This window comes from Rhizobium altiplani (assembly GCF_001542405.1).
Taxonomy (GTDB): Bacteria; Pseudomonadota; Alphaproteobacteria; order Rhizobiales; family Rhizobiaceae; genus Rhizobium; species Rhizobium altiplani.
The window spans coordinates 1-54148 of the sequence record NZ_LNCD01000051.1; the positions used below are offsets into that span (position 1 = coordinate 1).

The window sequence follows — 54148 nt, forward strand, 5'->3', positions numbered from 1 at the left end:
GAGCGCAACAAGCCGCACGTTAACATCGGCACGATCGGCCACGTTGACCACGGCAAGACGTCTCTGACGGCAGCGATCACGAAGTACTTCGGCGAGTTCAAGGCGTACGACCAGATCGACGCGGCTCCGGAAGAAAAGGCTCGCGGCATCACCATTTCGACGGCACACGTCGAATACGAGACCCCGAACCGCCACTATGCCCACGTTGACTGCCCCGGCCACGCCGACTACGTCAAGAACATGATCACCGGTGCTGCCCAGATGGACGGCGCGATCCTGGTTTGCTCGGCTGCTGACGGCCCGATGCCGCAGACCCGCGAGCACATCCTGCTCGCTCGTCAGGTTGGCGTTCCGGCGATCGTCGTGTTCCTCAACAAGGTCGACCAGGTTGACGACGCCGAGCTTCTCGAACTCGTCGAGCTCGAAGTTCGCGAACTTCTGTCGTCCTACGACTTCCCGGGCGACGACATTCCGGTCATCAAGGGCTCGGCTCTTGCCGCTCTCGAAGACTCCGACAAGAAGATCGGCGAAGACGCGATCCGCGAGCTGATGGCAGCTGTTGACGCCTACATCCCGACGCCTGAGCGTCCGATCGACCAGCCGTTCCTGATGCCGATCGAAGACGTGTTCTCGATCTCGGGCCGTGGTACGGTTGTGACCGGCCGCGTCGAGCGCGGTATCGTCAAGGTTGGCGAAGAAGTCGAAATCGTCGGCATCCGCCCGACCTCGAAGACGACGGTTACCGGCGTTGAAATGTTCCGGAAGCTGCTCGACCAGGGCCAGGCTGGCGACAACATCGGTGCTCTGGTTCGCGGTGTGAACCGTGACGGCGTCGAGCGTGGTCAGATCCTGTGCAAGCCGGGCTCTGTCAAGCCGCACAAGAAGTTCAAGGCTGAAGCCTACATCCTGACGAAGGAAGAAGGCGGCCGTCATACGCCGTTCTTCACCAACTACCGTCCGCAGTTCTACTTCCGCACGACGGACGTTACTGGCATCGTCACCCTGCCGGAAGGCACGGAAATGGTTATGCCTGGCGACAACGTCACGGTTGACGTCGAACTGATCGTTCCGATCGCGATGGAAGAAAAGCTGCGCTTCGCTATCCGCGAAGGCGGCCGTACCGTCGGCGCCGGCATCGTCGCCTCGATCGTCGAGTAATCGAAAGACCGGCCGTTTCGCCTGAAGCGGCCGATTCGATGACATTATTATGAAGCAAGCGGCGCTAGCCGCTTGCTTATTACCGAGAAATGTTGCAAATGGCGCGCGAGCGCGATTTGCGCCCTGCTTCGTTCATTGGAGCGGGTGACTACAACAAGCAATAAGGTGGCCGTAAGGCCTGAAGACTGGATAGGGATGCCGCATTCCGGTGTCCCTCTCGATCTTTGAAACCGGTGGTCCGCCTTAGGAAAAAAGAACAACCCGTGTCTGCCTAACAGGCGCGTGGGAAACAAACACAAGGATAACGTCGAATGAACGGCCAAAATATCCGCATTCGCCTGAAGGCGTTCGATCACCGCATTCTCGACGCTTCGACGCGCGAGATCGTGTCGACGGCGAAGCGCACCGGCGCAAGCGTCCGGGGCCCCGTTCCGCTTCCGACTCGCATCGAGAAGTTTACGGTCAACCGGTCCCCACACATCGACAAGAAGAGCCGCGAGCAGTTCGAGATGCGCACGCATAAGCGCCTCCTCGACATCGTAGATCCGACCCCGCAGACGGTAGACGCGCTAATGAAGCTCGATCTCGCCGCCGGTGTCGATGTTGAGATCAAGCTCTGAGCCTTGCTCGAGCGGATTTGGAAGGATTGAACCGATGCGTTCAGGTGTGATTGCACAGAAGGTGGGCATGACCCGCGTCTACAACGACGCTGGTGAACATGTCCCGGTAACAGTACTGCGTCTGGATGGCTGCCAGGTTGTGGCCCAGCGCACTGTTGAGAAGAACGGCTATGCCGCAGTCCAGCTCGGTGCTGGCACGGCGAAGGTCAAGAATACGTCGAAGGCGATGCGCGGTAACTTTGCTGTTGCCAACGTCGAGCCGAAGGCCAAGCTTACGGAATTCCGCGTCACGGAAGACAATCTCCTCGAGGTTGGCACCGAGCTCAAGGCTGGTCACTTCGCAGCTGGTCAGCTCGTCGATGTGACGGGCACGACGATCGGTAAGGGCTTTGCCGGCGTCATGAAGCGCCACAATTTCAGTGGTGGCCGTGCTACGCATGGTAACTCGGTTTCGCACCGCTCGCACGGTTCGACCGGTCAGCGCCAGGATCCCGGTAAGGTATTCAAGAACAAGAAGATGGCTGGTCACATGGGCCAGACGCGCGTAACGACTCAGAACCTGGAAGTGGTTTCGACCGACGAAGATCGTGGTCTGATCCTGATCAAGGGTGCAGTACCCGGTTCCAAGGGTGCCTGGATCATCGTGCGCGATGCCGTCAAGTCGGCAGCGAAGTAAGGGAGCCGGACCAATGGAATTCAACGTCAAGACCCTCGAGGGAAAAGACGCAGGGAAGGTTTCTCTTTCTGACGCGATTTTCGGTCTCGAGCCCCGCGAAGACATTCTTGCCCGCGTCATCCGCTGGCAGCTTGCCAAGAAGCAGCAGGGCACGCACCAGGCAAAGGGCCGCGCGGACGTCTCGCGCACCGGCGCCAAGATGTACAAGCAGAAGGGTACGGGCCGCGCTCGTCACCATTCGGCTCGCGCTCCCCAGTTCCGCGGCGGTGGTAAGGCCCACGGCCCGGTCGCTCGCAGCCACGAACACGACCTTCCGAAGAAGGTTCGCGCTCTCGGTCTGCGTCACGCCCTCTCGGCCAAGCTGAAGTCCGACGATGTCATCATCATCGACAGCCTGGTTGCTGCAGAAGCAAAGACCAAGGCACTGGCATCGGCTTTCGAGACGCTCGGCCTGACCAACGCGCTCTTCATCGGCGGCGCTGAACTTGATGGCAACTTCAAGCTCGCAGCTCAGAACATCCCGAACATCGATGTTCTGCCGATCCAGGGCATCAACGTTTACGACATCGTGCGCCGCGGCAAGCTCGTGCTTTCCAAGGCTGCCGTCGAAGCTCTAGAGGAGCGTTTCAAGTGACCGACCTTCGCCACTATGATGTGATCGTCTCGCCGGCGATCACCGAAAAGTCCACGCTGGTATCGGAAAACAACCAGGTTGTTTTCAACGTCGCCAAGAAGGCGTCGAAGCCGGAAATCAAGGCTGCAGTCGAGGCGCTGTTCGGCGTCAAGGTCACGGCCGTCAACACTCTGCTCCGCAAGGGCAAGACCAAGCGTTTTAAAGGTTTTGTCGGCAAGCAGCAGGACGTGAAGAAGGCAGTTGTGACGCTGGCTGAAGGCCAGACGATCGACGTCTCCACCGGTCTCTGAGGAATAATAAAATGGCATTGAAAACATTCAATCCTACGACCCCGAGCCAGCGTCAGCTGGTCATCGTCGACCGCTCCTCGCTCTACAAGGGCAAACCGGTCAAGGCGCTGACGGAAGGTCTGACCAAGAGCGGCGGTCGTAACAACCTCGGCCGCATCACCGCCCGCTTCATCGGCGGCGGTCACAAGCGCACCTACCGTCTGGTCGACTTCAAGCGTCGCAAGTTCGACGTTGAAGGCACCGTCGATCGCATCGAATACGATCCGAACCGCACGGCTTTCATCGCGCTGGTGACCTATGCTGACGGCGAAAAGGCCTACATCCTCGCTCCGCAGCGCCTCGCTGCCGGCGACAAGGTCATCGCTTCCGAGAAGGCTGTCGACGTAAAGCCCGGCAACACGATGCCGCTGCAGTTCATCCCGGTCGGCTCCATCATCCACAACGTGGAAATGAAGCCGGGCAAGGGTGGTCAGATCGCTCGCTCCGCCGGTTCCTACGCACAGCTCGTCGGTCGCGACCAGGGCATGGCGATCCTTCGCCTGAACTCTGGCGAACAGCGCCTCGTGCACGGCACCTGCCTTGCTTCGATCGGTGCGGTTTCGAATCCGGATCACGCCAACATCAACGACGGCAAGGCCGGTCGTACTGTTTGGCGCGGCAAGCGTCCGCATAACCGCGGTGTCGTCATGAACCCTGTCGACCACCCGCACGGCGGTGGTGAAGGCCGCACCTCTGGTGGTCGTCACCCGGTTACTCCGTGGGGCAAGCCGACCAAGGGCAAGCGCACCCGGTCGAACAAGTCGACCGACAAGATGATCATGCGCTCGCGTCATCAGCGTAAGAAGTAAGAGAGGAAGTCTCCAATGGCTCGTTCAGTATGGAAAGGTCCGTTCGTTGACGGCTATCTTCTCAAGAAGGCTGAGAAGGTTCGTGAAGGCGGACGTGCAGAAGTAATCAAGATCTGGAGCCGTCGCTCCACGATCCTGCCGCAGTTCGTCGGTCTCACCTTCGGCGTCTACAACGGCAGCAAGCATGTTCCGGTCAGCGTCAATGAAGACATGGTCGGTCACAAATTCGGTGAATTCTCTCCGACCCGGACCTACTACGGTCACGGTGCGGACAAGAAGGCAAAGAGGAAGTAACAATGGGCAAGGCAAAAGCCGAACGCCGGCTGAAGGACAACGAGGCGCAAGCAGTCGCCCGCACGCTCCGCGTCAGCCCACAGAAGCTCAACCTCGTTGCTGCGGTTATCCGCGGCAAGAAGGTCGATCGTGCACTCGCTGAGCTGGAATTCTCCCGCAAGCGTATCGCAAGCGCCGTCAAGAAGACGCTCGAATCTGCGATCGCCAACGCCGAGAACAACCATGACCTCGACGTCGACTCCCTGGTCGTCGCCGAAGCCTATGTCGGCAAGTCGATCGTCATGAAGCGTTTCCACGCTCGTGGCCGCGGCCGCGCTTCTCGCATCGAGAGGCCGTTTGCGCACCTGACGATCGTTGTCCGCGAAGTGCAGGCACAAGAGGAGGCCGCATAATGGGTCAGAAAATTAATCCAATCGGTTTCCGTCTTGGCATCAACCGTACCTGGGATAGCCGCTGGTTTGCGGACAATGCCGAGTACGGTCAGCTGCTGCACGAAGACCTGAAGATGCGCAAGTTCGTGATGAGCGAACTGAAGCAGGCTGGTATCGCCAAGGTGGTCATCGAGCGTCCGCACAAGAAGTGCCGTGTCACGATCCACTCGGCTCGTCCGGGCCTGATCATCGGCAAGAAGGGCGCAGACATCGACAAGCTCCGCAAGAAGCTGTCGGACATGACGAATTCCGAGACGCACCTCAACATCGTTGAAGTTCGCAAGCCGGAAGTCGACGCTACGCTCGTCGCACAGTCGATCGCTCAGCAGCTCGAGCGTCGTGTTGCTTTCCGTCGCGCCATGAAGCGCGCCGTTCAGTCTGCAATGCGTCTTGGCGCCGAAGGCATCAAGATCACCTGCGCAGGCCGTCTCGGCGGTGCTGAAATCGCTCGTACGGAATGGTACCGCGAAGGTCGCGTTCCGCTGCACACGCTGCGCGCTGACATCGACTACGGCACAGCTGAAGCGGAAACCGCTTTCGGCATCTGCGGCATCAAGGTTTGGATCTTCAAGGGCGAAATCCTTGAGCACGATCCGATGGCCTCCGAGCGCCGCGCACTCGAGGGTGACGCTCAGGGTCCGGCAAGCCGTGATCGCGATCGTCGCCGCGACAACGCTTAATAGCGTTGGTGGCAGATAAGTTCGGAGAATAAAGAAAATGTTGCAGCCAAAGCGTACCAAGTACCGCAAGCAATTTAAGGGCCGCATCAAGGGCGTCGCCAAGGGTGGTTCTGACCTGGCCTTCGGCGAATTCGGCCTTAAGGCTCAAGAGCCGAACCGCGTCAATGCACGCGAGATCGAAGCGGCCCGCCGCGCGATCACGCGTTACATGAAGCGCGCCGGCCGTGTATGGATCCGCGTGTTCCCGGACGTTCCGGTAACCGCAAAGCCGACCGAAGTCCGTATGGGTAAGGGCAAGGGCTCTGTCGAGTATTGGGCATGCAAGGTCAAGCCAGGCCGTATGATGTTCGAAATCGACGGCGTCAGCGAAGAAATCGCTCGTGAAGCGCTTCGCCTCGGCTCTGCCAAGCTCTCGGTCAAGACGCGCTTCGTTCAGCGCATTGCAGAGTAAGGAGCAAGGCAGATGAAAGCCGAAGAAGTACGCGGCCTCACGGCCGACCAGCTCAAGGACAAGCTCGCCGACCTGAAGAAGGAGCAGTTCAACCTGCGCTTTCAGAAGGCAACCGGTCAGCTGGAAAAGTCCTCGCGCATCAACGAAGTCCGTAAGGACATCGCCCGCGTGAAAACCATTGCCCGCCAGAAGGCGGCAGAAGCAAAGGCGTAAAGGAAAACATCATGCCGAAGCGCATTCTGCAGGGCGTTGTCGTTGGCGACAAGAACGAGAAGACTGTCGTAGTTCGCGTTGAGCGTCGTTTCGCTCACCCGCTGCTCCAGAAGACCGTTCGTCGTTCCAAGAAGTACAAGGCCCACGACGAAAACAACCAGTACAAGATCGGCGATACCGTATCCATCGAGGAATGCGCGCCGATTTCCAAGGACAAGCGCTGGACGGTCGTTTCCGCCCAGGCCAAGTAAGATTTTTGCGCGAGGCCTTGCGTCTCGCGGAAATATCTGTATGAAGCAGCGTCAGAACGCTCGTTCGTCGAGCGTTCTTTTGCTTTGAGCGCACGGAAGGTCCCGATGGGAAACCACCCTGGCACGATCGATCCCGCGCTATTCAAGCTATTGCCGTGTTTTCGCCTGTCCTTGTGGCAAGCGGCCGGCTGACAATTTTCATAAGCCGGGGTAGGGGGCGAAAGCCCAACCATTCCGGTAAACCAAAAAGGCGACCTGATATGATTCAGATGCAAACAAACCTCGACGTGGCGGATAATTCCGGCGCACGTCGTGTCATGTGCATCAAGGTGCTGGGCGGCTCGAAGCGCAAGTATGCCGGGATCGGCGACATTATTGTCGTTTCGATCAAGGAAGCGATCCCGCGCGGCCGCGTGAAGAAGGGTGACGTGATGAAGGCGGTGGTTGTTCGTACCGCCAAGGAAATCCGTCGCGTTGATGGCAGCATCATCCGCTTCGACACGAATGCAGCAGTCCTCATCGACAACAAGAAAGAGCCGATCGGCACCCGTATCTTCGGACCGGTTCCGCGCGAACTTCGCGCCAAGAACCACATGAAGATCATCTCGCTGGCTCCCGAAGTACTGTAAGGAGCGCGAACGATGCAAAAGATTCGTAAGGGCGACAAGGTCGTCATGCTCGCAGGCAAGGACAAGGGCCGTACCGGCGAAGTCCTTCAGGTTCTGCCCAAGGAAGATCGCGCCGTTGTTCGTGGCGTCAACGTCGTAAAGCGCCACCAGCGCCAGACGCAGAGCCAGGAAGCCGGCATCATCAGCAAGGAAGCCTCGGTTCACCTGTCCAATGTCGCAATCGTCGACAAGGACGGCAAGCCGACCCGCGTTGGCTTCAAGGTTGTTGACGGCAAGAAGGTCCGTGTGGCCAAGCGTTCCGGTGAGGTGATCTGATGGCTGACGCAAAGTACGAGCCACGGCTCAAGAAGGAATATGTCGAGCGCATTCGTGCGGCGATGCAGGAGAAGTTCTCCTACGCCAACGAGATGATGATCCCGAAGCTCGACAAGATCGTAATCAACATGGGTGTTGGTGAGGCAACGGCTGATTCGAAGAAGCCGACTGTTGCTGCAGCCGACCTGGCCGCTATTGCCGGCCAGAAGCCGGTCATCACCCGTGCACGCAACTCCATCGCTGGCTTCAAGGTCCGCGAGCAGATGCCGATCGGCGCAAAGGTCACCCTGCGCGGCGCTCGCATGTACGAGTTCCTGGACCGTCTCGTGAACATCGCGCTTCCGCGCGTTCGCGACTTCCGCGGCCTGAACCCGAAAAGCTTTGACGGCCGTGGCAACTTCGCCATGGGCATCAAGGAGCACATTGTGTTCCCTGAGATCAACTACGACAAGGTTGATCAGATGTGGGGCATGGACATCATCGTTTGCACGACGGCAACGAAGGACGACGAAGCGCGGGCTCTCCTGACAGAGTTCAACTTCCCGTTCCGTCAGTAACCGTAACGACGAGCGTAGAAAAGGAACCGCACATGGCGAAGACAAGCGCAGTTGAAAAGAACAAGCGCCGCCGTACTACGGTCGCTAACCAGGCTGCCAAGCGCGCAGCTCTGAAGGCGATCATCATGAACCAGGCTCTTCCGATCGAAGAGCGGTTCAAGGCCTCGATCAAGCTGGCATCCCTGCCGCGCGATGGATCCAAGACCCGCATTCGCAACCGTTGCGAAGTATCGGGCCGTCCGCGCGCATACTACCGCAAACTGCGCATGTCGCGTATCGCGCTGCGTGAACTCGGCAATCTCGGCAAGGTGCCGGGCATCGTCAAGTCGAGCTGGTAAGGAGCAGGTTAGATGACAATGACTGATCCGTTGGGCGATATGCTCACTCGCATCCGTAACGGCGCTTCTCGCCGCAAGTCGTCGGTCTCGACGCCTGCTTCGAAGCTCCGTGCACGTGTTCTCGATGTTCTGCAGTCTGAAGGCTACATCCGTGGCTACTCCGTTGTCGATTTCGGCAATGGCAAGTCTGAGCTCAACATCGAACTCAAGTACTATGAAGGCGCATCGGTGATCCGTGAGATCGGCCGTGTGTCCAAGCCGGGCCGCCGGGTTTATGTCTCGGTCAAGTCCATTCCGCAGGTCGCGAACGGCCTCGGCATCACCATCCTTTCGACCCCGAAGGGCGTGATGGCCGATCACCAGGCTCGCGAACAGAACGTTGGTGGCGAGGTTCTTTGCTCGGTCTTCTAAGGCTGAGCAGGGATCTCCATAGCGAACAGACAGGATATAAAAATGTCTCGTATCGGTAAAAAGCCCGTTCAGGTGCCTGCTGGGATCACGGCTACGGTCGATGGCCAGAAGGTTACCGCTAAGGGCCCGAAGGGCGAGCTGTTCTTCGTCGCAAACGACGAAGTCGGCGTGAAGCTCGAAAATAATGCGGTCGTCGTGACGCCGCTCAGCCAGACGAAGAATGCTCGTGCAAAGTGGGGCATGTCCCGCACGATGATCGAGAACATCTTCAAGGGCGTTAAGGACGGCTTTGAGCGCAAGCTCGAAATCAACGGCGTCGGTTACCGCGCGTCGCTTCAGGGCAAGAACCTGCAGCTGGCACTCGGCTTCAGCCATGACGTTGTGTATGAGCCGCCGCAGGGCATCACGATCGCTGTGCCGAAGCCGACGGAAATCGTCGTCACCGGCATCAACAAGCAGCAGGTCGGCCAGGTTGCCGCTGAAATCCGCGAATACCGCGGTCCTGAGCCTTACAAGGGCAAGGGCGTCAAGTATGCCGAAGAGCGGATCGTCCGCAAAGAAGGCAAGAAGAAGTAAGGATCACGCGAAATGGCTAGCAGGAAAGAAGCACTTGCACGTCGTGCCAACCGCGTGCGTCGTCACCTCAAGTCGGTGGCCAACGGCCGTCCGCGCCTGTCGGTTCATCGCTCGTCGAAGAACATCTATGCTCAAGTCATTGACGATGTCGCTGGTAAGACGCTTGCGTCTGCCTCGACCCTCGACAAGGACCTGCGCGGTTCTCTGAAGACCGGTGCTGACACGGCAGCAGCTGCCCTCGTAGGCAAGCTCGTTGCTGAGCGCGCCTCGAAGGCAGGCGTCAAGGACGTCGTATTCGACCGTGGCGCCTTCATCTACCACGGCCGCATCAAGGCCCTGGCAGAAGCAGCCCGCGAAGGCGGTCTGTCCTTCTAATAGAGTTTCCGGCCGGCTGCCTTAGGGTACCGGCCGGATATCACCGGACCGCAGGCGTCCCGAAAAGGGGAGGCCGATGCGGTCCTCGTTTTGTTTGCCGATTGCACCCGGAAAAGAAAAAGGAAGAGGACAATGGCACAGGAAAGAAGGCCGCAGCGGGAAGACCGCCAGGCCCGTGAAGAGCGCGATAGCGAATTCGTCGACAAGCTGGTCGCGATTAACCGCGTTGCTAAGGTTGTTAAGGGTGGCCGCCGTTTCGGTTTCGCCGCTCTCGTCGTCGTTGGTGACCAGAAGGGCCGCGTTGGCTTCGGTCACGGCAAGGCGCGCGAAGTGCCGGAAGCAATCCGCAAGGCGACTGAAGCTGCCAAGCGCGAACTGATCTTCGTACCGCTGCGTGACGGCCGTACGCTGCATCACGACGTTCATGGCCGCCATGGCGCCGGCAAGGTTCTGCTTCGTTCGGCCAAGGTCGGTACCGGTATCATCGCCGGTGGTCCGATGCGCGCCGTTTTCGAAACGCTCGGCGTTCACGACGTTGTCGCCAAGTCGACCGGTTCCTCGAACCCATACAACATGGTTCGCGCTACCTTCGACGCTCTGAAGCACCAGGTTCACCCGAAGGACATAGCAGCTCAGCGCGGCATCAAGTATGCAACGCTCCAGGCTCGCCGTGCCGCTTCTGGCAATGCCTCTGAAGAATAAGAGGAGTCTGACAGATGGCTAAGGCTACCAAGAAGACTGAAGCGAAGACGGTGACTGTCGAACAGATCGGCAGCCCGATTCGTCGTCCGGACGTCCAGCAGCGCACGCTGATCGGCCTCGGACTCAACAAGATGCACCGTCGCCGCACGCTGGAAGATACTCCTTCCGTTCGTGGCATGATCCGTGCTGTCCAGCATCTCGTTCGCGTCGTCGACGAGAAGTAAGCCGGGAGATTCGCTATGAAACTCAATGAAATTAAAGACAACGAAGGTTCGACCCACAGCCGCAAGCGCCTCGGGCGCGGTATTGGTTCGGGCTCGGGCAAGACCGGTGGTCGGGGTGTGAAGGGTCAGAAGTCCCGTTCCGGCGTCGCTATCAACGGTTTCGAAGGCGGTCAGATGCCAATCTACCGTCGCCTGCCGAAGCGCGGCTTCAACAACATCTTCAAGGCCGACTTCGTCGTCGTGTCGCTTGAGCGTGTTCAGGCTGCGATCGACGCTGGCAAGCTCGACGCCAAGTCCACGGTTGATGCAGCGGCTCTCAAGGCTGCCGGCGTTATCCGTCGCGTCAAGGACGGCGTTCGCGTTCTCGCCGACGGCGAGCTGAAGGCAAAGGTCAAGTTCGAAGTTGCTGGCGCTTCCAAGCCGGCTGTCGAAAAGATCGAAAAGGCTGGCGGTTCCGTCACGCTTCTTTCTGCCGCAGCTGCAGAATAATTAATCTTATGATAAGTCGCCCGGGGTGCTTCACACCGGGCGATTTTGCTCCCATATGTGAGCCTCACAAAAACCGGCTGGACGCACGTGCGTCATGGACGGTAGGAACGAACACAAGGGTGAGGCATAGGTTGCGTTCGCAATCCGTCCGAAGCCCGCTTTTGAATAATTCAGAATGCTGATACCGGGTCCTGCACCTCGCTTGGCTAGAGCCCGGAATTGGTAGCGCGGAGAATCGCATGGCGTCTGCAGCGGAACAGTTGGCTTCCAACCTCAATTTCTCGACCTTCGCCAAAGCCGAGGATCTCAAGAAGCGCCTGTGGTTCACACTGGCAGCTCTCCTCGTGTACCGGCTCGGTACTCACATTCCGCTCCCTGGCCTAAATCCAGAAGCTTATGCCCAGGCATTCCGTGGCCAGGCGGGCGGCATTCTCGGCCTCTTCAACATGTTCTCGGGCGGCGCCGTGCAGCGCATGGCAATCTTTGCGCTCGGCATCATGCCTTACATTTCCGCTTCGATCATCGTGCAGCTGATGACTTCGGTCGTTCCGGCGCTCGAAAACCTGAAGAAGGAGGGCGAACAGGGCCGCAAGATCATCAACCAGTATACGCGCTACGGCACGGTACTGCTCGGTGCGCTTCAGGCTTACGGCATTTCCGTCGGTCTTGAGAGCGGCAACGGCCTTGTTGTCGATCCTGGCATCTTCTTCCGCATTTCGACGGTCGTGACCCTGCTCGGCGGCACGATGTTCCTGATGTGGCTCGGCGAGCAAATCACCTCGCGCGGCATCGGCAACGGCATCTCGCTGATCATCTTCGCGGGTATTGCCGCAGGCCTTCCGCAGGCTCTTGCCGGCACCCTCGAACTTGGCCGCACCGGCGCCCTGTCGACGACGCTGATTCTCGCCGTCATCGTCATTGCGATCGCCGTTATCGCGATCATCGTTTTCGTCGAGCGTGCGCAGCGCCGCCTGCTGATCCAGTATCCGAAGCGCCAGGTCGGCAACCGCATGTTCCAGGGCGACACGTCGCACCTGCCGCTGAAGCTCAACACCTCGGGCGTTATCCCGGCGATCTTCGCGTCCTCGCTGCTGCTGCTGCCGGCGACCGTTGCAGGCTTTGCCAACACGACCGCACTGCCGGCCTGGGCGACCTCGATCGTCGCCGCGCTCGGCCACGGTCAGCCGCTCTATATGCTGCTCTACGGCCTGCTGATCGCTTTCTTCGCCTTCTTCTATACCGCTATCGTCTTCAATCCGAAGGACACCGCCGACAATCTGAAGAAGCATGGCGGCTTCATCCCGGGTATTCGCCCGGGCGAGCGGACTGCTGAGTATATCGACTACGTGCTGACCCGCATTACGGTGATTGGCGCGATCTACCTCGTCTTCGTGTGCATTCTGCCTGAAATTCTTGTGTCGCAGACGGGCATTCCTTTGTCCTTGGGTGGCACTTCGCTCTTGATCGTGGTTAGCGTAACTCTCGATACGGTGGCGCAGATTCAGGGTCATCTGATCGCACAGCAGTACGAAGGCCTGATCAAGAAATCGAAGTTGCGCGGAGGAAAGAGGGGGCGATGAGACTCATACTGTTAGGGCCGCCGGGCGCGGGTAAGGGGACCCAGGCTCAGCGGATCGTGGAGAAGTACGGAATTCCGCAACTTTCCACGGGTGACATGCTGCGTGCTGCCGTTGCGGCTGGCACGGAGGTAGGCAAGCGTGCAAAGGCCGTCATGGATGCTGGCAAGCTTGTTTCCGATGAGATTGTCAATGCCATCGTCTCCGAGCGTCTGGATGCACCGGACTGCACCAAGGGTTTCATTCTCGACGGTTACCCGCGCACGCTGGTTCAGGCCGACGCAACGGAAGCAATTCTGAAAAGCAAGGGTCTTGAGCTCTCGGCCGTGATCGAGATCCAAGTTGACGACACGGTCCTGGCGGACCGCGTCTCGGGACGCTACACCTGCGCCAACTGCGGTGCAGGCTATCACGACACCAAGGTAAAGCCGAAGGTTGAAGGCGTTTGCGACCGCTGCGGTTCGACTCACTTCAAGCGGCGCCCCGATGACAACCGCGAAACGGTCGTCACGCGCCTGCAGGCTTACTACAAGGAAACATCTCCATTGATCGGCTACTTCTATGCCAAGGGCAAGCTGAAGTCGGTTGATGGCATGGCGGATATCGATCACGTCACCAGCGAGATCGATAAGATACTTTCGAAGCTTTAGTCTTTGAAAATAAACTTGGCGGAAGCGGTTGCTTTTCAGCACTGATTCCGCTAAACACCGCGCCAACTCGCGACATTTATGCGATCGGCGCGGATTTCCAGAGAAGTCCGGGTTCGGTCGCTTTGACATGTACGAACCCAAATCTGAACGAGCGGCCGGTTCGGCTGCATAACGAAAAGCCTCTTGCCGGATGGCAACGGGAACGCAAGGAGAATAGGCGTGGCACGTATCGCTGGCGTCAACATCCCGACTGCGAAGCGCGTCGTTATCGCGCTGACCTACATTCACGGGATCGGTCCAAAATTCGCGCAGGAAATCATGGAGAAGGTTGGCCTTCCGGCTGACAAGCGCGTCCATCAGCTGACGGACTCCGAGGTTCTGCAGATCCGTGAAACCATCGACCGTGACTATCAGGTCGAAGGCGATCTGCGTCGCGAAACCTCGATGAACATCAAGCGTCTGATGGACCTCGGCTGCTACCGTGGTCTGCGTCATCGTCGTGGCCTTCCGGTCCGCGGTCAGCGCACGCACACCAATGCCCGTACCCGCAAAGGTCCGGCAAAGGCCATCGCTGGTAAGAAGAAGTAATTTCCGGGAAACCGGAGGTAAGGGGGCTGGCGGTCTGCGCCGGCCTCTTTTGAGTTTGGGGCAGGGCCGTAAGGTCTCGTTCCGGTGTAGCCGCTGGCATTACGGCGGTGCAGAGATCCAAGAAAGGGATTTAAATGGCCAAGGAAGCCGTACGCGTTCGTCGTCGCGAACGCAAAAACATTTCGTCGGGTGTTGCCCACGTCAACTCGACCTTCAACAACACGATGATCACCATCACCGACGCACAGGGCAACGCCATTGCCTGGTCGTCGGCTGGCGCCAAGGGCTTCAAGGGCTCGCGCAAGTCGACCCCGTTCGCTGCTCAGATCGCTGCTGAGGACTGCGCCAAGAAGGCTCAGGAACATGGCATGAAGTCGCTGGAAGTCGAAGTTTGCGGTCCGGGTTCGGGTCGTGAATCCGCTCTGCGCGCGCTCCAGGCTGCTGGTTTCATGATCACGTCCATCCGCGACGTGACGCCGATCCCGCACAATGGTTGCCGCCCGCGCAAGAAGCGCCGCGTCTGATCATCGCCATTCACAACACCGGTGAGCGGATTTTCGCTCCCGGTGCTTCTCAAGCTCGGTTGCCACGATTGGATGGTGGTAACGAACGGAAGGCAAAAATATGATTCAGAAAAACTGGCAGGAATTGATCAAGCCGAACAAGGTCGAGTTCTCTTCGAGCTCGCGCACCAAGGCGACGCTCGTAGCAGAGCCGTTGGAGCGCGGTTTCGGCCTCACCCTCGGCAACGCGCTTCGCCGCGTTCTGCTGTCCTCGCTGCGCGGCGCCGCAGTGACGGCCGTGCAGATCGATGGCGTGCTGCATGAGTTCTCGTCGATCCCGGGCGTCCGCGAAGACGTCACGGACATCGTCCTCAACATCAAGGAAATCGCCATCAAGATGGATGGCGATGACGCAAAGCGCATGGTCGTGCGTAAGCAGGGCCCGGGCGTTGTAACGGCTGGTGACATCCAGACGGTCGGCGATATCGAAATCCTCAACCCCGAGCATGTCATCTGCACGCTCGACGAGGGCGCCGAAATCCGCATGGAATTCACCGTCAACAACGGCAAGGGCTACGTTCCGGCCGACCGCAATCGTGCGGAAGATGCTCCGATCGGTCTCATCCCGGTCGACAGCCTTTATTCGCCGGTCAAGAAGGTATCCTACAAGGTTGAAAACACCCGCGAAGGACAGGTTCTCGACTACGACAAGCTGAACATGACGATCGAAACCGATGGTTCGATTTCCGGCGAAGATGCCGTCGCTTTCGCGGCTCGCATCCTCCAGGATCAGCTTGGCGTGTTCGTCAACTTCGACGAGCCGCAGAAGGAAGCCGAAGAAGAAGCAGTCACCGAACTCGCTTTCAACCCGGCGCTCCTCAAGAAGGTGGACGAACTCGAACTGTCCGTTCGCTCGGCAAACTGCCTGAAGAACGACAACATCGTCTACATCGGCGACCTCATTCAGAAGACCGAAGCAGAAATGCTCCGCACGCCGAATTTTGGTCGCAAGTCGCTGAACGAAATCAAGGAAGTTCTCGCTTCCATGGGCCTGCACCTCGGCATGGAAGTGCCGGCATGGCCGCCTGAGAACATCGAAGATCTCGCCAAGCGCTACGAAGACCAATACTAACCATCAAACGGCGGGCGAGATGCCTGCATGTGAAGGAGAATAGCAATGCGCCACGGTAAATCCGGCCGCAAGCTGAACAGAACCGCTAGCCACCGCAAGGCAATGTTTGCCAACATGGCGGCTTCGCTCATCACCCATGAGCAGATCGTGACGACCCTGCCGAAGGCAAAGGAAATCCGTCCGATCGTTGAAAAGCTCGTCACCCTCGGCAAGCGCGGCGACCTGCATGCTCGTCGTCAGGCGATCTCGCAGATCCGCGACGCCGCTGTTGTTTCGAAGCTCTTCGACACGATCGCTTCGCGCTACGCAACCCGCAACGGCGGCTACCTGCGTATCATGAAGGCTGGCTTCCGCCAGGGCGACAACGCCGCTCTCGCAGTCATCGAATTCGTTGACCGCGACACCTACGCTAAGGGCGCAGCCGACAAGGCTCGCGTTGAAGCCGAAGCTGCTGCAGCTGAAGCCGCTTAATCCTTTCCGGTGTGCCGGAAGCAAAACAGCCGGGCTGCAAAGCCCGGCTGTTTTCGTTTGTAACCCTTGCTGGGCACGGGAAACAGCGGTCGTGGACGGGTCGTCGTATTCCCACCAAGACAAGGCATATTCAGGAGCGGATCGCTGCCCTTGGATGCAGCCGCAGGCCAATGCTGTATCGTGCTGCCGCTTGGCATGTTGAGCAGTTTTGAGATCGGAGCTAGCTTGGCGTTCCCGCCAACGTCTCAAGGAGTGGGCGCTTGATAGACCATATAACCGTTGCTGTGAGTGACTTGGCAAAGAGCAAGCTCTTCTATGAGAAGGCGCTTGCACCGCTAGGATACAAACTTTCCTTCGGAAAGGAGAGCGTGTTCTGGGCCTTCGATATCGGCAATGGGTGCCTTTTCGAGATCCAGCAGGTCGACGGCCAGCCACCTTTGACGAGTGTGCACGTCGCCTTTCGCACTCGAAGCAGGGCCGAGGTTGATGCGTTTTATCACGCCGCGCTAGATGCTGGCGCAAAGGACAATGGCGCTCCCGGCCCACGCCCACAATATGCACCAGGCTATTACGCCTCCTTCGTTCTCGATCCCGATGGCTACAACATCGAAGCCATGATCAATCAGCCAGCGAAGGAAGGGTGACCGGGCGCGAGCCGATAGCCGAAGGAGCGTGTGCAAATCATGAGGCGGTCGCTGCAGCCCGTGTGCGCTGGCGGCCCTGGCCGCGTTTCCTGCTCCGCGCGATCGGCCGCCATGAGCGGTAAAGGATCAGCAGGATGATCACCGTGACATAGACGTATTGCTCGAGGTCGATGACCTTCGTCGATAGCGCAAAGTGTACGGCGCCGGCAGCGGCGATGACGTAGACGAGGCGATGCAGCCGGACCCAGTTCGGCCCCAAGCGGCGGATCGACAGGTTGTTCGATGTCACTGCTAGCGGAACCAGCATGACGAACCCGGCCATACCGAACATGATAAAGGGCCGCTTCAGCACGTCGTTGAGCACAGCTGAGAGATCAAGTGCCTGGTCCAGCACCATGTAAACAGTCAAATGCATCGCCACGTAATAGAAACAGAGGAGCCCAAGCGCGCGGCGATAGCGCAGATAGTTCCAGCCGAACAGATCGCGGGCAGGGCTGACGGCGAGCGTCAGGATAAGGAAGCGGATCGCCCAGAGGCCGAGGAACAGTTCGAAGGTCTTTACCGGATCGGCGCCAAGCTGATCGGTCGCGCCGAGATAAAAGGTCCATGCGGCGGGCAACAGGCCGATGGCATAGAGCGCCCAGACAGAGGCCGATTGCCACCGCTTCGCAAGGCTGAGCGAAAATCCCGGCATCAGAAGTTCTTCCGAAGATCCATGCCGCTATAGAGGCTGGCGACCTCGTCGGCATAGCCGTTGAACGGCAGGGTCGGGTGGCGGCTTGCGCCGAAAAAGCCGCTTTCGCCGATGCGCCGTTCCGTCGCCTGGCTCCAGCGTGGGTGATCGACCTCCGGATTGACGTTGGCAAAGAAGCCATACTCCTGGGGATTGGTCACCTGCCAGGTGTTCTTCGGCTCCTTGTCCGTCAGGGTGATCCGCACGATCGACTTGATGCCCTTGAAGCCATACTTCCATGGCACGACCAGCCGGATCGGCGCGCCGTTCTGGTTCGGCAAGGTCTGACCATAAAGACCGACGGCGAGCAGGGCGAGTGGGTGACGCGCTTCGTCGAGCCGCAGGCCTTCGACATAGGGCCAGTCGAGCGATTGGAAGATGCCTTTCTGTCCCGGCATCTCTTCTGGCCGCACGACCGTTTCGAAGGCGACGTACTTTGCACTTCCGAGCGGCTCGACCTTGTTGAGCAGGGAAGCAAGCGGAAAGCCGTCCCAAGGAATGACCATCGACCACGCCTCGACACAACGCATGCGGTAGGTGCGGCTCTCGATCGGGAATTCCTTGATCAGCGCTTCGACATCGAACGTGCCGGGCTTGTTGACCATGCCGTCGACCTTGATCGTCCAAGGCAGCGGTTTAAAGTCGCCGGAGAGCGCAGCGGGATCGCCCTTATCCAGACCGAATTCGTAGAAATTGTTGTAGGTCGTGACGTCCTTCAGGGGGGTCGCCTTCTCATCGACCGTATATTTGCTTTCGACGACCGACAGTGCCGCTGCACTGGCCTTGCCGGCTCCGTACAGCGCCATGGCGCCCAGCGTCGCAGCGCCGAGGAATTCGCGGCGGCGCAGATAGAGCTGTTTCGGCGTAATCTCCGAGGATGCGATCTTTGGGGGGCGATAGGCTGGCACCGGAAACCTCCTGAGCATGTAAGCTCGGTATAAACCTTCAACGCATTAAACACATCTTTAAATCATTGTTTATGCCCACAGGCACGGCTGCGAAAAGCCAACTTTTTGTGTTCGCTGTTTGATGCAATAGCCTGTAACGAAACGACTGCCGTGACCGTATAAGCTCGATGTGCCCAGGAGCCGAAGCGTACCGGTTTCGGCCTTCCCGGTAGTGACAGCCCACACCGTTTGGATTAGGACAATTCCAAAAAACGGCGACAACCCTGCCGCTTGAAGCCTGCGCCCCGCAATCGCCGACGATTTCCGACACGTAAGGAATACGCCAATGCCAGCCTACCGTTCCAGAACCACGACCCACGGCCGCAACATGGCGGGTGCGCGCGGCCTTTGGCGCGCCACGGGCATGAAGGATTCGGATTTCGGCAAGCCGATTATTGCGGTGGTGAACTCCTTCACCCAGTTCGTGCCTGGCCACGTCCATCTCAAGGACCTTGGTCAACTCGTGGCCCGCGAAATCGAAGCTGCTGGTGGCGTCGCCAAGGAATTCAACACGATCGCCGTCGACGACGGCATCGCGATGGGCCATGACGGCATGCTCTATTCGCTGCCGTCGCGCGAACTGATTGCCGACAGCGTCGAATACATGGTCAACGCCCACTGCGCCGACGCGATGGTCTGCATCTCCAACTGTGACAAGATCACGCCCGGCATGCTGATGGCCTCACTCCGCCTCAACATCCCGACCGTCTTCGTCTCCGGTGGCCCAATGGAAGCCGGCAAGGTCGTCCTGCATGGCAAGACCCACGCGCTCGACCTCGTCGACGCCATGGTTGCCGCCGCCGACGACAAGATCAGTGATGAGGACGTCAAGGTCATCGAACGGTCTGCGTGTCCGACCTGCGGCTCGTGCTCGGGCATGTTTACCGCCAACTCCATGAACTGCCTGACCGAAGCGCTCGGCCTGTCGTTACCAGGCAACGGCTCGACGCTCGCAACGCATGCCGATCGCAAGCGCCTGTTCGTCGAAGCTGGTCACCTGATCGTCGATCTCGCGCGCCGTTACTACGAGCAGGACGACGTCAAGGCTCTGCCACGCACGATTGCGTCCAAGCAGGCGTTCGAGAATGCCATGGCTCTCGATATCGCCATGGGTGGCTCGACGAACACCGTCCTCCACATCCTGGCGGCGGCGCACGAAGGCGAGATCGATTTCACGATGGCCGACATCGATGCGTTGTCGCGCCGCGTTCCCTGCCTCTCCAAGGTCGCACCGGCCAAGAGTGATGTCCACATGGAAGACGTTCACCGCGCCGGCGGCATCATGTCGATCCTCGGAGAGCTGGACAAGGGCGGCCTGCTGAACCGCGAATGCCCGACGGTCCATGCCGAAACGCTCGGCGACGCGATCGACCGCTGGGACATTACCCGCACCAACAGCGAGACGGTCCGTAACTTCTACCGCGCCGCGCCCGGCGGCATCCCGACCCAAGTCGCCTTCAGTCAGGAAGCGCGTTGGGACGATCTCGACACGGACCGCGAAAAGGGCGTTATCCGCTCCGTGGAGCATCCGTTCTCGAAGGACGGCGGTCTTGCTGTTCTGAAGGGCAACCTGGCGCTTGACGGCTGCATTGTGAAGACGGCAGGCGTTGACGAATCCATCCTGAAGTTCTCCGGCCCGGCCAAGGTCTACGAAAGCCAGGACGCGGCTGTGAAGGCCATCCTGTCGAACCAGGTCGTTGCCGGCGATGTCGTCGTCATCCGATACGAAGGCCCGAAGGGTGGCCCCGGCATGCAGGAAATGCTCTATCCGACGAGCTACCTGAAATCGAAGGGCCTCGGGAAGGCTTGCGCGCTGATCACCGATGGCCGCTTCTCCGGCGGCACGTCCGGGCTTTCCATCGGCCACGTCTCGCCGGAAGCGGCAAACGGCGGCACGATCGGTCTGGTTCGCGAAGGCGACATGATCGACATCGACATCCCGAACCGCATCATCAGCCTGCGCGTCGATGACAAGGAGCTGGCGAGCCGCCGCGCCGAGCAGGAGGAGAGGGGCTGGCATCCGGCCGAGCAGCGCAAGCGCAACGTCACGACGGCACTAAAGGCTTACGCCGCCTTCGCAACCAGCGCCGATCGGGGAGCCGTTCGCGATCTCGGCAGCCGTTGAGCTTCTCGTCAAGAAAATGTGAAATGGACCGGTCGCTAAAGCGGCCGGTTTATTTTTTTGTAGGTTTCATCGAGCTGTTTCAGGCGCTCGTCATAGGCAGCCTTGATGCATGCCGCGTCTGCGGCGCATTCCTGGCGTTTTTTGAGCCAGGCCGTTTGCTCGTCCTGCAAGGTGCCGCGCGAGCCCATCGCCATAAGCCCAGACAGCAGGTCGAACGTCGTTGCCATCTTCACATCGGCATCGTTCAGCGCGCGGTTTTCGCAGATCACTTTTTCATCCGGCTTCAGTTCCTTTGCGTCGCAATCAAAGCTCGCGGCATGGGAAGTGCCTGCCATTAGGACTGAAAGTGTGAATGCGACGGGGAAAAGCGTGCTGTGAAAAGCTCTCATGCATCAGTTCCTGTTTCAGTGGGGCCAGCGACAAACATGATGCAGTTGGCCGACGCGGCAAGGACGGGCCTTGCTTTCGCCTAAAGGAATCGGTGGGCGAACGGAGTTTCAACAGCTTGGGCACCAGGCATTGGGCAGAGGTGCAACATGCTTCGAGCGTGATGTCTCTTTCGGGTGACTTTGGCTTGCCTTTGGCATTAGATATCAGTCGCATAGAGTTCGTTCCTGAATCAGTTTGCGAAGCTTGATCAGCAGTCCGTGAGCTGCCTTGTTCTTCCATGCTTCCGCCCTCTTTCCTTTCTAGCGTCCGGCGCTACAACGTGTTCGAGAGCGAATTTCAGAAGGAATCCCCATGCATGACCTGTTGAAGCGCACAGCCCTGCCTCTAGTGGCACTGGTGCTTGCGCTGCCGGTTTCCGCCAATGCTCAAACCGCCAAGACCGTACCGCAGAGCCAGCTGGAGATGCAGCTCTCCTTCGCGCCGCTCGTCAAGCAGACGGCAGGCGCCGTTGTGAACGTCTACGCCGAAAAGACCATCCGCAGGCAGTCGCCTTTCGGGGGCGACCCCTTCTTTGAAGAGTTTTTCGGACAGCAGATGCCAAACCGAAGCGAGAAGCAGTCGTCGCTGGGATCGGGCGTCATCGTCGAGGCGAACGGAACGATCGTCACGAACAACCATGTCGTGGAAGGCGCGGATGACATCAAGGTCGCGCTTTCGGACGGGCGGGAGTTTCCGTGCAAGGTTGTCCTGCGGGATGACCGTGTCGATCTCGCCGTCCTCAAGGTCGACACCAAAGAGACCTTCCCAACCCTCGCGCTCGGCAATTCCGATGCCGTCGAGGTCGGTGATCTCGTCCTGGCGATCGGCAATCCCTTCGGTGTCGGCCAGACGGTCACCAGCGGTATCGTTTCGGCGCTGGCGCGTAATCAGGTGGTCAAGAACGAGTTCGGCTTCTTCATCCAGACGGACGCGTCGATCAACCCCGGCAACTCCGGCGGCGCCCTGATGAACATGAAGGGCGAGCTGATCGGGATCAACACGGCGATCTTCTCGCGCGGCGGCGGTTCCAACGGCATCGGCTTTGCGATCCCAGCCAATCTCGTGAAGGTGTTCCTTGCGTCAGCGGATGCCGGCGTGAAGTCCTTCGAGCGCCCCTATGTTGGCGCCACTTTCGACGCGGTTACCTCCGAGGTTGCCGAAGCACTCGGCCTCAACAAGGCGCGCGGCGCGCTTGTCGTCAAGGTTACCGAGGGTGGCCCGGCGGCCAAGGCAGGATTGAAGCCAGGGCAAGTCGTCTCCGCCGTCGATGGGATTCCGGTCGAGCATCCGGATGCGCTGCTCTACCGCCTGACGACGGCAGGGCTTGGCAAGTCGGTTAAATTGACCGTGGTCGAGAACGGCCGCGAGCAGCAGATCGCACTAGCGCTCGACAGAGCGCCCGAGACAGCGCCACGCGACCAGCGTACGATCGGTGGCCGCACGCCCTTCACGGGCGCTGTTGTCGAAAATCTCTCACCGCGTGTTGCCGACGAGCTGCGCATGCCTTCGGAATCGACCGGCGTCGTTGTTTCCGAGGTGAAGGAAGATTCCCTAGCCGCTCGCCTCGGCTTTGAGCCAAAGGACATCATCATCTCGATCAATGGCACGGAAGTGAGGAATACCAAGGAACTCGCAGCGATCGCCGACGAGGATCCCAGCTTCTGGCGCGTCGAGATCGAGCGCGATGGCCAGCGAATCCGACAGTTTTTCCGATGAGTGACGATCTCTTTGCACCGCGCATTCCCGAGGAGGTCGCCAACCGGCGGCCTCTTGCCGATCGCCTGCGGCCCCGGACGCTTTCGGAAGTCACCGGCCAGGAGCATCTGACCGGCGAAGACGGCGTGTTGCGGCGCATGATCGAGAGCGGTTCGCTCGGCTCGATGATTTTCTGGGGGCCGCCCGGCACCGGCAAGACGACTGTCGCCCGATTGTTGTCGGGCGAGGCGGGTCTCGCCTTCGAACAGATCTCCGCGATCTTTTCAGGCGTGGCCGATCTCAAGAAGGTATTCGAGGCGGCACGGCTGCGTCGAATGGATCGCCGGCAGACGCTGCTCTTCGTCGATGAGATTCATCGTTTCAACAGGGCGCAGCAGGATAGCTTCCTTCCTGTCATGGAGGACGGCACCGTCATCCTCGTCGGCGCTACGACCGAAAATCCATCATTCGAACTCAATGCAGCTTTGCTGTCGCGCGCGCGGGTGCTGACCTTCAAGTCGCATGACGATGAAAGCCTCGAAGAACTGCTGAAGCGTGCCGAGACCGCCGAAGGCAAGGCGCTGCCGCTGACCGAAGATGCACGCGCAAGCCTACTTAGAATGGCGGATGGTGACGGACGCGCCGTTCTGACGCTTGCCGAGGAAGTATGGCGCGCCGCGCGCGAGAAAGAGACCTTCGATACGGAGGGCCTGACGCGCATCGTGCAGCGCCGCGCTCCGGTCTATGACAAGGCTCAGGACGGGCACTACAACCTCATCTCCGCCCTTCACAAGTCCGTCCGTGGCTCCGATCCCGATGCGGCGCTTTACTATCTCGCGCGCATGTTTGATGCCGGCGAAGATCCGCTTTATTTGGGAAGGCGCCTCGTTCGCATGGCTGTCGAGGACATCGGCCTTGCCGACCCGCAGGCGCTGGTGATCTGCAACGCGGCGAAGGACGCCTACGACTACCTGGGCTCACCCGAAGGCGAACTGGCGTTGGCGCAGGCTTGTGTCTATCTCGCGACCGCACCGAAGTCGAACGCTGTCTATACGGCTTTCAAGGCCGCGACCATGGCTGCCAAGCAGAATGGTTCGCTCCTGCCACCGAAGCACATCCTGAATGCGCCGACGAAGCTGATGAAGGGCGAGGGTTACGGCGAGGGCTATCGTTATGATCACGACGAGCCGGACGCCTTTTCGGGCCAGGATTACTTCCCCGAGAAGATGGGCCGACAAACCTTCTATGATCCGCCAGAGCGCGGCTTCGAGCGGGATATCCGCAAACGCCTTGAATGGTGGGCAAAGCTCAGGAAGGAGCGCAATCAGCGCTGATCAGGAGGCTCGCATCTGCCCTACGGGAGGGACGAGCTTCACCGCTGATTCCGCAAGGCCATGATGGCCTTCCATGTCCACGACCAGATGCCAATGTCCGCTGTCGGGAATGGACAGACGGATGGGAGACTTCCGCGCGACGCCGCCGACATATTTAAAGTCGAGGACTTCGGTGAAGCGCTGATAGTTCGGCGCAGTCATCAGGCGCACATTCGCCACCGCGTTCAACGTCACCTCGATAATCGTCCCGGCGCGCTGTTCCTTCAGATCGTAGTGGGTAAAGCGAAAGTTTGGCTTCGGCATGGTCTCGTGGCATCTTCTCTTTGCCAGCACCATAGGTCCTTCCAGTTAAGGAAGCGTTTGCCATTGGCGACGGGCCAGCTGGCCCGCCACCAATCACGATGTATCAGTGGATTTCCTTTTCGCCGCGCTCAAGCGCGCCGAACTGCAGGACTATGCCATCCGCGGCGCGGCAAATCTGCTCGGGCTTGTGATCGCATTCATCGGCTGCGAAATGGCGGGCTGCGTGTTCGCTGATGAAGACGCCTCCCACGAGCCCTTGGCGGTCCTGCACGACCCAGCAGCCATTTCGGTCTTGGCCGATGGTGAAGCGCGCAGAACCCTGGCGTTGGAGGGGTTCGATTGCGGACGCAGATTGAAGAGAGGGCATCGAATTTCCTTTCGAATTGTCTTCTGCGCTGGATTGCAGCGCTGTGCCACGCTCAGGAAGATAGTGGGACTCGCATCCGCCTTCCATTGGTCGATGATTAGGAAAATATAAAAATATCATATAGATAAAGCGGCATCTTGAATCTCGGAAACGCGCGAGAGCGCCTGCGAAATCAGCTGTTCTCCATCGGCATCCAGGGCCAGAAGTGGCAGTCGGACTTCCGGATCGATCGGCAACAATGTCCGCAACGCGTGCTTGATTGCAGCGGGATCGGCCTCGGTGCCCAGCGCTCCTGTCAGCGGGGCCAGCCTGTCATCGAGCAAGCGCGCAGCCGGGAGATTGCCGCCGCGCGCCGCCTGCTGCAGCGAGGCATACAGACGCGGGTACACGTTCGCGCCAGCCGAGATGATGCTGTTGCCGCCGCTGCCGAGGAAGGAGAGGGCCGTTGCGTCGCGATCGGAAAGAAGCAGGAAGCGTTGACGCCAGAAGGGCACCGGGCACCTAGCGACGGCGTTGCCCTCCGCAAGGGCCAAGCCGACGATTGACGGGATATCGGCGAGCGTGGCGAGTGTCGGCAAGGTCATATCGATTGCCGTGCGCATCGGGTTGTTTTCGACGATTAAGGGAAGGCTCGTTGCGGTCGCGAGCTGAGCGAAGTGACCGACAATGCCCTTCTGTCCAGGCTTGGAATAGTAGGGAAGCGTCACTAAGGCAGCACTGGCGCCAAGCTCCTCGGCATCTAGCGTAAAGGCGATCGTCGTTGCCGTAGCGTTCGTGCCGGTTGCGGCAATGACGGGAACAAGATCGCCGGCAACGCGGACACAGGTCCGGATGACTGCGGCGCGCTCGCTTCTGGTGAGGGTCGGTCCTTCTCCGGTCAGTGTGCAGACGGCAAGCCCGTCGACACCGCCGCGGATCTGTCGCTCCGCCAGTCGTTCCAGTGCAGGAAGGTCGAGTGCTCCGTCACGAAACGGCGTGATGAGCGCAGTCGTGGTGGCGCCGAGGCGCAACGGTCTGTCAGCCGGCATGCTGCGCTCAAAGGCCGCCCAGAATGACGTAGAGTTCAACAGCGGCAAGCACGACGCCGAACAGGATGAGCGCCTGGGCCGTGCGTCGCTCGCGCATCTGCCGTTTCGGTGCTGGGCGGCGCGGGCGGGGGATCGGAGCATTGGGTAGCATGAAATCTCGCATGGCCTCCAACCTTCACATTTCATGGGAAGGCTAACGCCATTCACGGTAGGAATTCCATTCGAGTACAAGCAGCGTGATATAGAAATCGCATAAAGACGCGGATCCGACGAAGGCGGCGGCGCCGGAGAAATGCCATGAACATCAGGCTATTAGCGGCGAGCCTGGATTCCTCTTCTCAGGGTCCTGAATCAAAGGCGAACGGTCGAAGACAACCTTAGGGTTGATCTCTGCTTGGAAAGGCCGACATTATGCCGGCACCTCCAGGGAGGACTGCCAGAACAATGGATGGCCCAGTAATCGATACCGCGCTCGTGCGTCGGCTGATTGCCATGCAGTTTCCCGAGTGGGCTGAGCTGGCGATCCGGCCGGTCGAATTCGGCGGATGGGACAACAGGACATTCCATCTTGGCGCGGCGATGACGGTTCGGTTGCCGAGCGCTGCTCACTATGCTGAACAGGTCGCCAAGGAACAGCGTTGGCTGCCGATCCTTGCGCCGCAACTGCCTCTGCCGATACCCGTGCCTCTGGCAATGGGGAGGGCGGACGAGAGCTATCCCTGGCCGTGGTCGGTTTATGAGTGGCGTGACGGTGAGACCGCCCTGGCGGAGCGCATCGACGACCTCAGTGAGTTCGCCACCACCCTGGCCGGTTTCCTCGATGCGTTGCAGGCGGTGGACGCCACGGGAGGGCCTCCACCCGGCCCGCACAACTTCTTTCGTGGCGGATCGTTGAACGTTTACGACGCGCAAACGCGCGAGGCGCTTGTGCGTTTGGATGGTCGGATCGACACGCAACTGGCGGCGGACGTCTGGGAGACCGCGCTTTCGACTTCGTGGCAAGGCGCGCCGGTGTGGTTTCATGGCGACGTCGCCTACGGCAACCTTCTGGTCAGGAACGGTCGCCTCGATGCCGTCATCGATTTCGGGACGTCGGGCGTCGGCGACCCCGCCTGTGATCTCGCAATCACCTGGCACCTGTTCGAGGGACAGAGCCGCGAGGTGTTTCGAAAGGCACGCCCGCTCGACGCGGGGACGTGGGCACGCGGCCGCGGATGGACGCTATGGAAGGCCCTGATCGTCGCCGCCGGCATGGTCGGCGCAAGTTCCGTGGACGTCAGGAAGTCATGGCAGGTCATGGACGATGTGCTGGCCGATCACCTAGCGTGGGCATGACACCTCGGAATCGCGCAGTCGAAAAATAGTGGCGGCTGGATGTCGGGAGAGAAGGTCCCGCTGCGTCCTTTGGAGGAAGGCTAACGGAACCGCGATCGCGGATGCTGAAAGCCGGAAATTTGGGCAACGAACGGCTTCGGGCCGAGGGAGAGATAGCATGAGCAAGACATTCGCAATTCTGCTGGCGCGACTGATCTTCGGCGCCATTTTCGCGATGGCCATGAGTTTCAAGTTCATGGATATACAAGCCACCGCGAGCTATATCGCCGCGGCGGCCTTTCCTTTCCCGCTCTTCCTAGCGTGGATAGCGGCGTTCTTCGAACTTGCCCTGACGCTGGCATTCTTGACAGGAGCCTTCTTCTCGGAAGCCTCGGTTCTGGCTGGCATCTACGTGATATTCCTGGCCTTCGCCTTCCATGGCCCAAGCCATTGGAGCGCCAATCAGGCGGAGTTCGGCTTCTTCGTGGATCACTTCACCTTCCTCGCAGGCCTGCTCTACGCGGCGGTGCATGGACCGGGAGACGCGTTGGTCCTGAAGGCGCGCTCGCCGCTGATGGCTCGATAGATCAGCTATCCGGAGGGTGGAGGGTTCGCCAATTCATCGAGCAGGCGCTCGAACGCCGTCGGCTTCATTGTAGCCGGCGGGTTATACGGATCTGAGAACGCGTAAATGAAGAAAAGAATGATGCCGGTGAACGCGCCGAGCACCGAAAGCAGCAGCAGGTTTCGCGCATCCGGCGGGTAGGGATAGTAGCCGAGCGCCATGAACACGAGCCCCGAAATCGCCGCGAACCAGAAGATGATGCTGATGGAATCGGTGCCGCTGTTTTCACGCTTGTCCCGCGCCTCCGCGATACGGTGCACATCACCAAGCATATGTTCGCGAATGCTTTGCTGGCGCACATTGGTCGGCGTCAGGTCGAGCACCCGCTGATAAACGCTGTCCCACTTGTTCCACGCCGTGGGCGATAGCTGCCCAGTGTCTCCAAGCATGCGCCACTCCTCGTCGACGACGATCTGCACATACTCGAAGAGCGCTTGCTGGATGGGGGCCTTCTCGTTGACGCCATAGCGATCGGCGTCGAAATACACGTCTGCGATTGCGTTCGCTTCCGTGACGCTTTCGAACTTCAGTTGCTGGTATTCGATCATCTCCTGAGCGAAGACGAGCGCCAGGATCAGCGCATGCAGCGACGATATTCGCATGACGATGGCGCCGGCTAGCTCTCGGTCCTTGCCAGTCGGATCGCCGCCCATGATCAGGCGCATCACAAAATAGAAGACCAGCGTTACGATGACCGTACCGCCGATAAAGGCAACACCGAACAGGACGACTGCACTCATGCGCTCCCCCAAGGTCGGGCATGACTTTATGCGGCAGTGGACCATTGATCAACGACGGTTGCGCGGCTTCGCGCTCCGCCATTCGGCGGTGTGTTGGACCCTACCGGAGGACCCCATCGAGCAGCGGCATTCCCATGGTGGCGGAGGCTGCGATCAGCAGATAACAGATCATTCGGAACGTGCTCTCCTTGGCGAGCCCGAACAGCTTCGAGCCGGTATAAAGACCGATGATGTAACTCGGCAGGATAACGATCGTCAGGGCAAACACGGCCTCGACGAACAGCCCGCCAAAATAATAGCTGACGACGCTGAAGCAGGTCGAGATCGCGAAATAGAGAATGACGTTTGCCCGCACCCGGGCAAAATCGGTCTTGCCGCCGAGCCAATAGGCAACGACCGGCGGTCCGCCGAGCTGGGCAGCGCCGCTGAAGAGGCCAGCAACGAGACCTGTCGTGGAGGTCAGCGATACCAGTGGCTCGCCATGGTATCGCCACCCGGAAACCAGCAAGGCAAGCAGGCAAATGGCGATCGCGGTGATTGCCCAGCGCAACATCAGCGGATCCACCAGCGCCAGCGCTGCCGTCCCGGCAGGCACGCCAAGCACCGCGCCCGCTGCCATGGTGAAGACTTCGCGCCGGTTTGCGCTGCGCCAAGCCGGGGGAATCATACCAAGCGTCGCCAGGCCATCGATGACGAGCAGGACGGGCGATATGAGCTTCGGACCAATGATTGCGCCGCCAAGCGGAACGAAGATCAGCGCCGCGCCGAATCCGGAGAAGCCGCGTGCCAGTCCCGCAATCAAGGCTATGGCGACGAGCGATGAAATGCCGTGGTCTGGTAGGGCGGCAACAAACCACGCGCTCGTGTTCGCCAGCAGCGTCTCAAGCGACATTGATCGATTCCGGGATTAGGAGGCGAGCATCAGGTCCATGTTCTGGACTGCGGCGCCCGAGGCACCCTTGCCAAGGTTGTCGAGCAGCGCCACGAGGTTGACCTGAGACGCACCCGGCGTGCCGAACACGAAGAGCTTCATCGTATCCTTGCCGGCAAGCTCGACGGCATCGATACGGGGGAGCTTGCGGCTCTCGTCCAGCGGCACTACCGTCACGATATCCTGTCCCGCATAGTGAGCGACAAGAGCAGCGTGGATGCATTCGAGCGTCGTGCCCTCGGCAAGATCATCGAGATGCAGCGGTACCTGAACGATCATGCCCTGCGGGAACTTGCCGACAGACGGCGAGAAGATCGGTGCGCGATCCAGCAGGCCGTGGATCTTCATCTCGGGCACGTGCTTGTGTGCCAGCGTCAACCCATAGAGGAAGTGCGGTGCGGTGATCGCATCCTCCCGGCTCTGATCCTCGATCTGCGCGATCATCTGCTTGCCGCCGCCGGTGTAGCCGGAGACCGCATTGACCGTGACCGGATAGCCGTCCGGCAGAATGCCGGCAGCGCGCATCGGCCGGATTAGGCCGATCGCGCCGGTGGGGTAGCAGCCCGGATTAGCGACGAAGCGTGCCGCCTTGATCTTCTCGGCCTGTTCCTTGTCCATTTCCGCAAAGCCATAGGCCCAGGAAGGATTGACGCGGAACGCCGTGGAGGTGTCGATGACACGCACGTTGTTGTTGCCCGAGACCATCTGCATCGCTTCCTTCGAAGCGTCGTCAGGTAGGCAGAGGATCGCGATATCGGCGCTGTTCAGCATGTCCTCGCGCATCACGGCGTTGCGACGCTCTGTTTCCGGGATCGACAGAAGCTCCACATCGCGGCGGCCGGCCATGCGCGTGCGTATCTGCAAGCCCGTCGTGCCGTGTTCGCCATCGATGAAGATCTTCGGTGCCATTATCTCGCTCACACTTTCAATAGGTTAGAAAGAAGTCCGGAATTATTTTGTAAGAGGGATGAGTCAGCCGTGTGACCCGCTCGCGCGGCGCTCGGCATGTAGGCCAAGCATATACATCGCGACCGTCGCCCCCGCAATGGCGGTGATGTCCGCATGATCGTAGGGGGGCGAGACCTCGACGACGTCGGCGCCTCGGATATCGAGCTGGTGCAGACGCTGCAGCACCGAGAGAATCTTGGCGCTCGAGGGACCACCTGCTACTGGCGTGCCGGTGCCTGGCGCATAGGCAGGGTCAAGGCAATCGATATCGAAGGTCAGGTAGGCCGGTGCGCCGCGGGTATGCGAGATGATCGTCGAGGCGATATCGCTCGGAGTCATCTCCTCAAGCTGATGGCCGTAGAGAATATGAATGCCGAAATCGTCAGGCGCATGGGTGCGGATACCGATCTGGATCGACCGATCCGGATCGATGATGCCGTCACGTGCGGCCCGCGCCACGAACGAGCCATGGTCGATCCGCCGGTTGTCGTCGAACCAGGTGTCCTGATGTGCATCGAACTGGACGAGTGCTAGCGGTCCATGCTTGGCCGCATGCGCCTTGAGGATCGGCCAGGTGACAAAATGATCGCCGCCAAGGGTCAGCATGAAGGCACCACTGTCGACAATGGCCTTCGACTGCCGTTCGATTGCTGCGGGCGTCTCGTGGTGGTTGCCGTAGTCGAGCAAGCAGTCGCCATAGTCGATCACGGCCATCTCGGCAAAGAGATCGCGGTTGAATGGATACTGCGGGTCATTGTCGAAGATCGCCGACGCACGCCGTATCGCTTGCGGTCCGAACCGCGTGCCCGGTCGATTGGATGTCGCAGCATCGAAGGGGATGCCCCAGACGACCGCATCCGCGCCGGCTAGGTCCTTGGTGAAGCGGCGACGCATGAACGACAGCGCCCCGGCGAAGGTGGGGTCGCTGGCGGCCGATGTGAGGCTCGTTGCCGTGAATGCGTGGTCGATCGACTTGTTGGCCAAGAGATGCTCCTCGAGGGTGTTGGTCGCTATGCCTACCAGAAACGAATCTCAAACCGAAAGGCCAAAACGGTTCTGGTCGCTCGGCCAAACAGGTTTTACCCCGGCAGCTTGTCGGCCAGCACCTCGGGTGTCTTCAGTTGCGGCGCCTCGGCAAGCAGTTCAGTTGCTCGTGCCATCAGCGCTGCGGCCACCTTGCCGTTCAAATGCGCCTGCCGGCCAGCCTCGTCGTCAAAGGCATCGAAGATGGCGAATGTGCTCAGGTCGTAGCGAACGGCAAACCACGTCACGGTACCGGGCTCCTGTTCGACAGGCGCCTGCGCGCTCTTCAAGAACGTCGCCACATCTTCTTCCTTGCCGGATTTTGCTTTCAGTTCGACATAGATTGCGTGCTTGGTCATTCCTGCCTCCCTTGGCATGCGCGTCAAGCGCCTGGAATGCAGTAGAACTGGCAAGGGAACGGGCCGCTTCAAGCGGCCACCAAACAAAAAGGCCGGGCGAAGCGCCCGGCCTTTCGTAGTCGATATTCCGCAGCGATTAACGCTTGGAGAACTGGAACGAACGCCGGGCCTTGGCCTTACCGTATTTCTTACGTTCAACGACGCGGCTGTCGCGGGTCAGGAAGCCACCCTTCTTCAGGACCGAGCGCAGGCCCGGCTCGAAGTAGGTGAGGGCCTTGGAAAGACCGTGACGAACGGCACCGGCCTGGCCGGAAAGACCGCCGCCTGCAACCGTTGCAACGATGTCGAACTGGCCGTCACGGGCAGCAGCGACGATCGGCTGACGCAGAATCATCTGCAGAACCGGGCGTGCGAAGTATTCCGCGAATTCCTTGCCGTTGACGATGATCTTGCCGGAACCCGGCTTGACCCAAACGCGGGCAACTGCGTTCTTGCGCTTGCCGGTCGCGTAGGAACGGCCAAGCGAGTCGACCTTACGGACGTGAGCCGGAGCAGCAGCTGCTTCGGACGTGCCGAGATCCTTCAGGGAGGAGAGGTCAGCCATTCTTAGGCGCTCCTTACGTTCTTCTTGTTCAGCTTGGCGACGTCGAGAACGACAGGCTGCTGTGCTTCATGAGGATGATTGGAACCAGCGTAAACGCGGAGGTTCTTCATCTGACGACGGCCGAGCGGGCCGCGCGGAACCATGCGCTCAACAGCCTTCTCGAGGACGCGCTCCGGAAAGCGGCCTTCGATGATCTGGCGAGCGGTACGCTCCTTGATGCCGCCGGCATAACCGGTGTGCCAATAGTAAACCTTGTCGGAGTACTTCTTGCCGGTGAAAACGACCTTGTCGGCGTTGATGACGATGACGTTGTCGCCGTCGTCAACGTGAGGCGTGAAGGTTGCCTTGTGCTTGCCGCGCAGACGCATAGCGATGATGGAAGCGAGACGACCAACGACGAGCCCTTCGGCGTCGATGATGACCCACTTCTTCTCCACCTCTGCAGGCTTCTGGGAGAAGGTTGCCATAGTTGTTACTCTCTTTTGGATCCCTCGGCCCGAAGGCGAGAGGGCGTTTCTTGTTGCTTGGTTTGGCTGTCCGAAGACGCGCCAAAAAGAAAGCAGCCCGGAAAGCCTGCATTTCTGGCGGTGTGTATAGAGGCAAAGCAGCCTGCGGTCAATATATGCGGATTGGTGCGCGGCAAAAATGTATAAGCAAAATCAATACGTTAAGTATGTGGTATCATATTACCTCACATTTAACGCGGCGGAATGGAGTAAGTCGCGGTCGCGTGAGCGATCAATTCATCTGCATTCTCCTGGAAAATCGAGGCCTCGATGACGGCGAGCCGCTTGCCAAGCTTGAGAATCCGACAGGTGCAAGTCGTCGGTCTGGGCTTCGGCAGGCGCAGGAAATTGATGTTGAGATTGGTGGTAACCGCCAGCGCGACCGGCCCGATATGCGCCAATACTGCTGCATAGGCCGTCACATCCGCCAAGGTGAAAAGGGCTGGTCCGGAGACGGTGCCGCCGGGGCGCAAGTGCCTCTCGCTCGGGTCCAGCAGCATCGAGACGCTGCCGGGTGTGATCTCGGTGATCGTAAATACGCGCCCGTCCGTGTGGATTTGGGGAAAGTCCGTATCCAGAAAACGGTGGAGCTCGTCGATCGTCATGGCCGGCTGCATGAGTTTGCCTCGAAATTGCTTGTCGCCTGTGGCAGAACAATTAGCACGAAATAGCAATGCAGGGAGTTAGACCATGGCCGAAGTCGTATCCTTTCGGAAGGACCCGAGCAAAGCGGGCGAGGGAGCGCTCGTCATCCCGCAATTGAGGGATGGCATCCTGCGGCTGACGCTCAGCAATCCGCCTGCAAATGCGCTCTCGATCGCCGTCATGGAAACCCTGATCGGTGAGCTCCAGAGCGCCGCTGAAGACGCTGCCGTTCGCGTGGTCATCATCGCATCGACCGGCAATGTCTTTTCTGCCGGCCACGACCTCAAGGAATTGACCGCGCATCGGGACGATGAGGACGGCGGCGAGGCATTCTTCGAGGAAACCTTTGCGCTGGCCGCTGATCTCATGCTCGAGATCACCCGCTTGCCAAAGCCTGTCATCGCCGAGATCGACGGTCTCGCAACGGCTGCCGGCTGCCAGCTTGTCGCCTCCTGCGATCTTGCGATCTGCACAGATACGGCAACCTTCTGTACGCCCGGCGTCAATATCGGCCTGTTCTGCTCGACCCCCATGGTGGCAGTGTCCCGCGCGGCGCATCGCAAGCAGGCGATGGAGATGCTCCTCACGGGTGAGACGATCGACGCCTCGACCGCGAAGGATTTCGGCCTGGTGAACCGCATCGTGCCGAAGCAATATCTGATGCAGGTCGTCACCAAATACGCGTCCGTCATTGCAAGCAAATCGCCGCTGACGCTGAAGATCGGTAAGGAGGCATTCTACCGCCAGCTCGAAATGCCTGTCGAGGAAGCCTACAGCTATGCTGCTCAGGTCATGGTCGACAATATGCTGACTGCCGATGCCGAGGAGGGGATTGGGGCCTTCCTGTCCAAGCGCGTGCCGCAGTGGACCGGCGAATAGCTAGCCGAGTTTCAGGATCAGCCCGCCGAGCGCGATGATTGCGCCGGCGAGATAGCGCCAGGGGCTGGCCTTTTCCTTCAAAACGATGACTGAGATCAGCAGGGCGAAGAGGATCGACGTCTCGCGCAGCGCCGCAACAGTTGCCACTGGCGCCTTGGTCATCGCCCAAAGGGCGAGGCCGTAGGACGCGATCGATCCGCCGCCACCGATCAGGCCGCGCCACCAGTTGTAACGGACATGCATGGCGACTGCGACGGCGCCGCGCTTGGAGATCGCCCAGGTGAATAGCAATACCGGCGGCAGCAGCGACATCCACAGCGTATAGGAGACGGCATTGCCCGAGACGCGGGCGCCGACACCGTCCACATAGGTGTAGGTCGCAATCACGCAGGCATTCGCGAGCGCCAGCCTGATCGCATTGCCGCTGCCTTTTCGCGCCTCGAAGGCCAGCGTCAGGATACCGGAGCAAATCGTCATCGTGCCGAGGAGCGCGCCGGTCGACAGTGTCTCGTTCAGGATGAAACCGCTGGTGGCCGCAATCAGCAGCGGAGCGCACCCGCGCATCAGCGGATAGACGAGGCCGATGTCGCCTGCGCGATATGCGCCTGCGACGAGCTGAAAATACGCGAACTGGAGAACAGCGGAAGCGCCGATGAATGGCCATGCGGCCGAGTTCGGCAATGGCAGGAACATCAGGAAGGGAAGAGCGCACACTGCACCGCCTGCCGAAATGAGGCTGGCATCGAGCGATTTGTCCGTGCCCGCCTTGATCATGGCGTTCCATGTCGCGTGCAACAGGGCACCAAATAGAACGAGCAAAATGACGTGGATTGGCAAAAGACCACCGGGCGGTGTGAAAACAGCGATTGTGGAATTGTTGTTACGCCGCTCTTGGTAAAAATCAATCCCGTTCGATGACAGGACGGACCACACTGGCTCCCGGTCGCCCGTCAAGCAACCTGAGGATGTTGGCCCTCAAATCGATAAAAGAGGAACGTACACCAGAGGTACTTGCTCGATGGTCGCCTGTTCAACCATGAGGCGTTGCTAACATATGCAAGAACATATGTGAACATATACAGGATATACATAGAACCGTGACGGAGGCTACGGATTTGCCACCGCAGATTCTCACAAAAGTGTGACAAAAGCCATCACGGAATCCATCGCTTAGCCGAAATTTTGTGACGCGCGCGCTTGAGCCCGCGAGGCTAAAGCGTCACGATTGGGACAGCAGAAACAAGCTTTTACAGCGAATAATCGGGAATGATAAACATCCCGTCTAAGTTGTCTATACTCTGGCAGTTCAGCACGCCACACCTCGGATTGTCCTTCGTAGGAATGGTCGTCCATTCAGCATATTGATTGGGGTCGCAATAGTTGCTGTTGCGAATGTAGCGGTCGAATAATGTCATGCCGCTCACTCGTTTCGACGGATACCGCAAGATCACGGCGCCCTCGTTATGGATCGCCGCGCGCGCTGCCTGGCAGCTCATGTTGAGCGCATTGTATCTCGAAATGGCCAGTGCCGGGGAGGCGGCCATGACGAAGGCGATCGCGACAACCAATTTTTTCATGGGAAAATCCTTCTGCTGCATCCTAATTCCTATATACGCTGAAACGATCCGGCTGGTTTCAACCAAGCCCGAAGTAAAAGCGATTGCTATTGGAGGCGAAGTCCTTGAATCACGCTAGGTATGAGGACGACTACATCGTCGGTATTCTGCGTTCCGTGAAGACGATTGCCCTGACGGGCGCGTCACCGAACCCCGCGCGACCGAGCAATGGCGTGATGGGCTATCTGCTGTCTCGGGGGTACAACGTCATCCCCGTGAATCCCGGGCAGGCAGGTAAGCAGATCCATGGCCAGACGGTCTACGCTCGGCTTGCCGATGTCCCGGTATCGGTCGATATGGTCGAGGTCTTCCGGGCTTCGGAATTTCTGTCGGGTGTTGTCGACGAGGCATTGGCAATGAGCCCGCGGCCGAAGGTGATATGGTCTCAGCTTGGCGTACGTGACGACGCGGCAGCGGTAAGAGCCGAGGCTGCTGGTATAAAGGTTGTCATGGATCGCTGTCCGGCGATTGAGTATCCCCGCCTCATCGGGTGAGTGGTTGGATTTTCCAAATAACGTGCCTGGGTTGAAAAAGAACGCGATTAACTTTTCGCGGTTGTTCGCTATGCTCGCCGCCATTCGATCAAGCTGAATGGGAGGATTTCATGGCCAAGAACGGTCCGGGTTTCAATACGTTGGCAGTTCATGCGGGGGCACAGCCCGACCCCACGACCGGCGCACGCGCGACACCGATCTACCAGACGACGGCTTATGTCTTTAATGATTCGGATCACGCGGCCGCCCTCTTCGGTCTGCAGCAGTTCGGCAACATCTACACCCGTATCATGAACCCGACCCAGGCCGTCCTCGAAGAGCGCGTCGCGGCACTCGAAGGTGGCACCGCGGCGCTCGCCGTTGCGTCCGGCCATGCGGCCCAAGTGATTGTCTTTCACACGCTGATGCGCCCCGGCGAGAATTTCGTGGCCGCGAAGCGCCTGTACGGAGGCTCTATCAACCAGTTCGGTCATGCGTTCGATAATTACGGCTGGCAGGTTCGCTGGGCAGATTCCGCCGATCCCGCGAGCTTCGAAAGCCAGATCGATGGCAAGACGCGGGCCATCTTCATCGAGAGCCTCGCGAATCCTGGCGGCACCTTCGTTGACATCGCTGCGATCGCGGCAGTGGCGCACAAGCATGGCCTGCCCCTGATCGTCGACAACACCATGGCCAGCCCCTATCTCATCCGACCGATCGAACATGGTGCCGATATCGTCGTGCATTCGTTGACGAAGTTCCTCGGCGGTCATGGCAACTCCATGGGCGGCATGATCGTCGATGGCGGGACCTTCGATTGGTCGAAGTCCGGCAACTATCCGATGCTGTCTAGCCCGCGGCCGGAATATAACGGCGTGGTCCTGCATTCGACCTTCGGCAATTTCGCATTCGCCATCGCCTGCCGTGTGCTCGGTCTGCGCGATCTTGGTCCAGCCATCTCCCCCTTCAATGCGTTCCTGATCCTGACGGGCATCGAGACATTGCCGCTGCGCATGCAGCGCCACAACGATAACGCAATAGCCGTCGCAAAGTGGTTGAAGGCGCACAGCAAGGTCGCTTGGGTGAATTATGCTGGCCTCGAGGACGACCCGAACCATGCGCTGCAGCAGCGCTATTCGCCGAAGGGTGCAGGCTCCGTCTTCACCTTCGGTGTCAAGGGCGGCTACGAGGCCGGCAAGACGCTGGTCGAGGGATTGGAACTGTTTTCACATCTCGCCAACATTGGCGACACACGCTCGCTCGTGATCCATCCGGCATCGACCACGCACCGGCAACTGACGGACGAGCAAAGGATCGCCGCCGGCGCCGGCTCCGACGTCGTCCGCCTTTCGGTTGGCATCGAGGACGTGAAGGATATCATTGCCGATCTCGAGCAATCGCTGGCGAAGATCTGAGCCTATGGCAAGCTATCTGACCTTTGACATCAACGGCGTCGAACCGGAGTTCGGTGCCCCGGATGCCGACCGCATACTGGCTGGCGACCCGCAGTTCAGGACCTGGAACTTGGAGGAGGCCGATGGCGGCCTCTATTCCGGCATATGGGAGGCGACACCCGGCAAGTGGCGGATCGTCTATGACGAGTGGGAATACTTCAGCGTGCTGTCGGGCCACTCGATCGTCACGGAGGACGGTGGTGACGGTGTGCATCTTCGCGCAGGCGACCGGATGATCCTCAGACCTGGCTTTAAGGGAACCTGGGAAGTCGTTGAAACGACGCGCAAGGATTACGTCATCCGCCTCTGACCTCAGCGCGCCGGAAGGCGAAGGTATCGTCATCGATCCGCGCCGGCCTTGGCAGAGCTAGCTCTTGTCGGAAGACGCGAAATCGCTGCGGACGATGCCGTGGCGCTGGAGCTTGTCGTAGAATGTCTTCCGGGGAATGCCGAGGTCCGCGATCGTGCGGCGGACGTCGCCGTCATTGGCGTTCAGAGCTTCGCGAATGATTTGGGCCTCGTAGCGTTCAAGCCGATCCGGAAGCGACCAGGCTCCATCCGTCTCCGGTTCTACTGCCGGAACACGATCTGAGATCTGCTCGACGCCGAGCACGAACCGTTCGGCAAAATGTGACAGTTCGCGCACGTTGCCCGGCCAGTCGTATTCCCGCAGGTGGCGATGGATCGACGAGGGGATCGTGGGCACGTCTCGCTTGAAGCGGCTCGCGGCGCGCTCGGCGAAGTAGCCGAAAAGAAGGGGAACATCGTCCCGTCGCTCCTTGAGCGGAGGGATGGAGATCGTCACCACGTTAAGCCGGTAGTAAAGATCCTCACGAAAGTCGCCGCGCTGGCGGGGATCACTGAGATCGATCTTGGAGGCGGCGACAACACGCAGGTCGACCGGTCGGACCTCGTTGGTGCCAAGCGGCGTAACCTCGCGCATCTCGAGCACACGCAGCATCTGCACCTGCGTTGCCGGCGGCATGCTCTCGATCTCGTCGAGAAAAAGCGTTCCGCCGCTCGCATGCTCGATGCGACCGATGCGCTTTTTTTGCGCGCCGGTGAAGGCGCCGGGCTCATGACCGAACAGCTCGCTTTCAACCACGCTTTCCGGCAGCGCACCGCAGTTGAGTGCGACGAAATTGCCGGATGCGCGTCGGCTCCAGCGGTGGAGCAGGCTTGCCACGACCTCCTTGCCGCTGCCGGTTTCTCCCATCAGCAGAACATCGACATCGGTGTCGGCAATCTGTCGCAAGGTGTGGCGTAGCCGCTCCATTGCCGGCGTCTGGCCGATTAGCGGTAGGTCGTCGCGTGCCTCCTCGGTCGCCTTGCGCAGAGACCTGTTTTCCATCACGAGACGTCGCTTTTCGGCGGCGCGCCGCACGCTCTGGATGAGCCGGTCAGTCGCGAACGGCTTGGTGATGAAATCATAGACTCCGTCCTGCATGGCTTTCACCGCCATCGGAATATCGCCATGTCCGGTGACCAGAATGACCGGCAGATCCTCGTCCCGTTGTCGCACGCGACCGAAGAGCTGCAGACCATCGATCCCAGGCATCCGGATATCGGAAACAACGACGCCCGCGAAATCCGGGCTCAATGCCGCCAGCGCTTCTCCAGCGTCGGAAAAAGCCGAAACGGAAAAGCCGGCGAGCTCAAGCGTCTGCTTGGTTGCCCGCAACAGGTCCTTGTCATCATCGATAAGCAAAATCGGCGTTACATCGGTCATGCCATGGCCTTCCGCAGGTGCACCGTAAAGCAGGTTCCGTTCGCGTCGCTCGTCACGTCGATGCGGCCGCCATAGTCGGCCACGATGTCCTTGGAAATGACGAGGCCTAGACCCAAACCTCTTTCCTTGGACGTATTGAACGGCGTGAAAAGCGACTTGAGGATTTCAGGCGAAATCCCCGGGCCGTTATCGGCGACCTCGATTGCAACTTCGTCGCCCGTCTCTGTCACCGAGACGTAGACCTTCGCATCGGCTCGCCCGTCCAAGGCTTCCAAAGCATTCTGGAATAGGTTGATCAGGATCTGCTCAAGCCGGACCCGGTTGCCGAGCACGCATAGCCCCGCTGGAGGCGGCCGAATATCGAGTGCTTCCAGTTGTCCGGCAAAGCGGCTTTTCAGCAGAACAACCGCTCCGTCAATAACACTGAGCAATTCCACGGCCTCCGGCGCGACGCGGCCCTTGCGCGCAAATGCCTTCAACTCGTCGGTAATCGCTCCGATCCGTTCGGTGAGGCCGGCAATCGCCTCCAGGTTTTCGTCCACCGGATTCGTCTGCTTGCGTTCCAGAAAGACTCGGGCGTTGTCCGCATAGGCGCGGATGGTCGCGACCGGCTGGTTGATCTCGTGAGCCACGCCCGCCGCCACCTGGCCGAGGATCGCGAGCCGGTTCGCCTGCACCAGTTCCTGCTGCACGATCTGCAGCCTTGCTTCCGTTTCCCGGTGATCGGAGATTTCGGCCTGCAGACGGTCGCGCGCCCTGCTGAGATCGTCGGTTCGCTCGACGACCCTTCGCTCCAGCTCCTCGCGCATGGCTTGTTCTTCCGCGATCTTGGTCGCGGCCGCCTGACGCCTCCATAGGAGAAACGCTGCGATGGCGAGAACGGGCAGAAGGACGGCAAGCGACAGTAGGCGCATTTCTCGAACGGACGCGGCGACCGGCGCATCGGTCGGTACCAGATACTCGAGATGCCATGGGGTGGTGGGAACTGGCGTTGCTAGGCGCAAATATTCGCCTTCGCCACTGCCGGGAAGAACGGCGGAAACAAGCGAGGCCTCGGCATCGATCGGCCGGGGCCGCATGATAGGCAATTTCGCCAACGGCGCATCGCCGAACTGTTGGCTGTTGCGGATGGCGGCAAGCTCAGCCTCAGGCACTGGACCGTTGATCATAAAACGCCAGGAGGGGATACTGGTGATCAGAACAACGCCGCGATTGTCGGTGACATAAACAGGACGATGCGTATCACGCCAATCGCTCTCAAGCTGGTCGAACTCGAGCTTGACGACCACGACGCCGAGGGGCGCCGCCGCACTGCCGACGCGGCGCGAAATATAGAGGCCAGGGCGCTTGCTGACACTGCCTAGGGCAAAATGCTCGGCGGTTCCGTCATCCATCGCCTTTCGGAAGTAATCGCGGAAGGCGTAGTCGTTGCCGACGAAACTGATGGGCTCCCGCCAGTTGCTCGAGGAGACAGCGATACCGTTGGGGCCAATGACGTAGAGCACCGCAGCCTGCGTTCCCGTGACGAGCCGCTCCAGCTTCCGGTTCAGGATGTCGATTGCATCGCTGTTTTTGGACGAGAGGCCATCGAGGACCTGCTGGTCCTCGGCAAGAAGCAGGGGCAGGGCGCGTGGCCTCTCCAGAACGGCGTTGAGCAGCGCCACCTTCAGGCTCGCATCGGTCCGGCTCTGGCTCACAATCGTATCGATGGCGGCGCGACGCCCATAGACGGTCGCGCCGAACAGAGTGGCAAGGATGAGCGCTGCCGAAACCGAAGCAAAGAGGATCCACGTTCGCCGTACCCGCCGGCTGGTACGGCGGAAGGAACCGAAATCCGATCTCGAAGAGGCCTGAATCATTGTTCACCTTGTGCGTAATTCCGCACTCACGTCAAATCAATTTGTGCGAAAATACGCTCATATGTTCCGCTTCACGAGGTGGACGCACAAAAGACTATCGCGAAATCAATATCTTAATCGGGGTGCCGCAACTTGGCACGCATGTTGCAAAACCTCTGCAAACAGCCGCGTGGCTGTTGAATAGGTAACGCAATCGCCCCGGGAGGCCACCGTTGGTTTTGGGGCACATGGAGGACATCATGGGTGCAGCACTTCCAGTCGCGCAGCCGCGCGGCAAGATTCCCTTCTATCGGCTTCTCTACGTGCAGGTTCTTGCCGCCATCTGTGCTGGTATCCTGCTCGGTCATTTCTATCCCGATATCGGCACGGCTCTGAAGCCGCTCGGCGACGCTTTCATCAAGCTCGTCAAAATGATCATCGCCCCCGTCATCTTCTTGACCGTCGCAACCGGCATCGCCGGCATGTCGGACCTGCAGAAGGTTGGACGCGTTGCCGGCAAGGCGATGCTATACTTCCTCGTCTTTTCGACGCTGGCATTGGCGGTCGGCCTGCTGGTGGCCAACGTGATACAACCGGGCGCCGGCATGCATATCGATCCGGCGACGCTGGATACCAAGGCCGTCGCAAGCTACGCGGAAAAGGCTCATGACTCGACCGTCACGGGCTTCCTGATGAACATTATCCCGAACACGATCGTCGGTGCCTTTGCCGACGGCGACATTCTTCAGGTGCTGTTCTTCTCCGTCCTGTTCGGTGTCGCGCTTGCCATGGTCGGCGATCGCGGTCGGCCGGTCGCTGACTTCCTGCAGTCATTGACGGTGCCGGTCTTCAAGCTGGTGGCGGTCCTGATGAAAGCAGCTCCGATCGGCGCTTTCGGCGCCATGGCGTTCACGATCGGCAAATACGGCATCGGCTCCATTGCAAACCTGGCAATGTTGATCGGCACCTTCTATCTGACGTCGCTGCTCTTCGTTCTGGTCGTTCTCGGTGCGGTTGCCCGCTACAACGGGTTCTCGATCCTTGCGCTGATCCGCTACATCAAGGAAGAGCTACTGCTGGTGCTCGGTACGTCTTCTTCGGAAGCCGCGCTTCCGGGCCTCATGGCCAAGATGGAACAGGCAGGCTGCAAGCGCTCTGTCGTGGGTCTCGTCATTCCAACCGGCTATTCCTTCAATCTCGACGGCACGAACATCTATATGACGCTCGCAGCCCTCTTCATCGCTCAGGCAACGGACACGCCGCTGACCCTGGCAGACCAGATCCTGCTTCTGCTGGTCGCGATGCTGAGCTCCAAGGGCGCTGCCGGCATCACCGGTGCCGGCTTCATTACGCTTGCCGCAACGCTCTCGGTAGTGCCCTCGGTTCCAGTGGCAGGTATGGCGCTAATCCTCGGTATCGACCGCTTCATGTCGGAATGCCGCGCGCTGACCAACTTTGTCGGCAACGCGGTCGCGACGGTCGTCGTCGCCCGCTGGGAAAATGAGCTTGATCAGACGAGGTTTGCTGCTGCCATGGCCGGCAGGTTGCCTCCGGAACCGGTCGACGGTGTGCCGGCTCTGCAGGCTGCAGAATAACGCCAAACCGTAAGATGTTGGAAGCATGACAGAGAGGTCCGCGTTCTCCGGAACGCGGACCTCTTCCATTGGTGCCCTACCAGGAGAGATCCAGCCGATCCAATCCGTGGAAGTGATAGACGTCCTTCACAACAGGCGTACGGGCAAGCCTGAGCCCAGGTAGTCTCTCGAAGAGAATTGGCAGGACGACGTTCAGTTCGAGCCGAGCCAACGGCGCCCCGATGCAGAAGTGGATACCCGCGCCAAAGGACAGGTTGGCGGCCTCATTGCGGTCAGGCTTGAACGTCAGCGGATCACTGAATTTAGTCGGGTCGAGATTGGCTGCCGCCAGAATGAGGCTCACCTTGTCGCCGCGCTTGAACGAAATGCCGTCGATCTCGACGGTCTCCAACGCCCAGCGCTGGAAGATGTGGACCGGCGCACAGATACGCAGGGACTCTTCGACGGTTCGCTCGGTGGTGGCTTCGTCCTCGAAAAGATCGGCCGGATCGCGTCCGCTGTCCAGAATGATGCGCACCGAGTTGCCGATCTGGTGCACCGTCGCCTCGTGACCGGCATTGAGCAATACGATCGTCGTCGAAACGAGCTCGTCCTCTGTGAGATACTGGCCCTTGTGTTCGGTGTGGATCATGTGCGTCAGAAGGTCGTCCCGCGGGTTGGCGCGACGCTCGGCAATGACCGTCTTTACATAGTCCGAGAACTCCTTTGCAGCCCGTTCGGCGCCAACCTCGTCCTCGCGGGTGCGGCCGAAGAGGTACATGCGAATGTAGGCGTGCGACCACTTCAGGAGTTGCGGTCCCATTTCCTCCGGAATACCGATCATGCGGGCGATCATCGTCACCGGAATGATGTCGGCAAATGCCGAAAGCAGCTCGACTTCGCTGTTTTTCTCGAAGCCGTCGATGAGTTTGTTGGCAAGCTCGGCGATCTCCGACTTCATCTTCTCAACGTGACGAGAGACGAAGGCGCGATTGACGAGCGTTCGCAGGCGCGTGTGCTCAGGCGGCTCCAGTTCAAGCAGCGAGTATCGTTCCGCGAGATCGAAATTCGCCACGTGCTGTTCGGGCTCGGGAAGGTCGAGCTCTTCGCGGCTTGCGATGTGCAGGATCTGGCGGCCGAAGCGGCGATCGCGCAGCAGGCCGTTCACATGGTCATAGCCCGTGAAGAACCACTGCTTCTGCTGCTCCCAATAGAATGTGGGGCAATGCGCGTGCAGAGCGTCGTAGACGCTGTTCGGATCGCTGTAAAAGGCAGGATTGCTTGCGTCCAGCGAGACGTGGCGTGTGGAGGGGTCGATGGAAAGAAATGGTGGGATCATCATGCTTCGAGGCTTAGCGGATTTGCCAAGCCTCGAAAAGATAGGGTCAGCCTCTCGACAGCGATCCGACGCGGCGAAGCGCGTGAATTTGGTCGTCGAGTGTTGGAACCAGTTCGCCACTTGTTTGATCTGGCTGCGGAGGCGGTGGTGCCGCGGCTTCGGCTTCACCGAAGATGACGGTGCAGTTGCGGCCGGCTGCCTTTGCGGCATAGAGCGCCCGATCGGCTGCCGATACGAGCTTGTCCATGTTTGCCTCGATGGCTGAGGCAAGGGCAACACCGGTGCTGAACGTTGCCGGAACGATTGCGTCGCCGGTGCTTACGGGTACACGGCAAAACTCCGCCCGGATCGTCTCTGCCAGCGCTTCAGCTTCTGTCTGATCGGCGACGGTCGTGAACGCCGCAAACTCCTCGCCGCCCATGCGGCCGAAAGCTCCATCCGGCACGAATTGATTGGCCAATCGGGCAAACACCGTCAGCACCACGTCGCCGGCCTGATGGCCGAAACGGTCGTTGACGCGCTTGAAGTGGTCGAGGTCGAAAAGCAACACGGCGACCTGGCGGTTACTGTTGAATGCACGCTCCCGGATGGCATCGAAGCGTCCGAAGAGGCCGCGTCGGTTCAGTACGCTAGTCAGAGAATCGGTGAGGCTGAGCATGCGAAGATACTTCTCCGAGCGCTCCATGATGACGAGGCAGGTGAGGGCGCACGCCAGGATGAGCAGGAAGCCCGTTGCCATCGCGGCGCTGCCCGCGAAGTTGACAGCCTCCGCATCAGTGGGGCCGAGGATTGCCATTGCCAGCGCCGTACCGAAGCACAGGACGCCCTGGATCACGAAGATGGCGCCGAGTTTACCTCTCGAGCCCTCGTTTTGCTTGCCTGCCATGCAGACCGCCATCGCGAGTGCCGTCGCGCCGGCGGCCGAGGCTAGATTGAAGAGAATGACACGATTGGTGTAGTCGTCGTTGACCCACGGCAGGAAGACGCCGCCCAGCCAGACGAGCGGTGGCAGCAATGCCCACCATTCGAGCTTGCGACGATCAAGCGCGAGGTACCCCGCAACCCACGCGCTCTGCCCAGATAGCGCGATAGTGTTGGCGATCTCGATGGAAAGGATGGCGGGTATCTGCCCGCGCAGGGCCGCCATTGCGAAACCCACGCCGCTAAGGAGAAAGCCCGTTCCCCAATAGAAATAGGCCTTGTTTCGGACATTGTGGCGCCAGGCCATGAACGCTACCAGCGCGAGCGTCATGGCTTCGGAGCACCAAATGGCTAATCCAGTTGTAACATTGAACACGGCAATACCCCTTGCATTGCGCGTATCCTTTCGGAAAAAACTGGCAACTTCATTAATTGTGCTTGCGCGCCACTGCATTTTTGTGCGGAGTTGTCTTTAGGCTTTCCTTTCTGTGAATGAAGGGCAGTTGCGGGCGGATTCAGAATTCGTTTATCCTGATGCCGACAAAAGCTGTGCGACAGCGCGATCGCGGCCCGTTCCTCGAAACTATTTTGCTGGAATCAGCGTACATCGGGCGAAAAGTTGTTCGCCTTGCTCCGGTCCCTCTTCACGTTATCCATCGGCGCGTCTTGAAGAGGAGGGCAGGGAAGCTCTATGTAGGGATAAGGCATTTTCTTTGATTCCCGGCCATAGCCGGCAGACGTTGACAAAGGACGCACATGAGAAACCCAGTCGATACCGCTATGGCCCTCGTGCCGATGGTCGTGGAACAGACCAATCGCGGTGAACGCTCCTACGACATCTATTCGCGCCTGCTCAAGGAACGCATCATCTTCCTGACTGGGCCTGTCGAGGATCACATGGCGACGCTCGTTTGCGCCCAGCTCCTCTTCCTCGAGGCCGAAAACCCGAAGAAGGAAATTGCGCTCTACATCAATTCTCCAGGCGGCGTTGTGACTGCCGGCATGGCGATCTACGACACGATGCAGTTCATCAAGCCAGCTGTCTCGACGCTCTGCATCGGCCAGGCTGCGTCCATGGGCTCGCTGCTGCTTGCTGCCGGCCACAAGGACATGCGTTTTGCCACCCCGAATTCCCGCATCATGGTGCATCAGCCATCGGGCGGCTTCCAGGGCCAGGCGTCTGACATCGAGCGTCACGCCCGCGATATTCTGAAGATGAAGCGCCGCCTGAACGAAGTTTACGTCAAGCATACAGGCCGCACCTATGAGGAAGTTGAAAAGACCCTTGACCGTGACCACTTCATGGATGCGGACGAGGCCCAGACCTGGGGTGTCATCGACAAGGTCCTGACATCTCGCGTCGAGATGGAAGGTGATGCCGCCTAGTGAGAAGTAGGGATGGTGTTGTATCCGCCACAGTTCTATCTCATTTGTGATCGAACAAGGGAAGAAACCCGGTGGCGGGTGCGGCAATCTCAAGTATTAATGCTATGTTGAATTTTTATGACATAGCATCGGCAGTCGAAGGGGAGTTCGTTGCCGCCGGAGCCAGGACAGCATAGTTTGGACCGGTTCGTACCCCTTAAACGGCCTTGGCCGGCTGGGCTCCAAGCGTGGAGCAGGCCAATGAGTGGACCGTTATTTCACCTTGAAATGCGGCGTGCTGGAAGGAAAGTGATATGAGCAAGGTCAGCGGCAGCAACGGCGGCGACTCCAAAAACACCCTCTATTGTTCGTTCTGCGGAAAGAGCCAGCACGAAGTCCGGAAGCTTATCGCCGGACCGACCGTTTTCATCTGCGATGAATGCGTCGAATTGTGCATGGACATCATCCGCGAGGAAAACAAATCCTCGATGGTCAAGTCCCGTGACGGCGTTCCCACGCCCCAGGACATCATCAAGGTCCTCGATGAATATGTCATCGGCCAGCGTCAGGCGAAGAAGATCCTGTCGGTTGCCGTTCACAACCACTACAAGCGCCTCGCACACGCCTCCAAGAACGGCGAAGTCGAGTTGGCGAAGTCGAACATCATGCTGGTCGGACCGACCGGTTGCGGCAAGACCTATCTTGCACAGACGCTCGCTCGCATCATCGACGTTCCCTTCACGATGGCCGATGCGACGACGCTGACGGAAGCCGGCTATGTCGGTGAGGATGTCGAAAACATCATCCTGAAGCTGCTGCAGGCTGCCGACTACAATGTCGAGCGCGCCCAGCGCGGCATCGTCTACATCGACGAAGTCGACAAGATCTCCCGCAAGTCCGACAACCCGTCGATCACCCGCGACGTGTCGGGCGAGGGCGTGCAGCAGGCGCTTCTGAAGATCATGGAAGGCACGGTTGCCTCGGTGCCCCCGCAGGGCGGCCGCAAGCATCCGCAGCAGGAATTCCTGCAGGTCGACACCACGAACATCCTGTTCATCTGCGGTGGCGCATTCGCCGGTCTTGACAAGATCATTTCCGCTCGCGGCGAGAAGACCTCGATCGGCTTCGGTGCAACGGTTAAGGCCCCGGACGACCGTCGTGTCGGCGAAGTCTTGCGCGAACTGGAGCCGGAAGATCTGGTCAAGTTCGGCCTCATCCCGGAATTCATCGGCCGTCTGCCGGTCCTGGCGACGCTCGAGGATCTCGACGAGGATGCGCTGATCCAGATCCTGTCGGAGCCGAAGAACGCGCTGATCAAGCAGTACCAGCGACTGTTCGAGATGGAAGACGTGGAACTCACCTTCCACGAGGACGCTCTTCGCGAGATCGCCCGCAAGGCGATCATTCGCAAGACTGGTGCCCGCGGCCTTCGTTCGATCATGGAAAAGATCCTTCTCGACACGATGTTCGAACTGCCGGCGCTGGAAGGCGTACGCGAAGTCGTCATCTCCGAGGAAGTGGCGCGCGGCTCCGCCCGTCCGCTTTACATCTACGCCGATCGTCAAGATGAGAAGGCCAACGCTTCCGCGTGACCTTAGAGATATCTTTACGATACGAACTGTGAATTTGAGGGGCTTGCCGTCGGCAGGCCCCTTTCTATTTCAAAACCAGTGCACGACCCTGATAAATCTTGCTAAAGAGGTCTGAAACCACCTCTGTTGCCGTTGCGGATTCCCCCGCCCTTGGCAATTATGGAATGATTCCGTTGGTGTGTTTTAGGTCTTGTGTTTTAGCCGCTTCGGAAGTGGTAGCCGCTGACTTGGCACGGCGCTCCAGAATGAAGGTATTCCGTTGTAGCATAGCTGTCATGTCCAGGGGGACACCGGCCATGGCGCAGCTTGAAAAGCATAATCAGAACCTCCACTTGTTGTCTCAAGTGGAGTGCGGCCCGGTTCTAGTGGCCGCGCCAGAAGAGCCCGGAAACGGGACGATGGAAAGGAAATAAAATGACGAAGAAAACGTCAGTTGCGAGCACAGCATATCCGGTTTTGCCCCTGCGCGACATCGTCGTCTTCCCGCATATGATCGTGCCGTTGTTTGTCGGCCGAGAGAAATCGATCCGTGCGCTCGAGGAGGTCATGGGATCGGACAAGCAGATCATGCTCGTCACGCAGATCAATGCGAGCGATGACGATCCGGAACCATCTGCCATTCACAATGTCGGTACGGTCGCCAACGTATTGCAGCTGCTGAAGCTGCCTGATGGCACCGTCAAGGTTCTGGTCGAAGGTCGCGCGCGCGCCGAGATCGACGCTTACACGGATCGTGAGGACTTTTACGAAGCCCTTGGTCACGTTCTCGAAGAGCCACATGACGATCCGGTTGAGCTTGAAGCGCTCAGCCGCTCGGTCGTTTCCGAGTTCGAGAGCTACGTAAAGCTCAACAAGAAGATCTCTCCTGAGGTCGTTGGCGCTGCCAGCCAGATCGACGACTATTCGAAGCTCGCCGACACGGTTGCTTCGCACCTGTCGATCAAGATCACTGAGAAGCAGGAGATGCTGGAAACCACCAGCGTCAAGGCTCGCCTCGAAAAGGCGCTCGGTTTCATGGAAGGTGAGATCTCGGTCCTTCAGGTCGAAAAGCGCATCCGCTCGCGCGTCAAGCGCCAGATGGAGAAGACCCAGCGCGAGTATTACCTGAACGAACAGATGAAGGCGATCCAGAAGGAGCTCGGCGACGGCGAGGAAGGCCGCGACGAGATGGCCGAACTGGAAGAGCGAATCTCCAAGACGAAGCTGTCGAAGGAAGCCCGTGAAAAGGCCGATGCCGAGCTGAAGAAGCTGCGGCAGATGAGCCCGATGTCGGCCGAAGCGACCGTTGTCCGCAATTACCTCGACTGGCTGCTCGGCATTCCGTGGGGCAAGAAGTCGAAGATCAAGACGGACCTCAACAACGCCGAGAAGATCCTCGAAGCCGATCACTTCGGTCTCGACAAGGTCAAGGAACGCATCGTCGAGTACCTGGCTGTTCAGGCTCGCGCGACCAAGATCAAGGGTCCGATCCTGTGCCTCGTCGGCCCTCCGGGCGTTGGCAAGACCTCGCTCGCCCAGTCGATCGCCAAGGCGACCGGCCGTGAGTATGTCCGCATGGCTCTCGGTGGCGTTCGTGACGAAGCTGAAATTCGCGGTCACCGACGCACCTACATTGGCTCGATGCCCGGCAAGGTCATCCAGTCGATGAAGAAGGCGAAGAAGTCCAACCCGCTCTTCCTGCTCGATGAAATCGACAAGATGGGCCAGGATTTCCGTGGCGATCCGTCGTCGGCTCTACTCGAGGTGCTGGATCCGGCTCAGAACTCGACCTTCATGGATCACTACCTGGAAGTCGAATACGATCTGTCGGACGTGATGTTCATCACGACGGCGAACACGCTGAACATCCCTGCGCCCCTGATGGACCGCATGGAAGTCATCCGTATCGCTGGTTACACCGAAGACGAAAAGCGCGAAATCGCCAAGCGGCACCTGCTGCCGAAGGCTATCAAGGAACATGCGCTGCAGCCGAATGAATTCTCGGTCAGCGACGATGCCCTGATGGCGATCAGCCAGCAGTACACCCGTGAAGCCGGTGTTCGTAACTTCGAACGCGAGTTGATGAAGCTCGCCCGCAAGGCGGTCACCGAGATCATCAAGGGCAAGACGAAGTCCGTGCATGTGACGGCCGAAAACATCGACGACTATCTGGGCGTTCCGCGCTTCCGCCACGGCGAAGCAGAGCGCGAAGATCAGGTCGGCGTGGTAACGGGCCTGGCCTGGACGGAAGTCGGCGGCGAACTGCTGACGATCGAAGGCGTTATGATGCCGGGCAAGGGTCGCATGACCGTGACCGGCAACCTGAAGGAAGTCATGAAGGAATCGATTTCCGCAGCGGCATCCTATGTCCGCTCGCGCGCCGTCGATTTCGGCATCGAGCCGCCGCGCTTCGATAAGAGCGACATCCACGTGCACGTACCGGAAGGTGCGACGCCGAAGGATGGTCCGTCGGCCGGTGTTGCCATGGCAACCGCGATTGTCTCGATCATGACCGGCATCCCGGTCGACAAGAATGTCGCCATGACGGGTGAGATCACCCTTCGCGGTCGTGTTCTGCCGATCGGCGGCCTCAAGGAAAAGCTGCTCGCAGCGCTTCGCGGTGGCATCAAGAAGGTGCTGATTCCGGAAGAAAATGCCAAGGATCTGGCGGAGATTCCGGATAACGTGAAGAACAACATGGAGATCATCCCAGTGTCCCGCATGGGCGAGGTGATCAAGCATGCGCTGGTCCGCAGACCGGAAGCAATCGAGTGGGATGGCACGGTGGAAACGCCCGTCATCGCAACGGTCGAAGGGCTCGACGAAACGGGTGCAACCATAGCTCACTGAGCTTTGTTTGCCACATTCGTGCCCAATTGCTTAAAAACCCTGAAAAGGCTGGCGTTTTCGCCAGCCTTTTTTTGTGAAATTGGCACACGGGTGCTTGCATTTCCTTGATTTGCAGGCTCTTTGGGGTGCGGCGGGCCTGATGAACTCTATTCTGCGCCTGGCTTATAGATTTGAGTCGTTTCGAACCATTTAGAAAGGGGTGGAAACATGAACAAGAATGAACTCGTGTCCGCAGTTGCCGAAAAGGCAGGACTCTCGAAGACCGACGCTGCTTCCGCGGTTGATGCTGTTTTCGAAGTCGTCCAGGCTGAACTGAAGGGCAAGGGCGACGTTCGCCTCGCTGGTTTTGGTAGCTTCACTGTCTCCCATCGCGCAGCCACGAAGGGCCGCAACCCGTCCACCGGCGCAGAAGTCGATATTCCGGCTCGCAACGTGCCGAAGTTCACGCCTGGCAAGGGCCTGAAGGACGCCGTCAACGGCTGATATGAATTTACTTGGCGGCCGGGCAACGAGACCGGCGGTACAAGTTTCGAAGGGTTCGGCCGCGGCCGAACCCTTTTTGCATTTCGCGGCCTTGTCGGCACGCGCGGCATGTCATACGAAATGCGCGTTCTCAGGGCGGGGTGAAAGTCCCCACCGGCGGTAAGGGCCTCGGCCCCAGCCCGGGAGCGCCTTTTGGTCGTGTGCCAAGAGGGTCAGCAGATCCGGTGCAATTCCGGAGCCGACGGTTACAGTCCGGATGAAAGAGAATGAGCGGAGCAGGCGAGGGTGGATTCTGCCTCGCTGCGGTATCGCGCTCATGCGTCCTGATTTGTGTTGGTTTCGGAAAGAAAGACATGAATCAGACTTCCCCTACATTTTCTGCTTCGCGAGCAATGGTCGGTGCTGCCTGGATGATTGCCGCGGGCATCGCCTTCTCTATCCTCAATATCGTCACGCAATGGCTGACGATGAAGCTCGCTTTCGCCTCGGCCTCGGCAGCCTTCTGGCAATATGCGTTTGCCCTGGTCTTCTCGCTGCCCTTTCTCTTGCGCGCCGGTCTTGGGGCAATGAGAACGCGCTATCCCTGGCGTCATGTTGTACGGGTCGCCTTGGCGGCCTTTGGGGTAACGACCTGGGTCGCGGGGCTCGCGCAAGTGCCCATCTGGCAGGCGATTGCGCTGGTAATGACGTCTCCGTTCTTTATCATCATGGGCGCACGCATCTTCCTTGGTGAATATATCGGCTCTGCGCGATGGGCCGCGACCGCAACCGGTTTCATGGGGGCGATGATCATCCTGCAGCCCTGGTCGGACAGCTTCAGTTGGGCGGCGTTCCTGCCGATCCTCTCGGCCCTTCTCTGGGGCGCCTCTTCGTTGATCACCAAGAGCCTTACCGGGGTCGAGCGACCGGAGACCATCACTGTCTGGCTGCTCGCGCTCCTTACGCCCATCAACGGCGGATTGGCGCTAGCAGCCGGCTTCGAAATTCCGACCGGGTTGACACTCCTACTTTTCGTTGCGGCGGGCCTCCTGACCGTGATGGCACAGTATTTCCTGACGTTGGCCTATTCGGCAGCCGATGCCGCTTACATCCAGCCCTTCGACGATCTCAAGCTGCCGCTCAACGTGTTCGCCGGCTGGCTGGTCTTCGGCTATGCGCCGACCGGCTATTTGTGGTTGGGAGCCTTGCTGATCCTTGGGGCATCACTCTTCATTATGCGGAACGAAATGAAGAAGGAGCGGGAGATCCGTTAGCGCGGTCAGAATATCACATCGGTGTCATCCCGGTGTCATGCCCATCCCCCAAAAAAACCGTGTTTGAACTCATGGGGGATTTCATGACAACTGTATCGCGCAAGACGGTGCTCGTTGCGGCGCTCCTGGCGGCGGGTGCATTTCCGGCCGCCGCAGAGCCCGTTTTCAATCGTATCGCAACCTTTCCGGTGGCGTCCAACCTGCCGCAGGAGAAAGACAAGCTTTCGGCCACTTCGGCGGAAATCATCGCGGCGACCGACGACGGGATGACGCTCATCTATAGCGACAGCCCGCTCGGAGCGATTGGCTTTGTCGATATCTCAGACGCCAAGGCTCCAAAGGCGGGGGGCGCGCTGATGATGGACGGCGAGCCGACGTCAGTGACATCAACCGCCGGCAAGGCGCTCGTTGCCGTCAATACGTCGGAGAGCAAGGCAAAGCCTTCCGGCCGTCTCGCGGTTGTCGACGTTGCCACCAAGAAAATTGAGAACACCTGCGATCTCGGCGGCCAGCCGGATTCGATCGCACTCAACAAGGATAAGACGCTCGGCGCGATCGCGATCGAAAACGAGCGCGACGAAGAGGTGAACGACGGCAGGATTCCACAGATGCCGGCAGGCGATCTCGTCGTGTTCCAGGTCAAGAACGGCGCGGTCGATTGTGGTTCGATCAATCACGTGACGCTGACTGGACTGGCGGGCATCGCACCCGAAGATCCGGAGCCGGAATTCGTCTCCTTCAACGACCAGAACGAGATCGCCCTGACCCTGCAGGAAAACAACGAGATCGTCATTATCGACGCGGCGACCGCAACGGTGAAGTCGCACTTCCCTGCGGGTAGCGTCGATCTCGCCGGTATCGATACCAAGCGCGACGGCGTGCTGAAGTTCACCGGCGAACTCAAGGGCGTGTTGCGCGAGCCCGACGCCCTGAAGTGGCTGGACAACGACCGTCTGGTCGTTGCGAACGAAGGCGACTATCAGGGCGGCTCACGCGGCTTCACGATCTTCGACAAAACCGGAAAGGTGCTTTACGAATCGGGCGCCTCGTTCGAACGCGCGGTCGCCAATATCGGCCACTATCCGGACAAGCGCTCTTCCGCCAAGGGTGTTGAGCCGGAAGGCTTGGAGGTCGCGACCTTCGGCGGCCAGAAGTACATCTTCCTGCTTTCGGAGCGCGCTTCGGTCGTCGGCGTCTACAAGGATGCCGGCGCGGAACCGCAACTCGTCCAGATCCTTCCGTCCGGCGTCTCGCCCGAGGGTGGCGTGGCCGTCCCGTCGCGCAATCTGTTTGCCACCGCCAACGAAGTCGATCTCGGCAAGGATGGCGGACCGCGATCCCACGTAATGATCTATCAACTTGCCGAAGGCGAAATGGCCTATCCGCAGATCGTCGCGGCGGAGAAGGAGGGCAATCCGGT

66 protein-coding genes and 1 riboswitch (1 of these 67 cut by a window edge) are annotated in these 54148 nt (G+C 59.6%); of the genes, 46 read left to right on the forward strand and 20 right to left on the reverse strand.

Features of this window, described 5'->3' with window-relative positions:
• From tuf to AS026_RS10680, 29 genes are all read left to right on the forward strand, one after another.
• Window positions 1-1158 (forward strand): elongation factor Tu (tuf, locus tag AS026_RS10540; RefSeq protein ID WP_025659905.1); only part of this gene is annotated, 1158 nt, incomplete at its 5' end.
• Between the two features lie 311 nt (window positions 1159-1469).
• Window positions 1470-1778 carry a 30S ribosomal protein S10 gene (rpsJ, locus tag AS026_RS10545; RefSeq protein ID WP_003547547.1) on the forward strand — a complete coding sequence of 103 codons (309 nt, stop codon included), beginning with the start codon at window positions 1470-1472 and terminating at the stop codon, window positions 1776-1778.
• Window positions 1779-1812: 34 nt separating this feature from the next.
• Window positions 1813-2454 (forward strand): 50S ribosomal protein L3, encoded by a 642-nt coding sequence (rplC, locus tag AS026_RS10550; protein WP_025659906.1) that lies wholly within the window; start codon window positions 1813-1815, stop codon window positions 2452-2454.
• Window positions 2455-2467: 13 nt separating this feature from the next.
• On the forward strand, window positions 2468-3088 hold the full coding sequence (rplD, locus tag AS026_RS10555; protein WP_007531661.1) for a 50S ribosomal protein L4: 621 nt from the start codon (window positions 2468-2470) through the stop codon (window positions 3086-3088).
• Entirely contained in the window at window positions 3085-3378 is a 294-nt protein-coding gene (locus AS026_RS10560) for a 50S ribosomal protein L23 (RefSeq protein WP_016553551.1), read from the forward strand. Before rplD ends, AS026_RS10560 begins: the two co-directional genes overlap by 4 nt.
• Before the next feature lie 11 nt (window positions 3379-3389).
• Entirely contained in the window at window positions 3390-4226 is an 837-nt protein-coding gene (rplB, locus tag AS026_RS10565; RefSeq protein WP_018857111.1) for a 50S ribosomal protein L2, read from the forward strand.
• 15 nt (window positions 4227-4241) lie between these two features.
• Window positions 4242-4520 carry a 30S ribosomal protein S19 gene (gene rpsS, locus AS026_RS10570; RefSeq protein WP_007531666.1) on the forward strand — a complete coding sequence of 93 codons (279 nt, stop codon included), beginning with the start codon at window positions 4242-4244 and terminating at the stop codon, window positions 4518-4520.
• 2 nt (window positions 4521-4522) lie between these two features.
• Window positions 4523-4912, forward strand: a complete 390-nt coding sequence (rplV, locus tag AS026_RS10575; RefSeq protein ID WP_025659907.1) for a 50S ribosomal protein L22 — start codon at window positions 4523-4525, stop codon at window positions 4910-4912.
• Window positions 4912-5631, forward strand: coding sequence for a 30S ribosomal protein S3 (gene rpsC, locus AS026_RS10580; RefSeq protein WP_018857109.1), 720 nt, complete (start codon window positions 4912-4914; stop codon window positions 5629-5631). The genes rplV and rpsC overlap by 1 nt, the downstream gene beginning before the upstream one ends.
• A gap of 37 nt (window positions 5632-5668) precedes the next feature.
• Complete coding sequence (rplP, locus tag AS026_RS10585; RefSeq protein WP_003573792.1) at window positions 5669-6082, forward strand: 50S ribosomal protein L16; 414 nt, start codon at window positions 5669-5671, stop codon at window positions 6080-6082.
• Window positions 6083-6094: 12 nt separating this feature from the next.
• Entirely contained in the window at window positions 6095-6295 is a 201-nt protein-coding gene (gene rpmC, locus AS026_RS10590) for a 50S ribosomal protein L29 (protein ID WP_007531673.1), read from the forward strand.
• Window positions 6296-6306: 11 nt separating this feature from the next.
• Entirely contained in the window at window positions 6307-6546 is a 240-nt protein-coding gene (rpsQ, locus tag AS026_RS10595; protein ID WP_007787739.1) for a 30S ribosomal protein S17, read from the forward strand.
• A 260-nt stretch (window positions 6547-6806) separates the two neighbouring features.
• Window positions 6807-7175 (forward strand): 50S ribosomal protein L14, encoded by a 369-nt coding sequence (gene rplN, locus AS026_RS10600; protein WP_018857108.1) that lies wholly within the window; start codon window positions 6807-6809, stop codon window positions 7173-7175.
• Window positions 7176-7187: 12 nt separating this feature from the next.
• Window positions 7188-7490: a 50S ribosomal protein L24 gene (gene rplX / locus AS026_RS10605; RefSeq protein WP_007531676.1), complete on the forward strand. Its 303-nt coding sequence runs from the start codon at window positions 7188-7190 to the stop codon at window positions 7488-7490.
• A complete protein-coding gene (gene rplE / locus AS026_RS10610; RefSeq protein ID WP_016553557.1) occupies window positions 7490-8047 on the forward strand; it encodes a 50S ribosomal protein L5 in 558 nt (185 codons plus the stop codon). Before rplX ends, rplE begins: the two co-directional genes overlap by 1 nt.
• Before the next feature lie 32 nt (window positions 8048-8079).
• On the forward strand, window positions 8080-8385 hold the full coding sequence (gene rpsN / locus AS026_RS10615; protein WP_003573787.1) for a 30S ribosomal protein S14: 306 nt from the start codon (window positions 8080-8082) through the stop codon (window positions 8383-8385).
• 12 nt (window positions 8386-8397) lie between these two features.
• Window positions 8398-8796 carry a 30S ribosomal protein S8 gene (gene rpsH, locus AS026_RS10620; RefSeq protein ID WP_004674934.1) on the forward strand — a complete coding sequence of 133 codons (399 nt, stop codon included), beginning with the start codon at window positions 8398-8400 and terminating at the stop codon, window positions 8794-8796.
• Between the two features lie 42 nt (window positions 8797-8838).
• Window positions 8839-9372: a 50S ribosomal protein L6 gene (gene rplF, locus AS026_RS10625; RefSeq protein WP_025659909.1), complete on the forward strand. Its 534-nt coding sequence runs from the start codon at window positions 8839-8841 to the stop codon at window positions 9370-9372.
• A 12-nt stretch (window positions 9373-9384) separates the two neighbouring features.
• Entirely contained in the window at window positions 9385-9747 is a 363-nt protein-coding gene (gene rplR, locus AS026_RS10630; protein WP_018857106.1) for a 50S ribosomal protein L18, read from the forward strand.
• 132 nt (window positions 9748-9879) lie between these two features.
• Entirely contained in the window at window positions 9880-10449 is a 570-nt protein-coding gene (rpsE, locus tag AS026_RS10635) for a 30S ribosomal protein S5 (RefSeq protein WP_007531680.1), read from the forward strand.
• A gap of 14 nt (window positions 10450-10463) precedes the next feature.
• On the forward strand, window positions 10464-10673 hold the full coding sequence (gene rpmD, locus AS026_RS10640) for a 50S ribosomal protein L30 (protein ID WP_007531681.1): 210 nt from the start codon (window positions 10464-10466) through the stop codon (window positions 10671-10673).
• A gap of 15 nt (window positions 10674-10688) precedes the next feature.
• On the forward strand, window positions 10689-11162 hold the full coding sequence (gene rplO, locus AS026_RS10645) for a 50S ribosomal protein L15 (protein WP_016553563.1): 474 nt from the start codon (window positions 10689-10691) through the stop codon (window positions 11160-11162).
• A gap of 239 nt (window positions 11163-11401) precedes the next feature.
• Window positions 11402-12742 (forward strand): preprotein translocase subunit SecY, encoded by a 1341-nt coding sequence (secY, locus tag AS026_RS10650; RefSeq protein ID WP_018857104.1) that lies wholly within the window; start codon window positions 11402-11404, stop codon window positions 12740-12742.
• Complete coding sequence (locus tag AS026_RS10655; protein ID WP_062369619.1) at window positions 12739-13389, forward strand: adenylate kinase; 651 nt, start codon at window positions 12739-12741, stop codon at window positions 13387-13389. Before secY ends, AS026_RS10655 begins: the two co-directional genes overlap by 4 nt.
• 219 nt (window positions 13390-13608) lie before the next feature.
• Window positions 13609-13977: a 30S ribosomal protein S13 gene (rpsM, locus tag AS026_RS10660; protein ID WP_007531685.1), complete on the forward strand. Its 369-nt coding sequence runs from the start codon at window positions 13609-13611 to the stop codon at window positions 13975-13977.
• 134 nt (window positions 13978-14111) lie between these two features.
• A complete protein-coding gene (rpsK, locus tag AS026_RS10665) occupies window positions 14112-14501 on the forward strand; it encodes a 30S ribosomal protein S11 (protein WP_003547577.1) in 390 nt (129 codons plus the stop codon).
• 100 nt (window positions 14502-14601) lie between these two features.
• Window positions 14602-15612, forward strand: a complete 1011-nt coding sequence (locus tag AS026_RS10670) for a DNA-directed RNA polymerase subunit alpha (RefSeq protein WP_007531694.1) — start codon at window positions 14602-14604, stop codon at window positions 15610-15612.
• Window positions 15613-15657: 45 nt separating this feature from the next.
• Window positions 15658-16083: a 50S ribosomal protein L17 gene (gene rplQ / locus AS026_RS10675; RefSeq protein WP_018857102.1), complete on the forward strand. Its 426-nt coding sequence runs from the start codon at window positions 15658-15660 to the stop codon at window positions 16081-16083.
• Window positions 16084-16343: 260 nt separating this feature from the next.
• Entirely contained in the window at window positions 16344-16727 is a 384-nt protein-coding gene (locus tag AS026_RS10680; RefSeq protein WP_062369620.1) for a VOC family protein, read from the forward strand.
• 37 nt (window positions 16728-16764) lie between these two features.
• Here AS026_RS10680 and msrQ read toward each other — a convergent pair whose 3' ends face one another.
• The gene (gene msrQ, locus AS026_RS10685; RefSeq protein ID WP_062369621.1) at window positions 16765-17421 is read right to left on the reverse strand and encodes a protein-methionine-sulfoxide reductase heme-binding subunit MsrQ; all 657 of its coding nucleotides are present in this window, start codon (window positions 17419-17421) and stop codon (window positions 16765-16767) included.
• Window positions 17421-18368, reverse strand: coding sequence for a protein-methionine-sulfoxide reductase catalytic subunit MsrP (msrP, locus tag AS026_RS10690; protein WP_062369622.1), 948 nt, complete (start codon window positions 18366-18368; stop codon window positions 17421-17423). The genes msrQ and msrP overlap by 1 nt, the downstream gene beginning before the upstream one ends.
• Before the next feature lie 325 nt (window positions 18369-18693).
• Here msrP and ilvD point away from each other — a divergent pair, with 325 nt between their 5' ends.
• Entirely contained in the window at window positions 18694-20532 is a 1839-nt protein-coding gene (gene ilvD / locus AS026_RS10695; protein WP_025659913.1) for a dihydroxy-acid dehydratase, read from the forward strand.
• A gap of 35 nt (window positions 20533-20567) precedes the next feature.
• Here the strand turns inward: ilvD and AS026_RS10700 are convergent, their stop codons facing one another.
• Window positions 20568-20867 (reverse strand): lysozyme inhibitor LprI family protein, encoded by a 300-nt coding sequence (locus tag AS026_RS10700; RefSeq protein ID WP_245271664.1) that lies wholly within the window; start codon window positions 20865-20867, stop codon window positions 20568-20570.
• A gap of 406 nt (window positions 20868-21273) precedes the next feature.
• Between AS026_RS10700 and AS026_RS10705 the strand changes: the two genes are divergently transcribed.
• Together AS026_RS10705 and AS026_RS10710 are read left to right on the forward strand one after the other, a co-directional pair.
• Window positions 21274-22677, forward strand: a complete 1404-nt coding sequence (locus AS026_RS10705; RefSeq protein ID WP_062369623.1) for a DegQ family serine endoprotease — start codon at window positions 21274-21276, stop codon at window positions 22675-22677.
• Complete coding sequence (locus AS026_RS10710) at window positions 22674-23990, forward strand: replication-associated recombination protein A (RefSeq protein WP_062369624.1); 1317 nt, start codon at window positions 22674-22676, stop codon at window positions 23988-23990. Before AS026_RS10705 ends, AS026_RS10710 begins: the two co-directional genes overlap by 4 nt.
• Here AS026_RS10710 and AS026_RS10715 read toward each other — a convergent pair whose 3' ends face one another.
• The gene (locus AS026_RS10715) at window positions 23991-24293 is read right to left on the reverse strand and encodes a DUF1883 domain-containing protein (RefSeq protein WP_025659917.1); all 303 of its coding nucleotides are present in this window, start codon (window positions 24291-24293) and stop codon (window positions 23991-23993) included.
• A gap of 106 nt (window positions 24294-24399) precedes the next feature.
• Between AS026_RS10715 and AS026_RS44460 the strand changes: the two genes are divergently transcribed.
• Window positions 24400-24771 (forward strand): hypothetical protein, encoded by a 372-nt coding sequence (locus AS026_RS44460; RefSeq protein WP_205634462.1) that lies wholly within the window; start codon window positions 24400-24402, stop codon window positions 24769-24771.
• Between the two features lie 5 nt (window positions 24772-24776).
• On the opposite strand, the gene dapA is transcribed toward AS026_RS44460, so the two are convergent.
• Entirely contained in the window at window positions 24777-25688 is a 912-nt protein-coding gene (gene dapA / locus AS026_RS10725) for a 4-hydroxy-tetrahydrodipicolinate synthase (RefSeq protein WP_062369626.1), read from the reverse strand.
• Between the two features lie 7 nt (window positions 25689-25695).
• Window positions 25696-25839: a hypothetical protein gene (locus AS026_RS42000; RefSeq protein ID WP_156828753.1), complete on the reverse strand. Its 144-nt coding sequence runs from the start codon at window positions 25837-25839 to the stop codon at window positions 25696-25698.
• A 293-nt stretch (window positions 25840-26132) separates the two neighbouring features.
• On the opposite strand from AS026_RS42000, the gene AS026_RS10730 reads away from it, so the two are divergent.
• Both AS026_RS10730 and AS026_RS10735 read left to right on the forward strand, forming a co-directional pair.
• Complete coding sequence (locus AS026_RS10730) at window positions 26133-27023, forward strand: aminoglycoside phosphotransferase family protein (protein WP_062369627.1); 891 nt, start codon at window positions 26133-26135, stop codon at window positions 27021-27023.
• 157 nt (window positions 27024-27180) lie between these two features.
• Window positions 27181-27588: a DoxX family protein gene (locus AS026_RS10735; RefSeq protein WP_025659921.1), complete on the forward strand. Its 408-nt coding sequence runs from the start codon at window positions 27181-27183 to the stop codon at window positions 27586-27588.
• A gap of 5 nt (window positions 27589-27593) precedes the next feature.
• Here the strand turns inward: AS026_RS10735 and AS026_RS10740 are convergent, their stop codons facing one another.
• From AS026_RS10740 to AS026_RS10775, 8 genes are all read right to left on the reverse strand, one after another.
• Window positions 27594-28367, reverse strand: a complete 774-nt coding sequence (locus tag AS026_RS10740) for a bestrophin-like domain (RefSeq protein ID WP_025659922.1) — start codon at window positions 28365-28367, stop codon at window positions 27594-27596.
• Window positions 28368-28467: 100 nt separating this feature from the next.
• Window positions 28468-29259: a sulfite exporter TauE/SafE family protein gene (locus tag AS026_RS10745; protein WP_062369628.1), complete on the reverse strand. Its 792-nt coding sequence runs from the start codon at window positions 29257-29259 to the stop codon at window positions 28468-28470.
• A gap of 15 nt (window positions 29260-29274) precedes the next feature.
• A complete protein-coding gene (gene argC / locus AS026_RS10750; RefSeq protein WP_062369629.1) occupies window positions 29275-30207 on the reverse strand; it encodes an N-acetyl-gamma-glutamyl-phosphate reductase in 933 nt (310 codons plus the stop codon).
• Between the two features lie 63 nt (window positions 30208-30270).
• Window positions 30271-31230, reverse strand: a complete 960-nt coding sequence (gene speB, locus AS026_RS10755; RefSeq protein ID WP_025659925.1) for an agmatinase — start codon at window positions 31228-31230, stop codon at window positions 30271-30273.
• Between the two features lie 95 nt (window positions 31231-31325).
• Window positions 31326-31628 carry a putative quinol monooxygenase gene (locus AS026_RS10760; protein ID WP_062369630.1) on the reverse strand — a complete coding sequence of 101 codons (303 nt, stop codon included), beginning with the start codon at window positions 31626-31628 and terminating at the stop codon, window positions 31326-31328.
• A 136-nt stretch (window positions 31629-31764) separates the two neighbouring features.
• Window positions 31765-32232 carry a 30S ribosomal protein S9 gene (rpsI, locus tag AS026_RS10765; RefSeq protein ID WP_018857083.1) on the reverse strand — a complete coding sequence of 156 codons (468 nt, stop codon included), beginning with the start codon at window positions 32230-32232 and terminating at the stop codon, window positions 31765-31767.
• A gap of 2 nt (window positions 32233-32234) precedes the next feature.
• Window positions 32235-32699: a 50S ribosomal protein L13 gene (gene rplM, locus AS026_RS10770; RefSeq protein WP_007531725.1), complete on the reverse strand. Its 465-nt coding sequence runs from the start codon at window positions 32697-32699 to the stop codon at window positions 32235-32237.
• Between the two features lie 230 nt (window positions 32700-32929).
• A complete protein-coding gene (locus AS026_RS10775) occupies window positions 32930-33355 on the reverse strand; it encodes a PaaI family thioesterase (RefSeq protein ID WP_062369631.1) in 426 nt (141 codons plus the stop codon).
• A 73-nt stretch (window positions 33356-33428) separates the two neighbouring features.
• On the opposite strand from AS026_RS10775, the gene AS026_RS10780 reads away from it, so the two are divergent.
• Entirely contained in the window at window positions 33429-34262 is an 834-nt protein-coding gene (locus AS026_RS10780) for an enoyl-CoA hydratase (RefSeq protein WP_025659928.1), read from the forward strand.
• On the opposite strand, the gene AS026_RS10785 is transcribed toward AS026_RS10780, so the two are convergent.
• The gene (locus tag AS026_RS10785; RefSeq protein WP_025659929.1) at window positions 34263-35099 is read right to left on the reverse strand and encodes an EamA family transporter; all 837 of its coding nucleotides are present in this window, start codon (window positions 35097-35099) and stop codon (window positions 34263-34265) included. It lies immediately after the preceding gene.
• A 410-nt stretch (window positions 35100-35509) separates the two neighbouring features.
• Complete coding sequence (locus AS026_RS10790) at window positions 35510-35839, reverse strand: hypothetical protein (RefSeq protein ID WP_025659930.1); 330 nt, start codon at window positions 35837-35839, stop codon at window positions 35510-35512.
• A 104-nt stretch (window positions 35840-35943) separates the two neighbouring features.
• Between AS026_RS10790 and AS026_RS10795 the strand changes: the two genes are divergently transcribed.
• From AS026_RS10795 to AS026_RS10805, 3 genes are all read left to right on the forward strand, one after another.
• Window positions 35944-36372, forward strand: a complete 429-nt coding sequence (locus AS026_RS10795) for a CoA-binding protein (RefSeq protein ID WP_062369632.1) — start codon at window positions 35944-35946, stop codon at window positions 36370-36372.
• A 110-nt stretch (window positions 36373-36482) separates the two neighbouring features.
• Window positions 36483-37766 (forward strand): O-acetylhomoserine aminocarboxypropyltransferase, encoded by a 1284-nt coding sequence (locus tag AS026_RS10800; RefSeq protein ID WP_025659932.1) that lies wholly within the window; start codon window positions 36483-36485, stop codon window positions 37764-37766.
• A gap of 4 nt (window positions 37767-37770) precedes the next feature.
• A complete protein-coding gene (locus tag AS026_RS10805; RefSeq protein WP_025659933.1) occupies window positions 37771-38115 on the forward strand; it encodes a cupin domain-containing protein in 345 nt (114 codons plus the stop codon).
• Window positions 38116-38172: 57 nt separating this feature from the next.
• Here the strand turns inward: AS026_RS10805 and AS026_RS10810 are convergent, their stop codons facing one another.
• Window positions 38173-39534, reverse strand: a complete 1362-nt coding sequence (locus tag AS026_RS10810; RefSeq protein ID WP_062369633.1) for a sigma-54-dependent transcriptional regulator — start codon at window positions 39532-39534, stop codon at window positions 38173-38175.
• Window positions 39531-41393, reverse strand: coding sequence for a sensor histidine kinase (locus tag AS026_RS10815; RefSeq protein WP_062369634.1), 1863 nt, complete (start codon window positions 41391-41393; stop codon window positions 39531-39533). The genes AS026_RS10810 and AS026_RS10815 overlap by 4 nt, the downstream gene beginning before the upstream one ends.
• 239 nt (window positions 41394-41632) lie before the next feature.
• Between AS026_RS10815 and AS026_RS10820 the strand changes: the two genes are divergently transcribed.
• The gene (locus AS026_RS10820) at window positions 41633-42967 is read left to right on the forward strand and encodes a dicarboxylate/amino acid:cation symporter (protein ID WP_062369682.1); all 1335 of its coding nucleotides are present in this window, start codon (window positions 41633-41635) and stop codon (window positions 42965-42967) included.
• A 76-nt stretch (window positions 42968-43043) separates the two neighbouring features.
• Here the strand turns inward: AS026_RS10820 and AS026_RS10825 are convergent, their stop codons facing one another.
• A complete protein-coding gene (locus tag AS026_RS10825) occupies window positions 43044-44288 on the reverse strand; it encodes a cytochrome P450 (protein ID WP_062369635.1) in 1245 nt (414 codons plus the stop codon).
• Between the two features lie 43 nt (window positions 44289-44331).
• Entirely contained in the window at window positions 44332-45537 is a 1206-nt protein-coding gene (locus tag AS026_RS10830; RefSeq protein ID WP_051420061.1) for a GGDEF domain-containing protein, read from the reverse strand.
• A gap of 425 nt (window positions 45538-45962) precedes the next feature.
• Between AS026_RS10830 and clpP the strand changes: the two genes are divergently transcribed.
• The 6 genes from clpP to AS026_RS10860 all read left to right on the forward strand — a co-directional run.
• Entirely contained in the window at window positions 45963-46592 is a 630-nt protein-coding gene (gene clpP, locus AS026_RS10835) for an ATP-dependent Clp endopeptidase proteolytic subunit ClpP (protein ID WP_007792131.1), read from the forward strand.
• Window positions 46593-46885: 293 nt separating this feature from the next.
• The gene (gene clpX, locus AS026_RS10840) at window positions 46886-48163 is read left to right on the forward strand and encodes an ATP-dependent Clp protease ATP-binding subunit ClpX (RefSeq protein ID WP_018857068.1); all 1278 of its coding nucleotides are present in this window, start codon (window positions 46886-46888) and stop codon (window positions 48161-48163) included.
• A 414-nt stretch (window positions 48164-48577) separates the two neighbouring features.
• Entirely contained in the window at window positions 48578-50992 is a 2415-nt protein-coding gene (lon, locus tag AS026_RS10845; RefSeq protein ID WP_062369636.1) for an endopeptidase La, read from the forward strand.
• Window positions 50993-51199: 207 nt separating this feature from the next.
• On the forward strand, window positions 51200-51475 hold the full coding sequence (gene hupB, locus AS026_RS10850; RefSeq protein WP_007531759.1) for a DNA-binding protein HupB: 276 nt from the start codon (window positions 51200-51202) through the stop codon (window positions 51473-51475).
• A gap of 122 nt (window positions 51476-51597) precedes the next feature.
• Window positions 51598-51747: riboswitch (FMN riboswitch) on the forward strand.
• Between the two features lie 81 nt (window positions 51748-51828).
• Window positions 51829-52728 carry a DMT family transporter gene (locus AS026_RS10855; protein WP_062369637.1) on the forward strand — a complete coding sequence of 300 codons (900 nt, stop codon included), beginning with the start codon at window positions 51829-51831 and terminating at the stop codon, window positions 52726-52728.
• A gap of 83 nt (window positions 52729-52811) precedes the next feature.
• A protein-coding gene (locus AS026_RS10860; RefSeq protein WP_062369683.1) for an esterase-like activity of phytase family protein crosses the window boundary here: on the forward strand, window positions 52812-54148 show its 5' portion. It continues 862 nt past the right edge of the window; 1337 of the gene's 2199 nt are visible here — the first part of the coding sequence; the start codon lies at window positions 52812-52814; the stop codon falls past the right edge of the window.

Bases quoted from the DNA above. Each gene is read 5' to 3' on its own strand.
- rpsJ (WP_003547547.1), top strand. From the start codon at position 1,470: ATGAACGGCCAAAATATCCGCATTCGCCTGAAGGCGTTCGATCACCGC.
- rplC (WP_025659906.1), top strand. From the start codon at position 1,813: ATGCGTTCAGGTGTGATTGCACAGAAGGTGGGCATGACCCGCGTCTAC.
- rplD (WP_007531661.1), top strand. From the start codon at position 2,468: ATGGAATTCAACGTCAAGACCCTCGAGGGAAAAGACGCAGGGAAGGTT.
- rplB (WP_018857111.1), top strand. From the start codon at position 3,390: ATGGCATTGAAAACATTCAATCCTACGACCCCGAGCCAGCGTCAGCTG.
- rpsS (WP_007531666.1), top strand. From the start codon at position 4,242: ATGGCTCGTTCAGTATGGAAAGGTCCGTTCGTTGACGGCTATCTTCTC.
- rplV (WP_025659907.1), top strand. From the start codon at position 4,523: ATGGGCAAGGCAAAAGCCGAACGCCGGCTGAAGGACAACGAGGCGCAA.
- rpsC (WP_018857109.1), top strand. From the start codon at position 4,912: ATGGGTCAGAAAATTAATCCAATCGGTTTCCGTCTTGGCATCAACCGT.
- rplP (WP_003573792.1), top strand. From the start codon at position 5,669: ATGTTGCAGCCAAAGCGTACCAAGTACCGCAAGCAATTTAAGGGCCGC.
- rpmC (WP_007531673.1), top strand. From the start codon at position 6,095: ATGAAAGCCGAAGAAGTACGCGGCCTCACGGCCGACCAGCTCAAGGAC.
- rpsQ (WP_007787739.1), top strand. From the start codon at position 6,307: ATGCCGAAGCGCATTCTGCAGGGCGTTGTCGTTGGCGACAAGAACGAG.
- rplN (WP_018857108.1), top strand. From the start codon at position 6,807: ATGATTCAGATGCAAACAAACCTCGACGTGGCGGATAATTCCGGCGCA.
- rplX (WP_007531676.1), top strand. From the start codon at position 7,188: ATGCAAAAGATTCGTAAGGGCGACAAGGTCGTCATGCTCGCAGGCAAG.
- rplE (WP_016553557.1), top strand. From the start codon at position 7,490: ATGGCTGACGCAAAGTACGAGCCACGGCTCAAGAAGGAATATGTCGAG.
- rpsN (WP_003573787.1), top strand. From the start codon at position 8,080: ATGGCGAAGACAAGCGCAGTTGAAAAGAACAAGCGCCGCCGTACTACG.
- rpsH (WP_004674934.1), top strand. From the start codon at position 8,398: ATGACAATGACTGATCCGTTGGGCGATATGCTCACTCGCATCCGTAAC.
- rplF (WP_025659909.1), top strand. From the start codon at position 8,839: ATGTCTCGTATCGGTAAAAAGCCCGTTCAGGTGCCTGCTGGGATCACG.
- rplR (WP_018857106.1), top strand. From the start codon at position 9,385: ATGGCTAGCAGGAAAGAAGCACTTGCACGTCGTGCCAACCGCGTGCGT.
- rpsE (WP_007531680.1), top strand. From the start codon at position 9,880: ATGGCACAGGAAAGAAGGCCGCAGCGGGAAGACCGCCAGGCCCGTGAA.
- rpmD (WP_007531681.1), top strand. From the start codon at position 10,464: ATGGCTAAGGCTACCAAGAAGACTGAAGCGAAGACGGTGACTGTCGAA.
- rplO (WP_016553563.1), top strand. From the start codon at position 10,689: ATGAAACTCAATGAAATTAAAGACAACGAAGGTTCGACCCACAGCCGC.
- secY (WP_018857104.1), top strand. From the start codon at position 11,402: ATGGCGTCTGCAGCGGAACAGTTGGCTTCCAACCTCAATTTCTCGACC.
- AS026_RS10655 (WP_062369619.1), top strand. From the start codon at position 12,739: ATGAGACTCATACTGTTAGGGCCGCCGGGCGCGGGTAAGGGGACCCAG.
- rpsK (WP_003547577.1), top strand. From the start codon at position 14,112: ATGGCCAAGGAAGCCGTACGCGTTCGTCGTCGCGAACGCAAAAACATT.
- AS026_RS10670 (WP_007531694.1), top strand. From the start codon at position 14,602: ATGATTCAGAAAAACTGGCAGGAATTGATCAAGCCGAACAAGGTCGAG.
- rplQ (WP_018857102.1), top strand. From the start codon at position 15,658: ATGCGCCACGGTAAATCCGGCCGCAAGCTGAACAGAACCGCTAGCCAC.
- msrQ (WP_062369621.1), bottom strand. From the start codon at position 17,421: ATGCCGGGATTTTCGCTCAGCCTTGCGAAGCGGTGGCAATCGGCCTCT.
- ilvD (WP_025659913.1), top strand. From the start codon at position 18,694: ATGCCAGCCTACCGTTCCAGAACCACGACCCACGGCCGCAACATGGCG.
- AS026_RS10700 (WP_245271664.1), bottom strand. From the start codon at position 20,867: ATGGCAGGCACTTCCCATGCCGCGAGCTTTGATTGCGACGCAAAGGAA.
- AS026_RS10705 (WP_062369623.1), top strand. From the start codon at position 21,274: ATGCATGACCTGTTGAAGCGCACAGCCCTGCCTCTAGTGGCACTGGTG.
- AS026_RS10710 (WP_062369624.1), top strand. From the start codon at position 22,674: ATGAGTGACGATCTCTTTGCACCGCGCATTCCCGAGGAGGTCGCCAAC.
- AS026_RS10715 (WP_025659917.1), bottom strand. From the start codon at position 24,293: ATGCCGAAGCCAAACTTTCGCTTTACCCACTACGATCTGAAGGAACAG.
- dapA (WP_062369626.1), bottom strand. From the start codon at position 25,688: ATGCCGGCTGACAGACCGTTGCGCCTCGGCGCCACCACGACTGCGCTC.
- AS026_RS42000 (WP_156828753.1), bottom strand. From the start codon at position 25,839: ATGCTACCCAATGCTCCGATCCCCCGCCCGCGCCGCCCAGCACCGAAA.
- AS026_RS10730 (WP_062369627.1), top strand. From the start codon at position 26,133: ATGGATGGCCCAGTAATCGATACCGCGCTCGTGCGTCGGCTGATTGCC.
- AS026_RS10735 (WP_025659921.1), top strand. From the start codon at position 27,181: ATGAGCAAGACATTCGCAATTCTGCTGGCGCGACTGATCTTCGGCGCC.
- AS026_RS10740 (WP_025659922.1), bottom strand. From the start codon at position 28,367: ATGAGTGCAGTCGTCCTGTTCGGTGTTGCCTTTATCGGCGGTACGGTC.
- AS026_RS10745 (WP_062369628.1), bottom strand. From the start codon at position 29,259: ATGTCGCTTGAGACGCTGCTGGCGAACACGAGCGCGTGGTTTGTTGCC.
- argC (WP_062369629.1), bottom strand. From the start codon at position 30,207: ATGGCACCGAAGATCTTCATCGATGGCGAACACGGCACGACGGGCTTG.
- AS026_RS10760 (WP_062369630.1), bottom strand. From the start codon at position 31,628: ATGACCAAGCACGCAATCTATGTCGAACTGAAAGCAAAATCCGGCAAG.
- rpsI (WP_018857083.1), bottom strand. From the start codon at position 32,232: ATGGCTGACCTCTCCTCCCTGAAGGATCTCGGCACGTCCGAAGCAGCT.
- rplM (WP_007531725.1), bottom strand. From the start codon at position 32,699: ATGGCAACCTTCTCCCAGAAGCCTGCAGAGGTGGAGAAGAAGTGGGTC.
- AS026_RS10775 (WP_062369631.1), bottom strand. From the start codon at position 33,355: ATGCAGCCGGCCATGACGATCGACGAGCTCCACCGTTTTCTGGATACG.
- AS026_RS10780 (WP_025659928.1), top strand. From the start codon at position 33,429: ATGGCCGAAGTCGTATCCTTTCGGAAGGACCCGAGCAAAGCGGGCGAG.
- AS026_RS10790 (WP_025659930.1), bottom strand. From the start codon at position 35,839: ATGAAAAAATTGGTTGTCGCGATCGCCTTCGTCATGGCCGCCTCCCCG.
- AS026_RS10800 (WP_025659932.1), top strand. From the start codon at position 36,483: ATGGCCAAGAACGGTCCGGGTTTCAATACGTTGGCAGTTCATGCGGGG.
- AS026_RS10805 (WP_025659933.1), top strand. From the start codon at position 37,771: ATGGCAAGCTATCTGACCTTTGACATCAACGGCGTCGAACCGGAGTTC.
- AS026_RS10810 (WP_062369633.1), bottom strand. From the start codon at position 39,534: ATGACCGATGTAACGCCGATTTTGCTTATCGATGATGACAAGGACCTG.
- AS026_RS10815 (WP_062369634.1), bottom strand. From the start codon at position 41,393: ATGATTCAGGCCTCTTCGAGATCGGATTTCGGTTCCTTCCGCCGTACC.
- AS026_RS10820 (WP_062369682.1), top strand. From the start codon at position 41,633: ATGGGTGCAGCACTTCCAGTCGCGCAGCCGCGCGGCAAGATTCCCTTC.
- AS026_RS10825 (WP_062369635.1), bottom strand. From the start codon at position 44,288: ATGATGATCCCACCATTTCTTTCCATCGACCCCTCCACACGCCACGTC.
- AS026_RS10830 (WP_051420061.1), bottom strand. From the start codon at position 45,537: ATGACGCTCGCGCTGGTAGCGTTCATGGCCTGGCGCCACAATGTCCGA.
- clpP (WP_007792131.1), top strand. From the start codon at position 45,963: ATGAGAAACCCAGTCGATACCGCTATGGCCCTCGTGCCGATGGTCGTG.
- clpX (WP_018857068.1), top strand. From the start codon at position 46,886: ATGAGCAAGGTCAGCGGCAGCAACGGCGGCGACTCCAAAAACACCCTC.
- lon (WP_062369636.1), top strand. From the start codon at position 48,578: ATGACGAAGAAAACGTCAGTTGCGAGCACAGCATATCCGGTTTTGCCC.
- hupB (WP_007531759.1), top strand. From the start codon at position 51,200: ATGAACAAGAATGAACTCGTGTCCGCAGTTGCCGAAAAGGCAGGACTC.
- AS026_RS10855 (WP_062369637.1), top strand. From the start codon at position 51,829: ATGAATCAGACTTCCCCTACATTTTCTGCTTCGCGAGCAATGGTCGGT.